Raw genomic sequence first — 56490 nt, 5'->3', positions numbered from 1 at the left:
GCCGGCCGTAGCGGTCGGCTACCCGGCCAAACAGCCAGCCACCGATGGGGCGCATGAGAAAGCCCGCCGCGAACACACCGGCGCTTTGCACCAGTTGCACGGTAGGGTCATCTGAAGGAAAAAAGGAGGGTGCAAAATACAACGCGAAAAACGCGTAGACGTAAAAGTCGAACCATTCGACCAGGTTGCCGGAAGACGCGCCGACAATAGCGAAAATCCGCTTGCGCCGTTCTTCGCCCGTGTAATGAGTTGTTGTCATCTGTTGTTCTCGTCAGGGGGTTACGGAAGCGCTACCGTACCACCGCAGACAATCGCCCGAAACGCTCCAGGCCTTGCGTGGAGGCCCGGAGTGTTTCGAGGGATTGAATGAAAGCGCCGGCTTAAACCCGCTCCAGCGCCAAAGCCACGCCCTGCCCTACGCCCACGCACATGGTGGCCAAGGCTTTTTTACCGCCGCTGCGCTCCAGTTGGTGAACCGCAGTAACTACCATCCGCGCGCCGCTCATGCCCAGCGGGTGGCCCAAGGCAATACCGCCGCCGTTGGGGTTGACCTGCGGGGCGTCATCGGCTACGCCCAGGTCGCGCAATACCGCCAGGCCCTGCGAGGCGAAGGCTTCGTTGAGTTCGATCACGTCGAAATCCGACATGGCCAGCCCAAGACGTTCGGTGAGCTTGCGTACCGCTGGCACCGGGCCGATGCCCATCACGCGTGGCGCGACGCCAGCGCTGGCCAGACCGAGAATCCGCGCGCGTGGCTTCAGGCCATGCTTCTTAACCGCTTCGGCAGAGGCGATGATCAGCGCCGCGGCACCGTCGTTCACACCGGAGGCATTGCCTGCGGTCACGGTTTTGTCCGGGCCGTTCACCGGCTTGAGCCGGGCCAGGGCTTCGAGCGTGGTGTCGGCACGCGGGTGTTCATCGGTGTCGACTACGGTTTCGCCTTTCTTGCCCGGGATACGCACCGGCACGATCTCTTCAGCGAAGAAGCCCGAGGCTTGCGCTGCCGCGGCACGCTGCTGGCTGCGCAGGGCGAAGGCATCCTGATCGGCGCGCGACACGTTGTAGTCGTCGGCCACGTTATCCGCGGTCTGGGGCATTGAATCCACGCCGTACTCGGCTTTCATCAGTGGGTTCACGAAGCGCCAGCCGATGGTGGTGTCTTCGATCTTCATGTTGCGCGAGTAGGCGTTTTCGGCCTTGCCCATCACGAAGGGCGCTCGAGACATGGATTCGACACCGCCAGCGATGGCCAGCTCGATCTCGCCGGCAGCAATCGCGCGGAACGCCGTGCCGATGGCATCCAGGCCCGACGCGCACAGGCGGTTCAGGGTGATGCCGGGCACGCTGGGTGGCAGGCCGGCCAGCAGCAGAGCCATGCGGGCAACGTTGCGGTTGTCTTCACCGGCCTGGTTGGCGCAGCCGAGGAACACTTCGTCTACCGCGCTCCAGTCCACCTGAGGGTTGCGCTCCATCAGCGCCTTGATCGGAATGGCGGCCAGGTCGTCGGCGCGAACCGAGGCCAGCGCGCCGCCGAAGCGGCCCACCGGTGTACGAATGGCATCACAGATAAAAACGTCGCGCATCACGCTTCTCCCGGGGCTTGGCCATGGGCCTTGGCAGTTCGGGCTTCCAGGTCACGCAAGGCAGTCAGTTCCACCTCGGTAGGCTCGCCCGTGGTAACCACGTCATCGGCGAAGCGGATCGGCCAGCCGGTGGCGGCGGTGATCTGTTCGCGGGTAACGCCCGGGTGGATGGAAGTCACCACGAACTCGTTGCTGACCGCTTCGGGTTCCATGATGCACAGGTCGGTAATGATGCCCACCGGGCCCGCGCCGGGCAGGCCGAGGCGCTTGCGCGAATCCCCGCCTTCGCCATGGCCAACCGAGGTGATGAAATCCAGTTTCTCCACGAAACTGCGATGGGACTGCTTGAGAATGATCAGCACGCTCTTGGCGGAACCGGCAATCTCTGGCGCGCCACCGGCACCCGGCAGGCGAACCTTGGGCGAATGGTAGTCACCGACCACAGTAGTGTTGATGTTGCCGAAACGGTCCACCTGCGCCGCGCCGAGGAAGCCGACGTCGATCCGCCCGCCCTGCAGCCAGTAGCGGAAGATTTCGCCCGTAGGCACTACGGTGTCCGCAGTTTCAGCCAGCTCGCCGTCACCGATGGACAGCGGCAGCACAGTAGGCTTGGCGCCGATCGGGCCGGATTCGTAGATCAGTACCACGTCCGGGGACGAGGTGAGGCGTGCGAGGTTGGCGGCCTTGGACGGCAGGCCGATCCCCACAAAGCACACCGAGCCGTTCTTCAGGCGCCGGGCAGCGGCCACGGTCATCATTTCAGAAGTGGAGTAGGTCATCAGGCGTTCTCCCCGGCTTGGCTGAGTTTGGCGCGGTATTCGTCGAAATCGCGGGTGCCGCGCACGTACTCGTCGATCCAGGCAGTAAAGGTGTCACGGCTGCGCGCGATCGGGTCCCAATCCTGGTAGAAGCGGTTGTCGCGTTCGGTATAACCATGGGCATAGGACGGGTGCGAGCCACCGGGCACCAGGCACACGGCGCTCAGCGCCCAGGTAGGCAGCACGCAAGCGTTCATCGGTGCCTGCAGGTCGTCGACGATTTCTTCCACCGTGACGATGCAGCGCTTGGCGGCCAGGGCGGCTTCTTTCTGCACACCCAGGATACCCCACAGCAATACGTTGCCTTTGCGGTCGGCCTTCTGCGCATGAATCACGGTCACGTCCGGGCGTACCGACGGCACCGCCGCCAGCACTTCGCCAGTGAACGGGCAGGTCACGGTCTTGATCAGCGGGTTGACCTTCGGCAGGTCGGAGCCGGCGTAAGCACGCAACACCGCGAACGGCAGGCCCGAAGCGCCAGCAACATAGGCGTTGGCCAGGTCGGCGTGGCTGTGCTCTTCGATTTCCATCGCGTGCGGCCACTGCTTTTCCACCGCGTCGCGCAGGCGATGCAGCGAACCGACGCCCGGGTTACCGCCCCAGGAGAAGATCAGCTTGCGCACGCAGCCAGCGCCGATCAGTTGGTCGTAGATAAGGTCGGGGGTCATTCGCACCAGGGTCAGGTCTTTCTTGCCCTGGCGGATGATCTCGTGGCCGGCAGCGGTCGGGATAAGGTGGGTAAAGCCTTCGAGGGCGACGGTATCGCCATCGTTCACGAACTGCTTCACGGCCTCGTGGAGCGAGAGAAGTTCAGCCATGTCGCGTGGACTCCTTCTGGGATGAGCCTGTATCAGGAAGGGCCGCGGAATGCGGCCCGTTGCAAATGCGTGGCCGGAGATTAAGTCTGGCCACGCTGCCAAACAATCCGATTATCGAGTATGCGTTCGATTATCGAACGCATACTCCAGAGGTCAGGTCGCGTCGGCGTGGCTGACCTTGCCTTTGATAAACACGGCAGCTGTGGCGAGCACGGCGGGCACCAGCAAGGCGGTGAGCACCTGAGCGAACGTCCAGCCAGCCCCCAGCAGCATCGCGCCGCTGGACGCCCCGACAATGGCACCAAAGCGGCCGATGCCCAGCATCCACGACACACCGGTGGCCCGGGATTGGGTAGGGTAGAAGCGCGCTGCCAGCGACGGCATAGCCGATTGAGCACCGTTCACACACATGCCAGCTACCAGTACAAGGGTAGCCAAGAGTGTGAAGTTGCCCAGGCTCTGGCCCACGAAGTATGCGAATACACCAGCCAGCAGATAGAAGGTGGCAATCACCTTGTGCGGGTTGAAGCGGTCCATGGCCCAACCTACGGCAACCGCGCTGAGCACACCGCCGAACTGGAACAGCCCGCCAATGAACGCGGCTTGCTCCATGCTGGCACCGCTGTCTTTGATCAGCGTCGGCAGCCAGCTGGTCAGCAGGTACACGATCACCAGGCCCATGAAATAGGTGAGCCACAGCAGCAAGGTGCCGGCCTTGTAGGTGCTGGAGAAGATCACCGCAAACACGTTGCGGGCTTTCACCGTGGTGAGCTCCGGCACGCTGAAGCTGCCAGCCTGCGCTACGGTTGCCGGGTTGATCGGGGCCAGCACCTTGCGCACTTGATCGTTGCCGCGGTTGCGCACAATCAGGAAGCGCGCCGATTCAGGCAGCCAGATCATCAGCACCACCAGCAGGATCATTGGCAGGATGCCGCCGAGCAACAACAGGCTGTGCCAGCCGTAGGCCGGAATCAGCTTGGCGGAGATGAAGCCGCCGCCCGCCATGCCCAGGTTGAAGCCACAGAACATGCTGGTCACCAACAGCGACTTCAAGCGCTCCGGGGTGTACTCGGAGAGCAGCGTTGTGGCGTTCGGCATGCCGGCGCCCAGGCCGATGCCGGTGAGCAAGCGCAGCAGCATTAACTGGTCGAGGTTGGTGCTGTACGCCGAAGCCAGGCTGAACACGCCGAATACCGCAACGGCAGCGACCAGCACCACCTTGCGACCGAAGCGGTCGGCCAGTGGGCCCGAGCCCAGCGCACCGATGACCATCCCTGCCAGCGCGGCACTCATCACCGGGCCCAGGCTACCTTTGGCCAGGCCCCAGTCCTGCGACAGCGCCGGAGCGATAAAGCCCATGGCAGCGGTGTCCAGGCCATCGAGGAAAACAATCAGGAAACACAGAATAACGACTCGCCATTGAAAGCGCGAAAGCGGCTGGCTATTGATGAACGACTGTACGTCGAGGCAATTGCCGATTGTATCTTGAGGACGGTTCATTGTTTTTATCCACCGTAAGCACGCACTGAAGCACCGCACGCGCTCATTCGAACGTGTGGCTGCCCTACAGTTGCGTAATAGTGTTGTTCAGGCCCGAAGTCGGCCGTGTTGACAGAAGCGCGGAGGTTGCTGAAGGAGAGTGACGTTCATGGCAAAGCCTCTCGCTTTATTATGGCCAGCCAGGGGTCCCCGGCCAGTCAAGCGACATTAGAAGTGACTCGGGAAACCGTCAATTCGATAAACGCATATTGGTGCGTTTATCGAACGGATCTCAGCGGCGCGGCTCAGCTGAACAGCTGGCTACTTAGGTCGCGGCTGGCAGCGAGCATGATCGGCAAAAAGCGCTGCTCCAGCTCGCCCCGGTTTACCCGGCCAGCGTGGGTGCTCACATTAAGGGCGGCCAGTACTTGCCCGGAGGCGTCGTACACCGGCACGGCAATCGAACGAAGGCCCTGCTCCAGTTCCTGGTCGACAATGCACCAGCCTTGCTGGCGCACCTGCTGCAGGCATCGCGCGAGTTCGTCCCGGTCGGTAAGGGTCTTGCTCGTCTTGGGCTGCAGTTCCACATGCTCCAGGTATTCCCGCAGCGTGGCGTCATCCAGGGCGGACAGCAGGATCCGCCCCATCGACGTGCAATAGGCCGGTAGCCGTCCACCCACCGACAGGTCCACTGAAATCAGCCGCTGCGTAGTGGCGCTGCGGGCGATGTACAAGATGTCGTCGCCTTCGAGGGTCGCCATGTTGCAGGCTTCGTGCAGCTGTTCGCTCATGCGGTCCAGATAAGGCTGTGCCGACACCGCCAAGGGTGTGGACGACAGGTAAGCGTGGCCGAGCGTGAGCACCTTGGGCAGCAGCGAATAGGTACGGCCGTCGGTAGTGGCGTACCCCAGCTTTATCAACGTATGCAGGCAGCGACGCACGGCAGCACGGGGGATTTCGGTTCGGTGGCTGATCTGCGCGATGGTCAAGTGGCGCTTGCGCTCCTGGAAGGCTTGCACCACCGCCAGCCCTCGCGCCAGAGACGTCATGAAGTCGGGGTCGCCAGCGAACGCCTGGATGCGCTTGGCCGGCGAGGCAATGATAGGCGGGGCCAGTGAACTGAAGGCGTTGCGCAGTTGATCGTTCATAGAAGGTCCTCTGAACCGCGAAGGTCATACCAGCGTAGGGCGATTATCGAACGAACGGCCGATAATCGCAATTGACCCCGTATCCTCGCCACTATACCTTTGCAGGGCCCTATTCGACTTCCCGGAGAGACTGGTCAGGTACCCACCAGGGGAGTCAGGCGCAGCCTCGCTCAAGCGGGGCTTTTTTATTCTCTGCGATCAACTACCCTCCTTGTTGAACTGTTTTTAAACTTTCTTGTACATGTACGGATCCAAGAGTAAGACCGATGTGTTAGCCGGGCTCACGGAAACTACAGCTACATGTATATTTAGAAACCAACGGAAAGTTGACTACGCTTGACCCATGGCGCTACCGTTGCGCAGCCATCGTTGCACGGTGTTTCACGCCCACGCAACCGGGCTGCCGACTATCCATTCGGCGGCGCTTACAATCCGGATACTCCATCCCGGTACACATAAAAAGGTAATCATGTGACTAAAGATGAACTGCGCGCGGAACTTGAGCGCCAGGAGAAACGTTTCAAGGATGTTTACGGTGGTGAAGTTACCACCTATGCCGCTCAGCCCGAACCTGAGCGAAAGCCCTGGCGCAAACGTGCCAGCCTGCTGGACCAGGCGTTCCAGCAAGAGATTGAAAAGATCGAAAAGGAACTGAAAAGCCCCGAAGCGAGCTGAGTACCTTCCAGCCGCCGTGCGTGGCACCTGCAGCAAGCCTGGTGCGCAAGCCGATCAGCAGGCGGGGCATCGACTTTCGGGATTTTCTGTCATAATCCCGCCCCCTTAACGGCTGGTCACAAAATCTTCATGATCGATCTATTCAGCGGACTGGACGCCTGGGTCCTTATAAGCCTGTTCGTGGCTTTGGCCTTCGTCCTCGCCTTTGAGTTCATCAATGGCTTTCATGACACCGCAAACGCGGTGGCGACCGTCATCTACACCAAGGCAATGCCGCCGCATCTGGCCGTCCTGCTTTCCGGCTTCTTCAATTTCCTGGGTGTGTTGCTCGGTGGCGTGGGCGTGGCCTATGCCATCGTTCACCTGCTCCCGGTCGAGCTGTTGATCAACGTCAATACCGGCCACGGCCTGGTGATGGTGTTCTCGCTGCTGGCCGCCGCCATCGCCTGGAACCTGGGTACCTGGTATTTCGGCATTCCGGCGTCCAGTTCTCACACGCTGATCGGGTCGATTCTCGGGGTGGGCCTGGCCAACGCCCTGATCAACGACATCCCGCTGGGCGAAGGTGTGAACTGGCAGAAAGCGATCGACATCGGCGCCTCGCTGGTCGTGTCGCCCATGGTCGGTTTCGGCGTTGCCGCGCTTATGCTGATTGCGCTCAAGCGCTGGCGCCCACTGTCCAAGATGCATAAAACGCCCGAACAGCGCCGTCGCCTGGATGACAAAAAGCATCCTCCTTTCTGGAACCGCCTGGTATTGGTGCTTTCTGCCTTGGGCGTGAGCTTCGTCCACGGCTCCAACGACGGCCAGAAAGGCATCGGCCTGATCATGCTGGTACTGATCGGCATCGTTCCCAGCCAGTTCGTGCTAAACCTCACCAGCAGCACCTACGAGATCGAACGCACTCGCGACGCCACCCTGCACCTGGCGCAGTTCTACCAGCGCAACAGTGCCAGCCTCGGCGAGTACCTGGCCCTGGGCAAGTCGAGCGAAGGGGACCTGCCGGAACAGTTCGAATGCAACCCGCAGCAGACCGAACCTACCATCAATGCGCTGCAGGAAAACCTGCGAGGGGTCTCCGACTACCACACCCTGCCTGCCGACAAGCGTATCGAAACCCGCCGCTTCCTGCTTTGCCTGGACGACACCGCGCGCAAGGTAAGCAAGCTGCCCGGCCTGGATGCGCGCGAGAAAGCCGACCTGGAAAAACTGCGCAAGGACCTCACCAGCACCACCGAGTACGCACCCTTCTGGGTGATCTTCGCCGTGGCGCTGGCGCTTGGCGTGGGCACCATGGTGGGCTGGAAGCGCGTGGTGCTGACCATTGGCGAGAAGATCGGCAAGCAGGGCATGACCTACGCACAGGGCATGTCCGCGCAAATCACCGCCGCCTTCGCCATCGGCCTGGCCAACGTGTTCAGCCTGCCGGTCTCCACTACGCACGTGTTGTCGTCGGGGGTTGCGGGCACCATGGTCGCCAACCGTAGCGGCCTGCAGGGCAGCACCGTCAAGAATATCCTGCTGGCCTGGGTGCTCACCCTGCCTGTATCCATGGCTCTGGCCGCTGGCCTGTTCTGGCTGGCTTCCAAGCTCATCGCCTGATGCGTCAAGGCCGCTCCTGCCGGGGCGGCCTCCCTCCCCTTCCCTCCCATGTCACGCCAGCACTAAACGAAGCGCCGGGATCGAACATCTAATGTTCACGAAGGTCCATGCTAGGACCACGGCCCGAAGGAAAGCTGATCGTGCACATTGCTGACATCACCATGTTCTATGCCCCAGCGAGTGGAGGGGTGAGAACTTACCTTGATGCCAAACACCGTCACCTGACCGGGAAAGCCGGCATCCGTCACAGCCTGTTGATTCCCGGCCCCAGCCTGAGTGAGGAGAACGGTGTATACCGGGTGCCGGCGCCTGCCCTTCCTTTTGGCAACGGCTACCGGTTTCCACTGCGTCAGGCCCCGTGGCGAAATGTGCTCAAAGACCTGCAGCCCGACGTTATTGAAGTCGGCGATCCTTATCTCACGGCGTGGGCAGCGCTCGATGCCCGCCGCCAGCTGGATGTTCCGGTGATAGGTTTTTATCACTCCGACTTGCCCCTGCTGGTAAGCAACCGTATGGGCAACTGGTTCACCCCGAATGTGGAAGCCTACGTCAGCAAGTTGTATGGCAACTTTGACCGGGTGCTGGCGCCCAGCAAGGTGATGGCCGATAAACTTCGCCGCCTGGGCATTCGCGACGTTCATGTACAGCGTTTGGGTGTAGACCTTGAGACATTCAATCCCGCGCGCCGGGACCCTGATTTACGCAAGCAGCTGGGTATTGCCGAAGACACCCGTTTGCTGATCTTTGCCGGGCGCGGTTCGAAAGAAAAGAACATTCCTGTATTGCTTGAATGCATGAAGTATCTGGGCGCCGGTTACCACTTGCTGTTAGTGGGCTCGAATATGCCAGCGAATGTTCCCGAGAACGTGTCGGTCATCAACCACTTCTGCCCCATCCCCGAAGTGGCTCGCCTGATGGCCAGCGCCGACGCCCTGCTGCATGCCGGTAACCAGGAAACCTTCGGGTTAGTGATCATCGAAGCCATGGCCAGCGGCATTCCCGTGGTGGCGGTGGATGCCGGTGCGTTCAGGGAATTGATCACCGACGAAGGCGGGCTGCGATGCCCGCCCAACGATCCAGGCGCCATGGGCGAATGCGTGCGGCAATTGTTCAATGGCGACCCGGCCGCCTGGGGGAAGCGCGCCCGTGCCTACACCGAGCGAGAGTTTGCCTGGGATGCCGTGGTCAGTGGCCTGCTGGGCCATTACCGCGCGGTGCAGACCAGCTACGGCATGCCGGTGGTGGCCCATGGGTGATATTGCGAACGCCGGCGAACGCAGTGTTTTGCTGGTATTGCACGATGTCGCACCGCAAACCTGGCCGGACTACCAACCCTTCGTGGACGCTGTGGATGCCCTCGGTGGCGTGACCATGACCCACCTGGTGGTACCCGACTTCCATCATCGCAACCGCCTCGACCAACACCCTGAATTCTGCCGCGTGCTGGAGCATCGCTTGAGCAAAGGGGATGAACTGGCGTTGCATGGCTATTTCCATGCCGACGATGCGCCGGCGCCACGAACGCCAAGGCAGTGGTTCATGCGGCGCGTATACACCTGGGAGGGCGAGTTTTACACGTTGGCCGAGCAGCAGGCACTCGAACGCATCGGCAAGGGCATCGAGGTGTTCCAACGTCAGCAGTGGCCACTGGAAGGTTTCGTGGCACCGGCCTGGCTGATGAGCGAAGGCACCCGCAAGGCCCTTCGGCAGCTCCCGCTCTCTTATACCAGCGACCCACAGCACTTCTACCGGCTGCCCAGCTTCGAAAAAATCCCGGCGCCGGGCCTGGTGTGGAGCGCTGGCAGTGCCTGGCGGCGCAGCCTCTCCCGCGTAGTGAGCGATTGGCAGCTCAAGCAATGGCATGCTGCGTCGTCAATACGGCTGGGCCTTCACCCGGTGGACATGCGTTATCCCGACTCACGCGAGTATTGGCTGAACACGCTGCGCCGACTGCTCGAAGAGGGCCGCATTGCACAGACCAAACGCGGTTGGCTGGCGCAGCAGGGCTGCCTGGCCCAGGCCGCATGAAACGCCTGGGCTGGCTGGCGCTGGCGCTGGCAGTTGCAATTGCGCTGCCGTGGGCGCTTGGCGGCGGCGAGTTGCTTGGCCGCTTGCGTGGTTTCCCGCTGCCATTGCTGTTGGGGTTATTCGCGATGATCGGGCTGTGCTGGACCCTTAACGCCATACGCCTTCGCGTATTGCTCCAGGCACAAGGCAAACGGCTGAGCCTGCCTCGCACCATTGGCATGGTGATGGCCACTGAATTCGCCATTTGCGCGACTCCCGGTGGCAGCGGCGGCCCCCTTACGCTGGTGGCGCTGCTCGACCGCCAGGGTGTACCGCCAGCGCGCAGTGGGGCGGTGTTCGCCATGGATCAGCTGAGCGACTTGCTGTTTTTCTGCCTGGCCATCGCTGGCGTGCTGCTGTACGCGCTGTTCCATCAACTCAACAGCCGCATGGAATGGTTGCTTGGCAGCAGTGCGATATTGATGACGCTGGCGCTTCTCGCGTGCTGGGGGGTGGCCCGGCATCAGCGATATTTCGTGTCGCTCACGGCTTTCATCCTCAAACGCCTGCATATGTCCAGGCCGCGCCGTTGGCGCTGGGCCAGGCGCTGGCTGCATTTCGTGCATGCGTTCAAGGATACGTTGGGAATGCCCAAGGGCTCGCTGGCCCTGGCTTTTCTGCTGACATGCTCACATTGGGCGCTGCGGTTCAGCGTGCTGTGGCTCGCGCTGCGCGGGTTAGGCTCCGACCTGGACTGGGCATGGGCATTTCTTGTACAGATTCTTTCGCTGAGCGCGGGGCAATTCAGTCTCCTGCCAGGTGGCGCTGGCGCAGCCGAACTCACCAGCGCGGCCCTGCTCGCCCCCATGGTCGGGAAGCCTACGGCGGCTGCGGCCATTCTGATCTGGCGCGTAGTGACGTACTACTTCTACTTGCTGGCTGGCGCCCCCATTTTCGTATTGATGGTGGGCAAGCCGCTGCTACGGCGGCTTATGGCGTTTCGCCAGGCGTAGCAGCGACAGGGAGCTCGTCGCCGACCACCACTTGCCATAACGCTTGAGCACCGGGAAATTCCGTGCCGTGCGCAGGTGTAAGGGCGTTTGGATCGTAGCGGGCAGTACATCCCTCGCCAAGCGTGGGCGGTGCGGTGGAGGTGGCACGGTCCAACGGGTTGTTGCTCATGCTCACCTCCAGGCAGGTCAGTCGAACACGACCGTCTTGTTGCCGTGCACCAGCACACGGTCTTCAAGATGGTAGCGCAGGCCCCGGGCGAGCACCATTTTCTCTACGTCCCGGCCCAGGCGGACCATGTCCTCGGTGCTGTGGCTGTGGCTGATGCGAACGACGTCCTGTTCGATGATAGGCCCGGCGTCCAGTTCTTCGGTCACATAATGGCAGGTGGCGCCTATCAGCTTCACGCCGCGCGCGGCAGCCTGATGGTAAGGCTTCGCGCCCACGAACGAAGGCAGGAAGCTGTGGTGAATGTTGATGACGCGCTGCGCATAGGCACTGCACAGTTGCGGTGGCAGGATTTGCATATAGCGGGCAAGCACCACCACGTCGGCGGCATGCTCGCTTACCAGGCGCGAAACTTCGGCAAATGCCGGCTGTTTATCGGCTGGATTGACCGGAACATGGTAATAAGGAATGCCGTGCCATTCGACCATGCTGCGCAGGTCATCATGGTTTGAGATCACGCAGGCGATATCGCAATCGAGTTCCTGGCTGTGCCACCGATGCAACAGGTCGGCAAGGCAATGGGATTCGCGGCTGGCCATCAGCGCCACGCGCTTCTTGCAAGCCGAGTCGGTGATCTGCCACACCATGGAAAACGCTTCGGCGATAGGCGCAAAGGCGGTGCGGAACTCTTCCAGGCCAAAAGGAAGGCTATCGGCGCGGATTTCATGGCGCATGAAGAACCAGCCACTCTGCTCATCGGAGTGGTGGCTCGCTTCGGTAATCCAGCCATTGTGCGAAGCCAGGAAATGGCTGACCTTGGCAACAATGCCAACGCCGTCGGGGCAGGCGATCACCAGCCGGAAAGTGCGCATCGGTAAAGCTCCAGAACATCGAGAAAAGAGCCGCATTCTAGCGACTACCGCGAGAATCTGCAGTATCCACAACGTCGCAACCGGGTTTTCCCGATACGGCATTGGCACACGCCATGCTCCGCTCATCACGAAAACATGCGGAAATAGAAATATCGAAGGAGTGTTATCCACTAATTGAAAACACCGAAGGTTAATCTTTACTCCAATTACTTCAGTGTTTATTATCGTCGCGGATCGTCAACCCATTCATAGGTAGTGTCATGTCGCTTATCAACGAATACCGCACCACGGAAGAAACCATCAAGGAACTGCAGGCCCGCCTGCAAAGCCTGTCCCAAGACAAGAACCTGCAAACCGAGCTGGAATTCGAAGGCAAATTGCGCGACCTGATGGGCGAATACCAGAAGTCCCTTCGCGACATTATCGCCCTGCTGGACCCTGAAGCTCGCAACTCCAAGCCAGGCCGTAGCGCACCTGTTAAAGCCACCGGTACCAAGCGTGCCCGCAAGGTGAAGCAGTACAAAAACCCGCACAACGGCGAGATCGTCGAAACCAAAGGCGGCAACCACAAAACTCTGAAAGAGTGGAAAGCCAAGTGGGGCGGTGACGAAGTCGAAAGCTGGGCAACTCTGCTGGGTTAATCCCTGTCGAGCGCCTCACCAAACGCCAGCACTGCTGGCGTTTTTTTATAGCTGTAGTTTCAACCGCAACCCGTTCACGTAGTGTTGCCACTGCCCAAGCAATACGCGCTGGCTATCCGATGCGTTCGCCAAGGCTTGCGCCATGGCCTGGTCAAAGCTGCCAAGGGTATGCGGTGCGCCGAATGCTGGATCACTCAGCCGGCCACGGCAGAATGTTTCCCACAGGGCACGTTCCCCGGCATCGAGGGTGTGCGGGAAATTACGCGCACGATAACGGAACAGCAACTCGGGCAACCGCGGGTCATCGAACATCCAGGTTTCACGGGCAAGCGCTTCAGGCCGGCTGTCTCGAACTTTCTGACAGAGCCGCCGGTCCCGCTCACCGATAAAGCCGGCGTACAGCTGCTGTTCCGGGTCATCATTGGGGGCGAAATCATCGCTGGCATAAATATGTTCGAGTTTGCTTGACCATAAATGCTGGGCCTCGCGCAAGCCCTTAACGCGAGTTTCATAAATGCCAAAGTCGATCTGCAACCGCTCATGATCTTTTTTGGCGATCACGCCTAACGGCGCAATCGCCGGGCACCGGTTAACATGGATCAACTTCAACGGTACCGGTAATTCGCCGTCAAGCAGTTGATCCCGACGGGTATACAGCCGGCGGGCCAATATGTGTGCCTCTTCTTCCCACAATACACAAGGCTCGTGGCTGAGGTCGCAAACGATGAGTGCATTGCGATTACGCGGATGCCAGGCCAATGGCAGCACAATACCCAGATAATTGCGTGCGGCCCCGAAGCGACCGGAAATATGCACCATTGGGCGCATCAGTTGAACCTGCTCGATAACCTTGTGTTTACTGCGCAGCGCAAAGAACCATTCATAGAGTTTGGGCTGACGTTCACGAATCAGCCGGGCCAGGCCAATGGTCGCCCTTACGTCCGACAGCGCGTCGTGCGCCTGGCCATGGTCGATACCATTGGCAGCCGTGAGCAATTCCAGCCTGAGCGACACCTGGCCGTCGGCATGTGGCCACTCGATGCCTTCAGGGCGCAACGCATAGGCCGCGCGCACCAGGTCGATCAGGTCCCAGCGGCTGTTCCCTCCTTGCCATTCCCGGGCATAGGGATCGTAAAAGTTGCGGTAAAGGCTATAGCGCGTGACTTCGTCGTCAAAGCGCAGCGTGTTGTAGCCCGCCCCACACGTGCCGGGCTGGCTCAATTCGGCATGCACCCTGGCCATGAATTCGGCCTCTGGCAGGCCGCGTTCGCGCAAGCGTGATGGATCAATTCCCGTGACCAGGCAAGCCGCCGGATGCGGAAGAATGTCTTCAGCCAGGCGGCAATAAAGGTTGATCGGTGTGTCGATCTCGTTCAATTGCAGGTCGGTACGAATACCCGCCACCTGTACTGGCCGGTCTCGGCTGGGGACGATACCGGTGGTTTCGTAGTCATACCAGAACAGGCTTGTGGTCACAGCAGCTTCCTGAAGCGAGAAGGCTTACAGTTTAAGGGCCCGGTGGGGTAGTGGCCAGTTTCAAGCCGTTACGTGCCAATACTCACAGGCCGGTTGCCTGAACGCACGGCCATGGCTAGCATCGGATGCCTATCCCTTGCCATGAATGGCCATGCCGCTGAACGGACTCCCTCCCCCTCCTCGCCTGGCCGCGGCAATGCTCCTCTTACTGCCGCTTGCAGGCCATGCCGAGCCAGCCGCTCCACTTTTGAGTGCAGAGGCCGCGAGGGCCACCATCGGCCGCCTTTTGAACGCACCCGCCTTCACTGGCCATCTATTCTCCACGGGCGAATTGGCTGCCGGGGCGGCGGTCGCTTTTCTGAGTGCACTGGCGCTGGTCATGAGCGAGCGGGCAAAACGCAGAAAAGCCGCACCGGTGTGGCCAGGCCCTGCGTATAGCGCCATGACGCCGCCAACGGACCTCACGCCGGTGATCGATACCGCCGAGCGTGAATGGCCAGCCTCTCCACAGGCGGCGCTGGACCTTCTGTACCAGGGGTTGCTTGCTCGCCTTGCCACGGATTACCACCTTCACATCCCGCTCAGCGCGACAGAGCCAGAGGTGCTCGCACGCGTCGCGAGCCTGAGGCTAGGGGCACTCGAAGATTTCACCCACCGGTTGATCCAGCAGCGGCAGAGCGCTGTCTATGCCGGCATGCCACCCGATGACGCCGCATGGGCCGCCCTTGTCACCACCTGGCATCGGCTGTTCCCCACCGATGTGAAGGCATGAAGCGGCTAGCCGTCGCGGCGTTGCTGATCATCACGGGGCTGTTGCTTCTAGCCGCCCTACGGGCGCACCGCGATGCAGACCCGTACCTGGCCGCTGAACGGTTTTTGCGCGAGCAAGGGCTGCACGTGACCCGAACCCAGGACCTGGCGCCCCTGAGCCGGGTCCCTCCGGTGGATTTAAGCGTAATGTTGCTCGGTGACCGTGAATACATGAGCCCCAGCCAAGCCCAGACATTGATGGCATGGGTGTATGCCGGGGGGCGCTTGCTGGTGACAGTGCAAGGGTATTGGGCGCCAGGCCGTGGCGCAGCCGACCCGCTGCTGGACCCGCTCAATATCCGCTTGCTCGATGCCTACGCGAGCGCCGGCGGCGCCCCGGTTTCCGCGCGCACCACCCTCACCGCGATGTATCTGGAAAGCGAGCAGGCGCCTCTGCTGATGGGCTTCGCTCCGGGGCGGCACCTGGAGGACGCGGACGACCTGGCGCAATCCTGGGCCAACAGCCCGCAGGGCACTCACATGCTGCAACTTACCTTGGGCGCTGGAACCCTTACGGTGGTGAGCGACACCGCGCTGTGGCGCAATCGCGCCATCGGCCAGTTCGATAACGCCTGGTTGCTGTGGTACCTCAATCAAGGCCGCCATGTGGTGATGCAGTACCGGGAGGCTACCCCTCGCGCAAGCGTGCTTCAACAGCTCGCCACCTACCCCGCTACACTTGCCAGTGCGGTATTGCTGTGCGGACTTCTGGCGTGGGCCACCGCCGTCCAATGGGCGCTCCTCAAACCAAGGCCCCGGGCCGCCCGCACAAGGCGCCCGCACCCAGGGCACCCTACGGAGCAGGCACTGCTTCGCAGCCTGCGCGAAGACATCCACTGGCGGGCCAGCCACCGCTATCCCGGGTTCGCTCACTGGTCGGTCGCTGAGCAGTGGCACCTGCTGGCCAGACTCACCGCAACCTCTACCGCGCGCATTGCCGAGGCCATGCGACCACCGGCGGAAAAAGCTCACGCAGGCCTGTCCTTCGAACAGCAGGTGGCGCGGCTTCAAATCATCAGGAATGCCCTATGACCGACAACCTCAGCGCCCCATCGCCTGATACAGGCGGCCCGGATACCGTGCCCGCAAGCAGTGCATCGCTCGCCGCGTGGGCGAACGAACTCAACACGGCGCTGGTCGGCCAGCCGGCGGTTATCGAAGCGCTGCTGATTGGCTTGCTTGCGGGGGGCCATGTACTGCTGGAAGGCCCACCCGGCTGCGGAAAGCGGACCGCCGCGCGCGCGCTGGCCGCTTCCTTTGGCGCCGCGTTCAGCGAAGTACCCTGCCTGCCCGCACCGGCTGTAGCAGCGCTGCATCCGCGGCAGGGCACCAGCGGCGAGGCCAGCGCAACCGGGCAGGTACTGCTGGTTCACGGGTTGGAGCAGGCCGACCTGGACACCCAGGCGGCACTTGGCCAAGCCCTGCGGGCGGCGGCGGAGGACACCCTGGAACTTCCCCCCAGCCAAGTCGCCCCCTTCCTGCTCATTGGCTGTCGTCATCCACTGGACAGCGCTGGGGTGACACCATTGAGCGAGTCATTGCTCGACCGTTTCATGCTGGCGGTACCGGTGGGCTTTCCAGGCATGGAAGACGAAACTCGCATGGTCCGCGAGGTCAGCCTTTCGCCCTTCGATGACATGCTTGCCGTTGCGGCGCCGCAGCGCCTGTACACCTTCGCCCAGGTGGTCAGGCTGCGCGCCAGCCGAGCCGAGGTTCGAGTGGATGAGCGATTGGTTGACTACGCGGTACGGCTGGTGCGAGCAACGCGCTACGGGCCGCGCCTGAGTACCGGCGCCGGGCCACGCGCTGCCATTGCCCTGGTGCGCTGTGCACAGGCTCGTGCTTTGCTGCAAGGCCGCGACCACGCGCTACCGGAGGACATCAAGGCGTGCGCACCAGCCGTGCTGCGCCACCGTGTTCGATTGGCCGTCAGCCAGCGCGTAGAGGGTATTGCGCTGGAGCAGGCGCTGGCCGAGCAGCTGGATCAGGTGGGCGCTCCCCGCCCATGAGGCATAGACGCATGATCCGCCCACGCTATCGCGTGTGCATCCTGGCCGCCGTGTTGCTCGGGCTGGCCCTGGCTACCGAAGGCACCGGGCTCAACGGTGCGTTGCTTGCCATTGCCTGTGCCACAGCGGTTGCGCTGAGTGCGATCGATATCGGCTGGGCATTGCGGCGTCCGCCACAAGTGCTTGAACGGGAACTGCCAGGCCGGCTCGCCATTGGCGAGGAGCAACTGATATGGGTCACGCTGCAAAATCCCCACGCCCGCCCCTTGCGGGTTCGCTACAGCGAACCGCTTGAGACGGAGCGCAGCGCCCGCTTGTCAGGCCTGCCCCGACTGCTGACCATTCCTGCCAGGCACCGCGCCCGGTTTGCCTATGGGCTACGCCCCATAAGCCGGGGCGCCTTCGGGCTGGACGCCTGCGAGCTCCATGTCAGTGGCCCGTTTGGGCTGTGGGAGGCGCGGCACTTGCATTCGTTGCCCCAGCGCAGCCGCGTGGGGCCGGCGCTTGGTGCACTCGAGTCCCTCGGCCACCATTTCCGGGTTGCCGGGCCAGCGCTCTCGGCCGATCTGGTGTTGTGGATCGATACCGGTCCATTCATGGCAAGTACCCGGCATGGCGAACGGCTCCTCGATCACGCCATTGACGCCGCCCTCGCGCTCGCCTGCCAGGCCATGGCGCAGGGCCAACGGGTTGCGTTGCATTTGGAGGGGGGTCAGGGGCGTGAGTACCTGAGCCCAGGCATGGGGGACGGTCAGCTACAAGCGCTGTACCAGATTCTGGAAGACCCACCGCTGAGCATCCAGCCTACCGATTGGGCAGCCAGTGCCACCAGCGTGCTGGAACACGCGGCCCGCCCCGCTGTTGTAGTGCTGCTCACTCGCCTGCCCCATGAAGCTGCTCAGGTAATTACTCCGCTGGCCGCGGTAGCCGCCGCCCACCGCCTGATCGTGGTGGATAGCGTCGAGCGCTCCATGCATCAGCAGGCGCGATCAGCCGTGCACGATAACGCATCGGCCCACGGCTACTGTATGGCCATGCAGGTACTTGCGGGACGGGAGCGTGTTTGCCTGGCGCTGGAAGCAATCGGGGCCAAGACCCTGGTGGCGCCTGGCACGCAACTCCCCGAGGCACTATTGGCCTGCTATGCGCGCTTGAGTGAAACGGAGCGCCTCAGGCCGAGGCGCTCAGGGGGAGAAAACTGAAGTAACGGCGCAGGGCGCCCACCAGTTGTTCGTACTCCACAGGCACCTGAAGCAGCATGAACCCTGAATCATAAAAGCCGGGCGTCGCGTCTTCCTGGCACCACAGGCAGCTGCCGGTGAGGTTGATCAACTGAATCTCGCCATCATGCGCAGGGACCTTCAGCTGAAGCTCAAAGTCAGGGCCAACCAGTAACGGCACGGTACTGATCAGCATCAACCCGGCTTCAGAGACGTTCCCCAGGTAACCGATCGGGCGGTCGGTATAGCGGTTATACACCTTGAGGTAGTACGGCAACTGGTGCCGCTCTATGCGTCGTTCGATATACATGGCGTATTCACTGTTTCGTAGCCGTATCATTCGGACCGGCACACAGCGCTTAAAGTGCCTTCCGATCCCAAGCTTGGCAAGAAGCTACCAGCAGGCTAGCACTCTGCCAGTAACTTTGCCTCCCAAACCCGCGCTTAGTTGCCCACCGGATGCGTCACCGCCGCGCCTTCCGTCGGGAATCGCCCCAGTTGCTCAAGCGTCTGCAAGCGCGCCTTCGCCCGGTAGGCGTACTCGCTGCCCGGGTACTGATAAATGATGAACTGGTACGTCTGGGCGGCGTCCGGGTAGAGGTTCTGCCGCTCCAGGCATTGCCCGCGCAGCATGGCGCTTTCCGGCCTTATATAAGGGCGGGCGCGGCTCTTTCTGTCTACTTGCGACAACTCCAACATGACCTTCTGACAGTCGCCGTCGTCATACGCTCTGTAAGCGCTATTCAAATGCTGATCCATCGACCAGCGGGTACATCCGGCCAGAGCGGCCAGCACCGTCAACACAATGAGGGTTCGCATGAAGATCTCCTTTACACCTGAAGTGTATCGGCCACCGGCCAGAATACTTCAACCCTGCGTGCGCCCCTCGCACCCGCTCAGGTAGTGCAAACCGTCGATGACTACAGCGGCTTTGAGGAGTAGCCTCTCACCGCGCGTCAATAAAGGAGCCAGTGCATGACCGTACGCCGTACAAAAATCGTCGCCACCCTCGGCCCAGCCAGTAATTCGCCAGAGGTACTGGAGCAACTGATTCTCGCCGGGCTCGATGTCGCTCGCCTCAACTTCTCCCATGGCACCCCGGACGAGCACAAGGCTCGCGCTCGCCTGATCCGCGATATCGCTGCCCGCCACGGCCGCCACGTTGCCTTGCTGGGCGACCTTCAGGGCCCGAAAATCCGCATTGCCAAGTTCGCCAACAAGCGTATCGAGCTCAAGGTTGGCGACCCGTTCACCTTCTCCACCACGCACCCTCTTACCGAAGGCAACCAGCAGGTGGTAGGCATCGACTACCCGGACCTGGTCAAGGATTGCGGCGTAGGCGACGAACTGTTGCTCGACGACGGTCGCGTGGTCATGCGGGTCGAGCGCGCGGACGCCGACGCGCTTCATTGCGTGGTACTGATCGGTGGCCCGTTGTCCGACCACAAGGGCATCAACCGCCGCGGCGGTGGCCTGACCGCGCCCGCCCTAACCGAGAAAGACAAGGCTGACATCAAGCTCGCAGCAGAAATGGACCTGGATTACCTCGCCGTATCCTTCCCCCGCGACGCCGCGGACATGGAATACGCGCGGGAACTGCGCGACGCCGCAGGCGGCACCGCCTGGCTGGTGGCCAAGATCGAGCGCGCCGAAGCCGTTGCCAACGATGAAAGCCTTGACGGGCTGATTCGCGCCAGCGACGCGGTAATGGTGGCACGCGGTGACCTGGGCGTGGAAATCGGCGACGCCGAACTGGTGGCCATCCAGAAGAAGATCATCCAGCACGCTCGCCGCAACAATAAAGCGGTGATCGTGGCGACCCAGATGATGGAGTCGATGATCCAGAACCCTATGCCTACCCGTGCCGAAGTATCCGACGTGGCCAACGCCGTGCTGGACTACACCGATGCGGTGATGCTTTCGGCTGAAAGCGCGGCGGGTGCCTACCCGATCGAAGCGGTGCAGGCCATGGCGCGGATCTGCCTTGGCGCGGAAAAACACCCCACCAGCAAGAAGTCCAGCCACCGCTTGTATACGCAGTTCTCCCGCTGCGACGAAAGCATCGCGCTGGCCGCCATGTATACGGCCAACCACTTCCCTGGCGTGAAAGCGATCATTGCGCTGACTGAGAGCGGCTATACCCCGTTGATCATGTCCCGCATCCGCTCCTCGGTACCGATTTTCGCGTTCTCGCCTCACCGCGCAACCCAGGCGCGCGTGGCAATGATGCGCGGCGTGTACACCGTGCCGTTCGACCCTTCAGCCTATGAAGTGGGCAAGGTCAGCCAGGCGGCGGTAGACGAGCTGCTCAAGCGCGGCCTGGTGGAGCAAGGCGACTGGGTGATCCTGACCAAGGGCGACAGCTACCACACCATCGGTGGGACCAACGGCATGAAGATCCTGCATGTAGGGGATCAGTTGGTTTAAGCCTGTCCAAAAGGGCTCTTCCCGTGGGAAGGGCCCCGCAGCCCAGTGCTTGCGCTTCTGTTTGTGCAGCCTTCTTGTTACTGTGGCTCGTTTTTCAGACGAACCCCCACAGGAAGGCTTTAATGACCGTCGCTGCGCTTGCTGAAATCTTCAAACAGAACGAAAGCGCTATCCTCGAGCAGTGGATCGAGATTCAGCGCCAGGCAGGGATCCGCTCGGATCTTATCGACGACCGCACCATGGTCGACAACTCCCGGGACCTGCTCAAGGCGTTCATACGCGCAGTTGCCGAGAGCGGTGACGACATCAACCAACCCGGCTGGGCACCGGTCAAGTCCCTGCTCGAGCGCCTGTCCCAGGCCCAGAGCCGCCAGGGCTTTACCCCGACCGAAACCGCGACCTTTATTCTCTCCCTCAAGGAACCAGTGTTTGCCTTGCTGACCGATGCGGGCAACGAACTGCTGACCGTGAGCCGGCTGATCGACAAGCTTGGCCTTTACAGCATGGATCGTTTCCTGTCCGGCCGTGAGGCGGTGATCCGTGAGCAGCAGGAAAGCATGCTGGAACTGTCCACTCCGGTGGTTCAGCTGTGGGCCGGCGTGCTGGCGGTGCCTCTGATCGGCTCGCTGGACAGCAACCGCACCCAGGTGGTGATGGAAGCACTGCTGCAGAAAATCGTGGAAACCGAATCCGACATCGCCATCATCGACATCACCGGCGTGCCTACCGTCGACACCATGGTTGCGCAGCACCTGCTCAAGACCATCACCGCAGCCAAGCTGATGGGCGCCCGTTGCATCATCAGCGGTATTCGCCCCCAGATCGCCGCCACTATCGTGCACCTTGGCGTGGAACTGGGCGACGTTGTCACCAAGGCTTCGCTGTCGGATGCCTTCCAACTGGCCCTCAAGGAGCTGAACGTTCGCCTCGTCAGCGCCAATCCACGCTGAGGTTCGCGTAATGGTCGACAAGATTCCGATTCTCAAGATGGGCCGCTACCTGTTGTTGAGCATCCAGGTAGACATGCATGACCAACTGGCCATGGACCTTCAAGAGGACCTGACCGAACAAATCGTTCGACACAGCGCCAAAGGCGTCCTTATCGATATCTCATCCCTGGAGATCGTCGATTCGTTCATTGGCCGCATGCTGTCCCACATCGCCAACGTCTCGAGAATACTCGATGCCAAGGTCATCGTCGTCGGCATGCAGCCAGCGGTAGCGATCACCCTGGTAGAGCTCGGGCTGTCGTTGTCTGGGATCGCCACTGCGCTCAATGTCGAAAAAGGCATGCGTTGGCTGGAAAAGAACGTGAACGATGATCTGGTCGCCGAGGTCGAGAGTGACGAACACAGAGACACTCCCGCTGAAACAGGAAACTGACATCGTCATTATCCGCCAACGGGTCCGCAAGGCCGCCGAAGAAGCGCGGCTTGGCCTGGTATCGCAGACGAAGATCGTGACTGCTGCCAGCGAAATCGCGCGTAACGCGCTGATCTACGGCGGCGGCGGTGAATGCCAGCTCGAACGCACCCAGCGTGACGGTCGCGCGGCCATAAGGCTGGTGGTTGCCGATCAGGGCCAAGGTATCGCCGACCTGGACCAGGCCATGGTGGACGGTTACACGTCTGGCGGCGGCCTGGGCCTTGGCCTGAGCGGTGCCCGCCGGCTGGTGGACCATTTCACCATTCAAACCGCACCTGGCGAAGGAACAACGGTGGAACTGTGGAAATGGAAGTAGACAGCCAGGCGTGCAGCCTGGTGCTCACGGTAGCAGACCTGGCCCATGTGGACGCGGCCCGCCGCGCGATCGTGCGCCAGGCCAGCCAGCTGAGCACCGACGAGGCGCTGCTGGGCAAGCTCACGATTGTAGTGCAGGAGCTTGGCCGCAACCTGGTGCTTCATGGCGGCGATGGGCAGCTGATCTACCGCCAGGGCCCCGATGGCTTCCACCTGCTTGCGGTGGACAATGGCCCCGGCATGGCCAACGTGAGCCAATGCCTGGCCGACCATTACTCCTCTATCGGTACCATGGGCGTAGGCCTGGGATCGGTGCGGCGCCTGTCTGACCATTTCGATATCTTCAGCCAGCCCGGCCAAGGCACCGTGGTGTATGCCAGCTTCCGCCTCGGGCCGGTCGAGCCTGGGTTGAGCCATGGCGCGGTATGCATACCCTACCCCGGCGAAACCGTAGCCGGCGATGGCTGGGCCGTGCTGGGCAATCGGGTGATGGTGTGTGATGGGCTGGGCCATGGCCACGCCGCCAACGCCGCCAGCGCACGGGCACGGGAAGTGTTTCTGCGGCACGACCCGAAGGTGCCGCTGGAGCAACTGATGGAGCAGTTGCACCGGGCGCTCATGTCTACCCGTGGCGGCGCCGTTGGCATCGCCGAGGTCAAGCCGCAGACCAGGCAGGTGCTGTATTGCGGCATGGGCAACATCGCCGGGCTGCTGCTCGCGGAAAAAAACCGCAGCATGGTTTCCAGCAACGGCACCGTTGGCTACCGGATAGGTCGAACAACTACCTTCTCGTATCCATGGGACCCCGGCACCGTGCTTATTCTATCCAGTGATGGCATCAAGACTCGCCTCGATACCGATCGCTATCCGGGGTTGCACATGCGCCACCCCGAGATCATCGCCGGGCTGCTGAGCCGCGACTTCGGTCGTCAGAACGACGACGCCACAGTGGTGGTGGCTCGAATTGACTGAGCTCCGGCGGCTGAGCAGCCTGCTGATCCAGGCTGAAACCGATGTAGTGACCTGCCGGCAATGTGCCAAGCAGATCGCCCAGTGGCTGGGCCTGCCCGCGCTGGACCAGATTCGCCTGGCCACCGCGGTGTCCGAGATCGCCCGCAATATCTACCAATATGCCCGTAGCGGCGCGTTTCACTTTTACCTGGGGCGGGATGCTCGCGGCAGCGTAGTGAGCATCATCTTCGATGCCGTTGACCAGGGCCCTGGCATTGCAGAGCTCAACCGTATCCTGGACGGTAGCTACGTCTCCCCTACGGGCATGGGCGTGGGCCTGCGGGGCGCACAGCGGCTACTGGAGCACTGGGATATCCAGACCAGCCCTGGGGGCACCCGCATTCGTGGCGGCAAGGCTGTGCATCCACCGCGCCCATTCCCGGACGACCGCCAGATCGAAACCTTGCAGCGTGACCTGGCCAGTGCTGGCGTGGCCGACCCCTTCGTGGCGCTTCAGGAACAAGGTTCGGACCTGCTCCTGACAGCGGCCGAGCTACAGAACAAACAGCGCGAGCTGGAAGCCACCAACCTGGAGCTGGAGACCACCAACAAAGGCGTGGTGGCGTTGTATTCGGAGCTGGAAAAAACAGCGCATGAACTTACCGCCGCGAGCGAGTCGAAGTCCCGCTTCTTCTCCAACATGACCCACGAGTTCCGCACCCCGATCAACATCATCGAAAACATCTCGAAGTTGTTGCTGACCGGTAGCGATGGCGAGCTCAATGCCGAACAGCTCAAGCAGGTCGGCTTTATCAGCGCGGCCGCCGGTGAGCTGGCCGAAATGGTCAATGAGTTGCTGGACCTGGCCGAAGCAGAATCCGGGCGAATGGAAGTGGTAGCCTCGGCGTTCTCGCTCGAATCGTTCGTGGAGCAGCTGCGTCAGTTCACTGCAGCGCTAGCGTTGCGTTATCCCCGCCTGAGCTGGGAAGTGATCTCTCCAGATCACCCGGTGATGCTGGAAACCGACCGCAACCGCTTGTTCCAGGTGATGCGCAACCTGATCAGCAACGCGTTCAAGTACACACCTGAAGGCTCGGTCACCGTACGGGTATTCCAGCCAGACGAAAAAACCATTGAAATGGTGGTCGAAGACACCGGTGTGGGTATTTCCGAGGAGAACCTGAGCCGCATCTTCGAAGAGTTCGCACGTATCCGTATGCCTGGCCTTACTCAGGTGCAAGGCAATGGCCTTGGCTTGCCGCTGGCACAGCGCCTGGCCGTGTTGCTGCGCGGTCAGATCCGCGTGAGCAGTGGCCTTGGCAAGGGCAGCCGCTTCAGCGTGGACATCGCCCGCTGCTTGCATGAGGAAGATGCCGACGATCTGGAAAACCTGAGCCTCGAAGGGCTGACAGTGTTGATCATCGACGATAACGAAGGCGACCGTTATCTGATACGGCGACTGCTGGAACCCTATAAACCTTTGATCATCGAAGCGACGTCCGCCGGTGACAGCATCGACAAGTTGCATGCAGTACGGCCTGACATCATCTTCCTCGACCTTGAGCTACCTGACATCTATGGTGCGGATCTGCTTGAAAGTATGGATTGGGCCATGCACGCCCGTGTGTTGATCAACACGGCCAAGCCGCTCAGCGACAGCGAACGCCTGGCGCTGGCTGGCCAGTGCGCGGGCGTGTTGCCGAAAGGCCAGGCGAACTACGCAGAGTCGGTACTGCGGCAAGTGCGGCGACTGTCAGGGAGCTTGCGGGATGCGAACTAGGCGGATTCTGATCATCGACGACATGCACGCCAACCGGTATGTGCTGCGCAAGATCCTTTCCAACGAGGCCACCTATGAAGTGCTCGAGGCCAGCAATGGTGCCGACGGCCTGGCCTTGATGGATGCTAGCGTGGACCTGGTGATCCTGGACATCAACCTGCCGGACATGAGCGGTTTCGAGCTCATCCGCGAAGCCGAGCGCAAGCTGGGCAGCGACCATGTGCCGGCAATCATTAATATCTCGGCCACCTTCATCAGCGGCTCCGACAAGGCCATGGGGCTGAACAAGGGCGCGCGGGCGTACCTCACCCACCCTATCAATGCCGACGAAATGCTGGCGACCATCGCCAGCCTGGTGAAGTCGGACAATCGCCTGGAGCGGGTGGAACGGCGCCGCCAGGTCGCCGTCGCTCGCAGCGAAAGCCTTAAATCCGAAAAGATCATGCTCGAGCGCTTCATGCGCTCGTTCAGCCATGACCTGCGCTCGCCGCTGGCAGCAGCGACCATGGTCACCGGGCTGATGAAGAAGAACCCCGCGCGGCGCACCGAAGAACTGCTGCAGATTCTCGAAGACAACCTGCGCCGCATCGATCGCATGATCGGCAACGTACTGGATATTTCACACGTGGCCATGGGCGGCGGCATCAAGCTCACGCCTGAGCCGTTGGTAGTGGGGCCACTGTTCGAAGACGCCCTCAAGAACCTGCGCCTGCAGATAGCGCAGCCTATCGAAGCACAGCTGGACGTGACCGACCTGGTAGTGACGTGGGACCGCAATGCATTTTTGCGGATACTCGACAACCTGGTGATCAACGCCAGCAAGCACGGTGACAGCGAAGCGCCCATCCATGTACGGCAGTGGCTGGAGGGTGGCGATATCTATTTCAGCGTTACCAACGTTGGCAGCTTCCCTGAGGAAGTACTGACCAACCTTGCCACGCCCTACTTCATTTCCACCCGTAGCGAAACCAAGGGCTGGGGGTTGGGCCTGCCCATTGTGAAGGCACTGTGCGAAAGCTGCGGTGGGCACGTAGCGTTCAATAACGCCGATGGCTTCGCTCAGGTAGCGGTGCGGCTTCCGCTTGTGTTGCACGGTGCCAACGGCCGCGAGTGAACGCGGCCGCGGGCAGTCGAGAAATCAGATCCCGTCGCGGGCGATGTCCATGGCGAAATAGGTAAGGATAAGGTCTGCGCCGGCACGCTTGATCGCACCCAGGCTTTCGCGCATCACACGCGCTTCGTCAATGGCGCCAGCCGCGGCACCGAACTTGATCATCGCGTATTCGCCACTTACCTGATAAGCCGCCAGCGGCAAGCGCGAGGCCTCGCGGATATCTCGAATAACGTCGAGGTAGGCACCCGCCGGTTTTACCATCAGCGCGTCGGCGCCTTCCTGCTCATCCAGCAACGATTCCCGTATCGCCTCGCGGCGGTTCATCGGATTCATCTGGTAGGCCTTGCGGTCACCTTTTAGCGCCGTGCCACCCGCTTCACGGAACGGGCCATACAATGCCGACGCGAACTTGGTGGAGTACGCCATGATGGACGTGCCATGGAAGCCTGCGGCGTCCAGCGCGCCACGGATCGCCTGCACCTGCCCATCCATCGCTGCGGAGGGCGCGATGAAGTCGGCGCCTGCCTGAGCGGCCACTACAGCCTGACGGCCGAGATTGACGAGGGTGGCATCGTTGTCCACCTCATCCCCGTGCACCACACCGCAGTGGCCGTGCGAGGTGTATTCGCAGAAGCAGGTATCGGACATCACGACCATTTCCGGCACGGTGTCCTTGCATATCCGGGCCATCCGCGCCACCAGGCCATTTTCGTTCCAGGTGTCGCTGCCGGTCGCGTCCAGGTGGTGAGATACGCCGAAGGTCATCACCGAGCGGATGCCCGCCCGCGCGTAGCGCTCGATTTCACCTGCCAGGCGAGACTCGGGAATCCGGTTCACGCCCGGCATGCTGGTGATCGGTACGAAGTCATCGATGCCTTCTTCTACGAAGATAGGCAATACCAGGTCCTGGAGGCGAAACTCTGTTTCCTGGAACACCGACCGCAGGGCCTCTGACCGGCGCAAGCGGCGGGGACGACTGACAGGGAACATATTGCTCATTGAAATACCTTTAGCTGATCAACTGACGCGCTCGTAGCCGCCGAGTACGCCTTTTTTCGACAGTACCCATTGCCAGAGCTGAATGTCACGCGCCCTGAACGCACCCGCGCAGGACAGTAAATAATATCGCCACATGCGGAAGAACCGGTCGCCCATCCGTTCGGCGAAGTGTGGCCACGCCGCTTCGAAGTTCTCACACCATGCCATGAGCGTCTTGTCATAGTCGGCGCCGAAATTATGCATGTCTTCGGCAACAAACAGCCCATCGATTGCATCGCCCACCTGGCCGATCGAAGGCAGGTCGCCGTTACGGAAGATGTACTTGTCGATCCACCGGTCTGGTGTGCTGTGGCGGCGGTTCTTGCCGATGGTATGAAGGAGGAACAACCCTTCGTCCTTCAGGCAGCGGTGAGCAGTTTCCATGTACACGCGATGGTTCTTGCGGCCCACATGCTCAAACATCCCCACACTGACGATGTGGTCGAACTGCTCGTCCACATCCCGGTAATCCTGGAGCCGAAACTCTATGGGCAGGTTGGAATAATGCGCCTTGGCCCAATCGCATTGCTCGCGAGAAATGGTAACGCCGACGCATTCCACCCCATAGTGCTCTGCGGCGTAGGACATGAAGCTGCCCCAGCCGCAACCAATGTCCAGCACCCGTTGCCCGGGCTGCAGGCGTAGCTTGCGGCAGATCAGGTCCAGCTTGGCGGTTTGCGCCTCGGCCAGGTCGCTGGCGTCTTTCCAGTAGCCGCAGGTGTAGGTCATCCGCGGGTCGAGCATTTTCTCGTAGAAATCATTGCCCAGGTCATAGTGCTGCTCTCCTACCTGCCACGCCCGATCCTTGTTCTGCAGGTTTACAAGCTTGGCCTTGACCGCGTGAAACAATAACGCCGCCGGGTTTACCATGTCTGCAACGCCTGCGCGCAACAGCCTGGCGAAGAACTCATCCAGATGCTCAGCCTCCCAGCCACCGCTCATATAGGCTTCGCCCAGTCCCAGATTGCCTTCGGCCAGGGCCTTGGCGGGGACACTGGGGTCTTTGAGGGTCATGTCCCAAGGCTGTACCCCATGCATGCCTATACCTGCCTTGGCGAGTAGCTCCTGGGCGAAGCGCAACGAGCTGGTGTGTGAATCGGCGGAAGCGGAAGAAGCGGGTGAACCAGAAAGCTTGGTGTGCATAGCTATCCCCTGTTCAAAACGTTCTATCTGAGCTAAGCGGATCTGGGCCTAAGGCAGGGAGAGTCAGTAGAGTCAGTCTAGTTGAGGCGCTGACAGCGGGATTCCAGCGCAACGGCCACTAAAGCGTAACAGCCATACGCCAGCTTCGCCTGTAGCCAAAAGCGAATGCCGTGATGGATTTTATTTATCAAGGGAGGGTAAACCGGCAACAGGCCAGCGCACAATGACAGCGGGAGAATAGTCCCTTGCTGAAGCGGCAATAATGAAAGCTGCCGCTTCAACTCAGCGCCATGGCCGAGGCATCACGAAGCCCCAACCAGATCGGAGCGTGCTTACTCTTGAATCGCCGCGCCCGGCGCCCTGGCTGGCTTGGGTAGCAAACCGTCAGCCCGGAACATCTGGCGGATGCCGCGCACGGCCTGACGAATTCGGTCCTGGTTTTCTATCAGCGCGAAGCGAACGTGGTCGTCGCCATAGTCGCCGAACCCGATACCCGGCGAAACACAGACCTTAGCGTCGGCCAGGAGCTTTTTGGCAAACTCCAGGGAGCCCAGCTGCGCATAGGCGTCGGGGATCTTCGCCCATACGTACATGGACGCCTTGGGGTTTTCAACCATCCAGCCGATCTCGTGCAGCCCTTTCACCAGCGTATTGCGGCGCTGCCGGTACTGTTCGGCGATGTCCAGCACGCATTGCTGGTCCCCTTCCAGCGCGGCAATGGCGGCCACTTGCAACGGTGTGAAGGTGCCGTAGTCGTGATAGCTCTTGATCCGCGCCAATGCTGCAACCAGCTCCGGGTTACCCACCATGAAGCCGATACGCCAGCCCGCCATGTTGTAGCTTTTGGACAGGGTGAAGAACTCCACCGCAATGTCCTTGGCTCCCGGCACCTGCATGATCGAGGGTGCTTTCCAGCCGTCATACACGATGTCGGCGTAAGCCAGGTCGTGCACCACCAGCACGTCGTAACGCTTGGCCAGCGCGACCACGCGCTCGAAGAAATCGAGCTCCACACATTGAGCGGTCGGGTTCGAAGGGAACCCCAGGATCATCATCTTTGGCTTGGGAATGGACTCGCGGATCGCCCGCTCCAGCTCGTTGAAGAAGTCCACTCCCGGCACCAGCGGCACGGAGCGCACCTGGGCGCCGGCAATCACGGCACCATAGATGTGGATCGGGTAACTGGGGTTGGGCACCAGTACCGTATCACCCTGGTCGAGCGTGGCGAGCATCAAGTGCGCCAGGCCTTCCTTGGAACCGATGGTGACAATGGCTTCGCTTTCCGGATCTATCTCTACCGCGTAACGGTCAGCGTACCAACGCGAGATGGCACGGCGCAGGCGGGGAATGCCCCTGGAGGTGGAGTAACCGTGGGTGTCTTCGCGTTGAGCAACGTTCACCAGCTTTTCAACGATATGGGGTGGCGTAGCCCCATCGGGGTTGCCCATGCTCAGGTCGATGATGTCTTCACCGCGACGGCGCGCGGCCATCTTGAGCTCGGCGGTGATATTGAAAACGTAGGGGGGAAGGCGATCAATGCGCGCAAAGCGGCGCGGCGAACGGAGTTCGGCCATGGTGTCCTCGAGGTACGTAAGCGCCCGGAACCGTCCGAGCGACGCTGGCCAGATCATTTGGCCTGGCCCGAAGATAGAGCCATCCCTGCCCTGTTGTCCAGTAAGCGCCCATAAAAAAACCGGGCGGCGCCCGGTTTTTTCACTCCACATACCTTACGGCAATGCAGAAGTCAGCAGCAGCCCAGCGGACGCCTTGAAGTCCACCGACATCATCACGCTGAGTGCGGTGATGGTGAAGATGGAAAACACGAACAGCTTGCGCGCCCATACTCGGTCGTCGGAGGCCTTGTAGCCTGTCCACGCCATATACAGCCAGTACATGCCCATGGCAGCCGCCACGGCCATGTAGCTCAACCCGGCGTAGCCGCCAAGGGTAAGCATCAGCGTAGCGAGCACGAACGCCAGGATGTAATACAGGATATGCCGTTTGGCTACCGGGATCCCGCGTTCCACCGGCAGCACCGGAATGGATGCCGCACGGTAATCGTTGAGGCGGAAGATGGCGATCGCATAGGAATGCGGCATTTGCCACAAGCTGAACATCACCAGCAAGGTAAGCGCGGCCATGTCGAAGCGGCCCGTCACCGCCACGTAACCGATTACCGGCGGCATGGCGCCCGAAAGGCTGCCTACCAACGTGCCGTGCACGGATCTGCGCTTGAGGTAGAGGCTATACAGCCCTACGTAGATCGCAAACCCTACCAGGCCCGCGAAGGCGGCCAGCGGGTTGGCCAGCTTGTAGAGCAGGCCGAACCCCAGTAGCCCCAGCACGGTCGCATAAACCAGCGCGACCTTGACGGAGATAATGCCTTGCACGATTGCACGATTGCGCGTGCGCTCCATCTTTACGTCAATATCGCGGTCGATGCAGTTGTTGAAAGCACAACCGGATGCAACGACCAGCGATGTACCAATCACCGTGGCAAGGAACAGGCCGAGATCGACATGCCCTTGCGCAGCCAGGAAGAAGCCGCCCGCCACAGAAAGCACGTTACCGAAAATGATCCCCGGTTTGGTGATTTGGATAAAGTGCTTAACGGACATGCAAGCTACCTCACTTCGCCAGCATGAAGTGGTGAACGCTGAACATGATCCACAGCGACAGGCCAACGAGGAAGACAATGATCACCGCCGAGAAAATGAAGGCGATCACGTTCCAGCGTTGCTCCGAAGAGCGGTCCAGGTGCAGGAAGTAGATCAGGTGAACGATCACCTGAACCACCGCGAACACCAGGATGATGGCAAGGATTGCGTCCTTGGACATCGACTGGAACATCACCAGGCCGAACGGAATCACTGTCAGGATAACCGACAGGATAAAGCCGACCATGTACGACTTGGTGCTGCCGTGGCTGGCGCCGCCGGCGGAATGGTTGTTAGCCATTACAAGGCCCCCATCAGGTAGACAACGGTGAACACGCAGATCCAGACCACGTCCAGGAAGTGCCAGAACAGGCTGAGGCAGCTCATGCGGGTCTGGTTCGTCGCGGTCAGGCCGTGCTTGCTGATCTGAGCCATCATCACGGCCATCCACAGCAGGCCGCTGGAAACGTGCAGACCGTGGGTGCCTACCAGCGTGAAGAACGCCGACAGGAAACCGCTACGCTGAGGGCCGTAGCCTTCTTCGATCAGCTTATGGAACTCGTTGAGTTCCATGCCGATGAAGCCAAGGCCGAAGAGGAAGGTGATGAACAACCAGGTCATCACGCCGCTCTTGTTGCCCTTGTACATCGCCAGCATGGAGAAGCCGAAGGTGATCGAGCTGAACAACAGCAGGAAGGTTTCGACCAGGACGTAGTCCAGTTCGAAGATCTCGTGCCCCGAAGGGCCACCTGCGAAGTTCCCGGCCAGCACCCCGTACGCGGCGAAGATCGACGCGAACAGGATGCAGTCAGTCATCAGGTAGATCCAGAAACCGAAGACAGTCATGCCCCCGGCATCATGGTGATCGTCGTGCCCATGCTCGTGGCTATGGGCGACTTCACCGTGCAGAACGGTATTAGCCATGGTTCAAACCTTCTCCAACGTGGAGTTCACACGAGTACCGCTGGTAACGCCGGCATGGGCGTTGGCCAGTGCGCGCTGACGCTCGCCTTCGATACGGGCGACTTCCGCCGCCGGAACGTAGTAGTCGATGTCGTCGTCGTAGCTGCGCACGATCAAGGTGATGATCATGCCCACGAAGCCTACGGCAGCCGCCCACCAGATGTGCCAGATCATCGCGAAGCCGAACACCAGGCTGAACGCTGCGATCACGAAGCCCATGCCAGTGTTGCGCGGCATGTGGATCTGCTTGTAGTCCGCGGCATCAGCGGTGGCTTCGCCACGCTCTTTCATGCCCCAGTAAGCGTCCAGGTCGGAAACCACCGGTACTTCAGCGAAGTTGTAGAACGGAGGTGGCGACGAAGTCGACCATTCCAGGGTACGGCCATCCCACGGGTCGCCAGTGACGTCGACGTTCTTCTTGCGATCGCGGATCGACACGTAGATCTGCAGCAACTGGAAGCCGATACCGGCGGCCACGAACAGTACGCCGACCATTGCCGCGTAGAACCATGGGGTCCACTCGGGGTTGTCGGTGTGGTTCAGGCGACGGGTCATGCCCATGAAGCCCAGCACGTACAGCGGCATGAAGGCGAAGTAGAAGCCGATCAGCCAGCACCAGAAGCTGTACTTGCCCAGGCGCTCGTTGAGCTTGAAGCCAAACGCTTTCGGGAACCAGAAGGTGAAGCCGGCCAGGTAACCGAACACGGCGCCGCCGATGATCACGTTATGGAAGTGCGCGATCAGGAACAGGCTGTTGTGCAGCACGAAGTCCGCGCCAGGCACTGCCAGCAGCACGCCGGTCATACCGCCGATACTGAAGGTCACGATGAAGCCGACGGTCCAGAGCATCGGAGTCTTGAACTCGATGCGGCCGCGGTACATGGTGAACAGCCAGGTGAAGATCTTCACACCTGTCGGCACGGCGATGATCATCGTCATGATGCCGAAGAAGGCGTTGACGTTCGCACCCGCACCCATGGTGAAGAAGTGGTGCAGCCATACGATGAACGACAGTACGGTGATGGCGATGGTTGCCCATACCAGCGACACGTAGCCGAACAGGCGCTTCTTGGCGAAGGTAGAAGTTACTTCCGAGAACACACCGAACGCCGGCAGGATCAGGATGTAAACCTCAGGGTGGCCCCACGCCCAGAACAGGTTGACGTACATCATCGGGTTCCCACCAAGCTCGTTGGTGAAGAAGTGCATACCCAGATAACGGTCCAGCGACAGCAGCAACAGTGTGGCGGTCAGGATCGGGAACGACGCAGCGATCAGGATCGCGGTGCACAGGCAGTTCCAGGTGAACACCGGCATCTTCATCAGGGTCATGCCTGGGGCACGCATCTTGAGAATGGTGACGATGAAGTTCACACCGGTAAGCAAGGTACCCAGGCCGGATATCTGCAATGCCCAGATGTAGTAGTCCACCCCCACGCCCGGGCTGTACTGGATGCCCGACAATGGCGGGTAGGCTACCCAGCCGGTCTTGCCGAATTCACCGATACCCAGCGAGATGTTGACCAGCAACGCGCCGACCACGAAGAACCAGAAGCTCACCGAGTTCAGGAACGGGAAGGCCACGTCGCGGGCACCGATCTGCAGCGGCACCACGATGTTCATCAGGCCGATCATGAACGGCATCGCCATGAAGATGATCATGATCGTACCGTGAGCGGTGAAGATCTGATCATAGTGCTCAGGCGGAAGGTAGCCGGTCGAGCCGCCCACGGCGACTGCCTGCTGCGTACGCATCATGAAGGCGTCGGCGAAGCCGCGGATCAGCATGATGATCGCCACGGCGATATACATCACGCCGATTTTCTTGTGGTCGACAGAGGTGAACCACTCTTTCCAGAGATAGCCCCACTTCTTGTAGTAGGTAATCGCCGCGAATACACCAACCCCGAGCACGGCAACGACGGCGAGGGTCACCATCACTATCGGCTCGTGGAAGGGTATCGCTTCCAGAGTTAATTTACCGAACATCTTTTACTCCTCTGCCCCAGCAGCTGAATTCTCACTTACTTCCTTACCTTCCTTGCCAAGCACACCCTTCTCGTGCATCCCGTGGTGGCCTGCGTTCATGCCTTCATACTTGTCGATGATGGACTGGAACAGGTTAGGCGTAGCCGAGGAATACAGTGCGACGGGGTTCTTTTCGCTTGGTTTGGCCAGTGCTGCGTATTCGGCCGAATCAAGCTTCTTCGGTGAATTGCGAACGTCGTTGACCCAGGCATCGAAACCTTCCTGAGTAGTGGCTTGCGCCTGGAAGGTCATGCCGGTGAAGCCAGCGCCGCTGTAGTTGGCGGAGATACCCTGGAAGTCGCCATTTTCATTGGCGATCAGGTGCAGCTTGGTCTGCATGCCCGCCATGGCGTAGATCTGGCCGCCCAGTGCAGGGATGAAGAACGAGTTCATCACCGCGTCCGAGGTAATCTCGAAGCTGACCGGGGTATGCGCCGGGAACACGATCTTGTTCACGGTGGCGATGCCCTGTTCCGGATAGATGAACAGCCACTTCCAGTCCAGCGCTACGACCTGGATACGCACCGGCTTGACGTCGGAGTCCAGTGGGCGATAGGGGTCGAGGTGGTGGGTGGACACATAGGTCACATAGCCAAGAACCAGGATGATGATCAGCGGAACGCCCCAGACGATCGCTTCAATCTTGGTGGAGTGGGCCCATTCCGGCGCGTAGGTCGCGCTTCGGTTCGACGCACGATATCTCCAGGCGAACCAGAAGGTCATGACGATCACCGGGATGACCACCGTGAGCATCAGGCCGAACGCGAGGAGAATCAGGTTTCTCTCGTCGATGCCCACCTGCCCCTTGGGATTGAGCAGGGTCCAGTCGCACCCACTGAGAAAAAGCATGCCGAAAAAGGGCAATATGCCAAACAGTCTGGGGTAACGCTTTTTACTCATCTCACGACCTCTAAAGCTTGCTTCAATGCAATGTGTGTTGTGATCGCCAACACTTCGTCCTGCCAAGCGTCAGCATTTTTCGGGATCGAACATGTAGGTGCCTGGAAACCAGCCGCTGCTGAATCAGGCGCCCCGTGTCGTGCAGTGCTCAAATTGCTTTGACTCGTCGGATTATAGGCAAGTCGCCCGATCGCGCCCCATTCCTTTGAGGTACCCATCGGGGTGACAACCGTGAAGGGTAGACAACCGGACACCGCAGGTGCCTCCCGCGGTCCGAAAAAAAAGGCTTACGCCTTGATTTGCAAGGGCCTGGAGAGGTTGGCCATACGGAAATTGCCGCGATTGTAGTGAGCTAGCCCAGTGATGAATATGACTTATATAGCAACAGTACATTACGAATTATGCAACAATCGCCCGATATTTCAAGCCCTTGCGACATGTTGTCGCAGCGCAGTCGAAGCGGGCCCAAGGCTGGAGTGGCGCGGGTTTCAGGCAATCTCACGAACAGAATGGATGATCGCTCACGATGACCGGATCGTTACACCCGGCATGATTCATGACCGGCGACGGTTGCTCCATACACCCAAAGGTACGAGTACTACGATGAGCACGAAGGCGACCAATGCCCATTGGGCCAGCGATAGCCCGAGCACGGGCGGATACGGCGTGGTACAGAAACCCTGAACCTCGAATACCGACGGTAGCAACCGGGCAAGCGGAAGGCCGTCGACAATCGGCTGCAGTACGTCCACCCCGCAACTGGACAGCGGATGAGCCAGTACCCAGACATGCTTGCCAGCGGCGGCGATGCCGCCCAATGCGCTCACCACTGCAAGCGCCTCGAATAGCGTGACCGCGCGCCGACCGGGCAGCGCTGCGCCGATGAACGCGAACACGCCGACGAACAGGAACGCGTACCGTTGAAGGATGCACAGCGGGCATGGCGCCTCGCCTAGCACCACTTGCATATAAAGGGCGCCTCCCAGCAGGGCCATGCAAATAATGCCTAGCAGGAAGAGAAAACGCCGCTCACGTGCGAGGGAGAAATGTGTGGGTTCCATGGGGACGTCCTATTGTGCTGGCCGACAGCACGCTTCACCGCGAAGGGGCGCTAAGGTAGCACCGTTGATCGGGGAGCAGTAAAGGAAGCACGCATTAAACGTCGGTTAAATGCGAAAAGATATTACCGGCACCGCCCGCACAGGAGCGGCACCGGCCCTTCATCCCCTTATCGTCATACCAGGGCGGACGCCGGCCCGAAGAATTCGTGCCGGGTTTGCTCAGGCGGAACCCCCAACGCTTCCAGGCTGCGTTTCACCGCCACCATGAACGGCTTCGGGCCAAGCACATAGGCATCCACATCGCGGTTACCCGGTAGCCAACGCTCAAGGTGCTCGCCACTGAGCAGGCCGACGGCGTCAACGCCCGCCCTCCCCTCTTCCCCTTCGGCATAGCAGTAATAGCGCGACAGCTGCGGGTGTTGCCGTACTTGTTCGTCCAACCACCCACGAAACGCATGTACCTGAGCGTTACGTGCACTGTGGATAAACACGATGGGGCGCCCGGTGGGCAATGCGGCCTCGAGCATGGCCAAGGTTGGCGTAATGCCCACCCCACCGCTGATCAGCACTACCGGGCGTTCGCCTGGCTGCAATACGAACTCTCCTGATGGCGGGAACAGATCCAGGGTGTCTCCCACCGCGAAGCGCTCATGGAGAAACGGGGAAACCACGCCGCCCGGAACGTGTTTCACGCTGATCCGGTAGCCACCGCCATTGCCCAAGGCAGACACGGAATAATTGCGACGGTGCTCCTCGCCATCAATCAACACGCGCAGGCCGATATATTGGCCCGGTGCCGCCGGCAACACAGGCTTGCCATCGGCAGGCATCAGATAGAACGAAGCAATTTCAGTACTCTCCTGCACCCTGCGCGCCAGCACGAAAGGCCGGGCTCCACGCCAGCCGCCGGTGGCGACTTCCTTCTCATGATAAAGGCCCTCTTCGGCGCCTATAAGGATGTCTGCCAACTGCCCATAGGCCGCGCCCCAGGCTTCAAGCACCACGGGGGTTGCGACCTCGGCACCCAATACTTCGGAAATGGCGCGCAGCAGGCAGCCACCTACGATGGGGTAATGCTCAGGGAGGATTTGCAAGGCCACATGCTTGTTGATGATCTGGCTTACCAGCCCGCCAAGCGCCTCCAGGCGGTCAATGTGGCGGGCATACATCAGCACGCCATTGGCCAATGCGCGGGGTTGATCGCCGCTGGCCTGGTTAGCCTGGTTGAACAGCGGGCGTACTTCGGGGTGTTCCGCCAACAGCAGCTTGTAGAAATGCGTGGTAAGCGCCTCTCCGCCGCTTTCCAGCAGGGGGACGGTGGCTTGGATGATGGCACGGTGTTGAGCACTGAGCATGGTATTCTCCGAGGGGTCCGTGAGGTGTCTGCTCAAGGACTTACAGAATTCATGCCAGCTGAACGGCCTATAAGAATCAGGCACTTAGGCGTATAGCGTCGAAATGACTCGCTGCAATCCGTAGTCACTTTGACCGCAAGCGAGTCGATATGACATCCAAACCGTTGCTTGAGGCGTTGCTGGGGTTGGTCTCCGACCTTTCCCAGACGCTGCCCGCGACCGAACGTTATCAACGGCTGCTGCACGCCATGCGGGGCCTGCTTCCGTGTGATGCTGCTGCCTTGCTGCGCCTGGACGCCGACTGGCTGGTCCCGGTGGCCGTCGACGGCTTGAGCGACGATACCCTTGGGCGCCGCTTCAGGGTCAGTGAACACCCCCGCTTTCAGGCGCTGTTAAGCCAAACCTCACCCACACGCTTCCCGGCCGACAGCCCGTTGCCCGACCCTTACGATGGGCTTGTGGCCGGGCATGGCGGCCACCTGGAGGTTCATGACTGCCTGGGGTGCCCGCTTTATGTGGATCAGCAACCCTGGGGATTGTTGACGCTGGACGCCCTGGACCCGCGCCGGTTCGACGGTATCGAACCCGGTACGCTGGAAGCCTTTGCCAGCCTGGCTGCGGCGATAGTCACGGTAGAACAGCAAATCGCCCGCCTGGCCTCGGGTCAACGTAGCGAGCTGAACGCAGCGTCCCGTGTTGGCTTTACCAGTGACGAGATCATCGGGCAGAGCCCTGCGATTCGCCAGCTTATGGCGCAGATCCAACTGGTAGGGCCAAGCGAGCTGACCGTTCTGGTTACCGGGGAAACCGGGGTTGGCAAGGAACTGGTGGCCCAGGCGCTGCACAAGGCGTCCGGGCGTGCCGCCAAGCCTTTGGTAAGCCTCAATTGCGCGGCGCTACCGGACGCCCTGGTAGAAAGCGAGCTATTTGGGCACGTGAAAGGCGCGTTCACCGGCGCCGTGAGCGACCGCCGAGGCAAATTCGAGCTGGCCGACGGGGGTACCTTATTCCTCGATGAGGTTGGCGAACTCCCTTTGGCTGTGCAGGCCAAGCTACTGCGCGTACTTCAAACCGGCCAACTCCAGCGCTTGGGCTCGGACCGTGAACATCGCGTGGCGGTGCGATTGATCGCGGCCACCAATCGTGACCTGGCGGCGGAAGTTGCTGCAGGGCGTTGCCGGGCCGATTTCTATCATCGCCTGAGTGTTTACCCGCTTCCGGTTCCGCCCTTGCGGGAGCGAGGCAGGGATATTCTCTTGCTGGCCGGTTACTTTCTGGAGCAGAACCGCTCACGCCTGGGCCTAAACAGCCTGCGCCTGAGTGAAGAAGCCCAGGCAGCATTGCTCGCCTATCCATGGCCAGGCAACGTCAGGGAGCTGGAGCATATGATCAGCCGTTCAGCGTTACGTGCGCTGGGCAGGCTACCCTCGCGCCCTCGCATCCTTACCCTCGCGGCCCAGGACCTGGACCTGGATCTCGCTCCCGGCGGCCATCCCCCCGACGCTTCCAGGCACGCGTCCATTGCCGCTCAAGCACCGGTGGCGGCGAGCGGGCACGGCGACTTGCGCGAGGCCGTGGACCGTTTTCAACGCGAGATGATCGAGGCTGCCCTGCACCGTCACGGGTACCATTGGTCCAACGCTGCCCGGGAGTTGGGGCTCGATCGCGCAAACCTCAGCCGCCTGGCACGACGCCTCGGGGTTGCGCGGCCCTCAAGCGATCCGGCCGGCGGCCGATAAACCCTGAGTATTTCCCGCGGCCCGTTCCGCACCCGCTTCAGAAGGTAGATATGTCCAAAGCAAACGCCGAGTCGCTCTCGCTCCTGTTGTTCACCCTGCGCAGCGGCAAACTGATGGCGATCAACCTGCTGAAGGTCAGTGAGATCATTCCCTGCCCGGCGCTCACTCGCCTTCCCGACTCGCACCCCCATGTACGCGGCATCGCCACCCTGCGTGGCGCGTCGCTGTCGGTGATCGACCTCAGCCGGGCAATTGGCGAGCGCCCGCTGGAAGACCCTTCGGGTGGCTGCCTGATCGTCACCGACGTCAGCCGCTCTCGCCAGGGCCTGCATGTGCAGGCGGTGAGCCGCATCATTCACTGCCGCTCTACAGACATCCTTCCCCCGCCGCATGCGTCTGGCGGGCGGTCCTTCATTACGGGGGTCACCCAGGTGGACGGTGCGCTGGTGCAGGTGCTGGATATCGAGAAGGTGATCCACGGCATCGCCCCGCCCCGCCCCGAACCCGCGTCAAAAGACCTGACGTTCGAGCAAGCCGAATTACTGGCCCAGGCGCGCATACTGGTTGTGGATGACAGCCAGGTCGCGCTGCAGCAATCGGTGCTTGCCCTGCGCAGCCTCGGGATCGAATGCCAGACCGCGCGTAGTGCGAAGGACGCCATGATGTGCCTGCTCGACCTGCAAGGGACCGCGCAGGAAATCAATATCGTGGTATCGGACATCGAGATGCCGGTGATGGACGGCTATGCCCTCACCCGCACGCTGCGTGAAAGCGTTGACTTCAACCAGTTGTATATCCTCCTGCATACGTCCCTGGACAGCGCCATGAATAGCCGGCGGGCGGATGAGGCGGGCGCGGATGCGGTGCTGACCAAGTTTTCGTCGCCGGAACTCACCGAGTGCCTTATCCGGGCTGCTCGAGCTGTGAGTTCCAAGCCGTGAGCTCAAAACCGCGTTGAGCGTGTTACAGCTGGATGATCAGGCCGGCAATGCCCAACAGGTAATTGCCTGGCCCCTGGGCCAAGGGGAAAACGAATACCTGAACCGCGCCGGCAAAGCTGATGAGCAATGCGCCTGGTACAACGCTGGAGACGATGGACATGGCAGTTTCTTTATCGATTTTGCAGGCTAGTGTCTCCGGCGGGCTTGAATGGATCTATCAGCAGCTTCCGAGCCTTCTGTAGGAAAAGTCAGCTAAAGGTCATCGACTGCCTCCTCAGCCCTCGGAAACCTTTACGGCGAGTACTTTTTTCAAACACACGTTGGCTCCATTCACTTCCAACGCTTTGCGAAGACTTCGATTTAACTCGCGGAAACATAAGGGTTTAATGCTGAACGCTTAAAGCTGAGCATTGACCGGCCGTCCAAGCTGGCATATTGCCAGTGATCTGCGCCTTGTGAGCCCTGGCTGCGCTACCTAGAATGGCCTCGCCCGCCCCGCCTTCGAGTTATAGCTGTCATGCCACTCCCTATCACCCGCCTCGCTGTGAATGCCGAGCGCACTCTTGTAATCGGGAGCGTGGCAGCAATCCTGACCATTGTTGGCATCGTGGCGTTTCTGCTCAACGAGGAATACGACAGCGCCAGGGAGGTTGCGCTGCGTGGCGCCAATAACGTTGCACAATTGATCGACAGCGATATCCAGCGCACGGTCGAGCTTTACGATCTGTCGCTTCAGGGCCTGATCGATGCTTCGCAAAATCCGGAGCTTTCACAGGTGCCGCCTTCGCTCAAGCGGCAGCTGTTGTTCGGGCGCGCGATCTCCATACCGCTCCGGGGCGACATTTTATGGGTAGACCAACACGGCGCAGTGGTGGCCGATTCGCTCTCACCCGAACCGCGGCGGTTTGATTTCAGCCAGCGGGATAATTTCCGCCAGCATGCCTCCTCGCCTTCGTTGGCCCTTCACATAAGCCGTCCGTTTGAAGATCAGCTGGGCGAGCTTGATTGGTGTGTAGCCTTCACCCGGCGGATATCGGGCCCTGGGGGCGAATTCCGCGGCATGGCCTCGAGCGTGTTGCGGCTGGACTATTTCGCTGACCTGTTCAAAAGTCTGAACATTGGCAAGGGCAGCAGCGTGAGCCTGGCAAACCTCGATGGCGATATGCTCGCACGTGAGCCAGAGCCTCCCGGAGGCCCGGTGATTGGCAGCAACTTCGCCAGCTGGCCGAACATGCGACGCATGCTCGACGGCGGTGCTTCAGGTTATTTCATGTCCACGTCCGGGCTGGACGGGATCAAACGGATATACAGCTATAGCCGCGTAGCCGACCTGCCGTTGATGGTAATCGTAGCCATGGCGTACGACGACGTCTTCGGCCCATGGCAACGCACCGCCCTGGTCATCTGCCTGGCAACGCTGGGGCTGTGTCTGGGTATCGCCTGGCTTACCGTCTTGTTCATGCGCGAGCTGCGCCGCGGCAGGCGTTCCGAAAACACGCTCGCCGCGCTGGCTGCCACCGATGGGCTCACCGGCCTGGCTAACCGTCGGCGCCTTGACCACACGCTACAGCATGAATGGGCGCGCACGCAGCGCAGTCGGCGTGGGTTGGCCGTGCTGATGATCGACGTGGACCATTTCCGTGCCTTCAACGAGCGCCATGGCCACCACGGCGGCGATCAGGCATTGCGCCGCGTGGCTGATGTCATCAACCAGAGCGTGCAGCGCCCCGGGGACCTCGCGGCACGTTATGGCGGCGAAGAGTTCATGGTGGTGCTGGTTGATACCGGCCTGAATGGCGCCCTCGCCGTGGCCGAATCGCTGCGGCATCAGATCGAAGCCTTGGTACTTACCGAGTTGGATGACGCGCGCCTCACCGTCAGCATCGGGGTGGCGGCTTCATTTGATCAGGCTCGGCTGCCCGCGACCCTGGAAGGTGTGCTCTGTGAAGCCGATGCGGCGCTTTATCGGGCCAAGCGCGACGGCCGTAATCAGGTGTGCCACGCCGAGCCCGGTAGCCAGGCAAAAAAAACGCCGGCAACGCCGGCGTAAGAGGGATTCCAGCTTAAGCTGGTACGAGCAAGATTCAGCTGGCGCGAGCGATATTGCGCAGGGCCTTGATCTGGTCATGATTGCGCTGAACACCATGGAACTGGCGTTCGACGATGGCGTACACATTCGCCGGCAACGGTTGGGTCAAAGCCTCCTTGTAAGCCTTGATGGCAACGTCCTCACCTCGTTCAGCCTCGTTCAATACGGCCTCTTCGCTTTTGCCGGTGATAAGGGACTTGAGGTCGACCCAGCGACGGTGCAGATCACCGCTCAGGCTGGTGGAATCTTCCGGGCTGCCGCCAAGCGCGGTTACTTCGGCTTGCAGCTCACCTGCGGCGTTTTTGCATTCCTGAGAATGCTTGAGGAAGAGCGCCTTGAGTTCAGGGTTTTTAATGTCATCAGCGCAGGCCTTGAAGCCTTCCTCACCGTCTTTGCAGGTTTCGATCAAACGGTTGAGTACCGATACAACATCTTCTCCAGACTTGGTCATTTTAATCTTCCTCTTGGCAGTATGCTTTGGGAGAGAAAGAGCAGACTTCGTGCCAGCCTTGTTCAATTACGGTTAGTCAATGAAATCAATGCGTTATAGACCAGCCTGGTTTTACGCTACCATTCCGAATGCAATATCCTGTTTTTGCTACATTGCAAAATGCATGCAGCAGCTTACTATCTCGCGAAACAACACGGCACCAAATAATGGATTTCCAAAAACTTGAGGCATTGGTAACCACCAGGATGCCCTACGGTAAATACAAGGGCCGCTTGCTGGCGGATCTGCCAGGCAATTATCTGGGTTGGTTCGCTCGGCAGGGTTTTCCCCACGGGGAACTAGGCGCCTTGCTGGCGCTGATGTACGAGATCGATCACAACGGGCTGAACGACTTGCTGGCCCCACTGAGGCTGAAGCACCGAGCCGCGGAATAAAAAAAGGTGCGCCGACCAAGCGCACCTAAAAGCCATGAAACGAGCAACAATGCTGTATCAGAACAACGCAACGGCCTCGCGGCTGCATTGTTCGACCTTGTCCCACTCCCCGCCGCTGATCCACGCCTTGTCGAGCATCCATGTACCGCCCACGCACATCACGTTCGGCAAGCTCATGTAGGCCTTCACATTGCCGGTGTTCACGCCACCGGTGGGGCAGAAGCGAACGTCGCCAAACGGGCCACCGAAAGCCTTGATTGCCGCAACGCCACCGCAGATCTCTGCGGGGAACAACTTGAAGCGGCGATAGCCCAGTGCATAACCCATCATGATTTCCGAGGCTGTGGCGATCCCTGGCAAGAGCGGGATCGCACTCTCCACACCTGCCTGGAGCATGTCCTGGGTGGCGCCTGGCGTTACCACGAACTGAGCGCCCGCTTCTTCCACCGCGGCAAACATCTGCCGGTCCAGCACGGTTCCTGCCCCCACGGTCAGCTCCGGCCGGTGCTGGCGAAGCATCTTGATTGCCTTCAGCCCGTACTGGGACCGCAGCGTCACTTCAAGGCAGGTCAGCCCACCCGCCGCCAGCGCATCGGCCAATGGCAGGATTTCGCTTTCGGAATTGATGACTATCACCGGCAGAATGCGCGCACGTTGCGCCATCTCGTCGATGAGTTTGACCTTGTCCGCCATGCGGGATTGTTGTTCAGGCGTCATAACGGCTGATCCTTGGCTCTGGGGCACCGGTGAGGCCGGCGTGTTGTGGTGGTTGCTGGGCCGTCAGCGTTCAGGCGGCCGTGTTCAGATGTCGCCATACCAGGACCTGCCATCGCGCGTGATCAGCGCAATGGAACTCATCGGGCCCCAGGAGCCCGCCGCGTACGGCTTGGGCGCATCACCGGATTTCTTCCACCCGGCGATCAACTGGTCGCACCAGCGCCAGGCGTATTCGATCTCGTCCTTGCGCACGAAGAGGTTCTGGTTGCCTTGCATCACTTCGAGCAACAGACGTTCGTAGGCATCCGGAATGCGCGAGCTGCGGTAGGTGTCGGAGAAATTGAGCTGCAGCGGTCCGCTGCGCAGGTGCATGCCTTTGTCCAGGCCCTGCTCCTTGGTCATTACGCGCAAGGAAATGCTTTCGTCAGGCTGCAGCCGGATGATCAGCTTGTTGCTGATCTGCAGGCGCTGCTCCGGCGCGAAGATGTAGTGCGGCGGTTCCTTGAAGTGGATCACGATCTGCGAGAGCTTTTGCGGCATGCGCTTGCCCGTACGCAGGTAGAACGGCACCCCGGCCCAGCGCCAGTTGCGGATATCGGCGCGCAGGGCCACGAAGGTTTCGGTGTCGCTCTGGGTATTGGAGTTTTCTTCCTCCAGATACCCCGGCACGCCGCGGCCCTCGCTGTAGCCCGCAATGTATTGGCCGCGAACCACATGGGTGCTCAGGCCTTCACCGGTGATGGGCGCCAGCGCCTTGAGGACTTTCACCTTTTCGTCACGGATGGCATCGGCGGAAAGGTCCGCAGGCGGGTCCATGGCGATCAGGCAGAGCAACTGGAGCAGGTGGTTCTGCACCATGTCACGCAATTGACCCGCCTTGTCGAAGTAACCCCAACGCCCCTCGATACCCACCTTCTCGGCAACGGTGATCTCCACATGGGAGATGTAGTTCTGGTTCCACTGGGTTTCGAACAGGCTGTTGGCGAATCGCAAGGCAATCAGGTTTTGTACGGTTTCCTTGCCCAGGTAATGGTCGATCCGGTAAACGCGGTTTTCCGGGAAGTAATGCGCGACCGCATCGTTCACCCGTCGCGAGGATTCCAGGTCGTGACCGATGGGCTTTTCCAGCACAACGCGAGTGCGCTCGGCCAGGCCCACCTTCGCGAGGTTCTCGCAAATGGCGCCGTACACCGCAGCCGGTGTGGCGAAGTAGGCGATTACCTGGGCCGCGGGCCCGATGCGCTCGGCCAGCACGGCGTAGTCTTCGGCCAGGAGGAAATCCACATGCAGGTATTCGAGGCGCGCCTTGAACCGCTCCAGGTGGTCCGTTTCGAGCTCTGCCGCCGGGACGAATTCGTGCAGGTGCTCTTCGATCGATGCCAGGTGCTCGCCGACTTCGCCGGGCTCACGGGCCAATGCGAACAAGCGGGTGTCGGGGTGCAACAAGCCTGCGCGCTCCAGCTGGTACAACGCCGGAAACAGTTTTCGCAAGGCCAGGTCACCGAGGGCGCCGAAGAGAGCAAAGGTGCAAGGTTCGGAAATCGACAGCATGATATGGGTTCTTTTATCAAGTTGGACGAGTATTACGGGTTTTGACCCCGTCGATCAAGTCGAAATGTAGTAATAAAACAACAAGCGCCACGCTTGCCGCGCCGGGTACTGGTGATCGCCGTGGCCCATCAGTACGATAGACCACCCATCACGGCTGCCGTGCCGGGAAACGACCCGCGGTGCGGGCCGGCTATCACAGGAGATTACATGGATCGCGTGCGCAACCTTCTGGAACAGATCCAGGGGCGCCTCGAAGAGCTGAACAAGGCGGAGCGTAAAGTTGCCGAGGTCATTCTCGGCAACCCCCAGCAAGCTACCCGGTTCAGTATCGCCGCACTGGCGCAGGCCGCCAAGGTCAGTGAGCCCACGGTGAACCGCTTTTGCCGCTCGTTCGGCGTAAGCGGGTACCCTGAACTCAAACTTCAACTGGCTCAGAGCCTGGCCAGCGGCGCGGCTTACGTAAGCCGGGCGGTTGCGCCGGACGACGACCCTGCCGCTTATACGCAGAAGATATTTTCCAGCGCCATTGCCTCGCTGGACAGCGCCTGCCAGCAGCTGGACCCGCAACTGGTGAGCCGCGCCGTGGACCTGATGATCCAGGCCCGGCAGATCCACTTCTTCGGCCTGGGGGCTTCGGCGCCGGTGGCCCTGGATGCGCAGCACAAATTCTTCCGTTTCAATCTGGCCGTCTCTGCCCACGCGGACGTGCTGATGCAGCGCATGCTTGCCTCGGTGGCGCATACGGGCGAACTGTTCGTGATCATTTCCTATACCGGGCGCACGCGTGAGCTGGTGGAAGTGGCGCGCATCGCTCGGGAAAACGGCGCGTCGGTGCTGGGGCTGACTGCGGCCGGTTCACCATTGGCGCAGGCGAGCAGCTTGAGCTTGAACATCCCGTTGCCCGAGGACACGGACATTTACATGCCCATGACCTCACGCATTATCCAACTCACCGTACTCGACGTCCTGGCGACAGGCATGACCCTGCGCCGCGGCTCGGACTTCCAGCCGCACTTGCGCAAGATCAAGGAGAGCTTGAACGCCAGCCGGTATCCCCTCGAAGAGGGGTAACCGAGCAGATCATTCCCGGGCTCCACCCGATCCTAACCATGCAGGACCGGGCGGCCGGCCATCTGGCGTGAGCCCGGGAACGACGACAACGCGATTAGAACTTGGACTGCACCTTCAGGCCAGCCACCAGTGCGTTGTCCACATCATCCACGCCACCTGGGCGCTTGATGTACTGCAGGTTGGGACGCACGGTCAGCCAGTTGGTGACGTGGAAGCCGTAGTAGATCTCGGCGTCGTATTCACTGCTGCGGATCGGCACGTAGCTTGGGTTGTCGTAGTCGTCGATACCGCTCAAGGCGTTGGCCAGGCGAGCGTTGTCAGACACATCGTCGTTCACGTGGATACGTGCGATGCCCACACCGATGTCATCCTTTGGACGGCTGTCCAGCAAGCCTTTGTAAACGAAGCCCACCTGTTGGTAGTTGTCCACGACGGTAGTGGCCTTGTCGTGCACGGTGGCGTTGGCAAAGATGCTCAGGCCGCGGCTGGCGTCGCCGTTGTGGCTGGTCAACTGCTGCTGGACCACAACCCATGCGCCATGTTTGCTGCCGTGGGTACGGTAGGCACCGCCACTGCTGGCTTGCAACTGGCCGTCTTCGCCTTCGGATACGTCGTTCGCCTTGGCCGTGCTGTAGTAGTAGCCCAGGCGGTACTCACCCGGCAAGCCGTTGACAGTCGGCGACCACACCACTTCCACTGGAATGATCGCGCCCTTGGTGCCGCTGCCGCTCAACTTCCAGGCATTGCCGGTTTCGAGGTAGGACGGGTTCTGCTCGTAGGCACCGATCTGTGCGTAGAACTCAGGCGTGATGTTGTACTTCACGCGCAATGCCCACTGCGACACAGGCCAGTTGTACCAGATGTCCCCGATCCAGTTACCCACCTGCGAGCCGCAGAACGCCAGGTTCTGGAAGTCGCAAGGGAAGCTGTTGAAGTCCTCGCCCTCGCCGAAACGGCCGAATTTCACGTCCAGCTTGTCGTCCAGGAAGGTCTGCTTGACCCACATCTGGGTCAGGCGCCAGGTTTGGCCCCGGCCCCATACTTCCTGCGAGGAGCTGAGCGTGCCGGCGCGCGGGTCACCGATGCGGTCGTTGCTGATGTTGCGGCCGCTACGCTCGGTGACTGCCAGCTTGAACTCCGCGCCGTGCCAGCCGAAGAGCTTTTCCAGGTCCAGCTGTACGCCCAGCGCGAACTGGTCGGAGTAACGAGCCGTACGGTCGTCGTTATAGCCGCCGTTCAGGTTGGTAGCTGCTTCACCTACGTACTCCAGGGTGAAGTCATAACCCTTGTCGTAAAGCTCATGACGCAGCCCGCCCCAGTCGCCAGTGCCGTATTGCGACGCATCGTAGGGCTTGGCCGCGTAGGCAGTGGTCGCCAACCCCATCGCGCCCAACACCGAAAGCTGGCGCGCCAGCCGCAAGGTGTTCGTTTTGGTGATGATTTGCTTGTTCATTCCCTGGCTACCCTCGTTTTATTGTTATTGGAACTCATCGTTGTGCGGCGGGTGTTGGCACCCGCTCACTCAGCGGCCCGTAAAACGAGCCACGTTGTCGCTGCGCGGCTGCTCCACGGGCGCAGCCGCCAATCCCAGACGTTCGCCGGTGGCGGCGTCGAACAACAGGACCTTGCTCGGATCGAAACGTACATCCAGCGACGCCCCCACCGCCGGTGCGTCGTCGGGGGCCACCCGGCAGCACACCTTCGTGTCGTTCAAGGTCACGAACACCAGGGTATCGGGCCCGGTAGGCTCGATGACCTGGACTTCCGCCCGCAGGCCGGGGAAGGCGCTGCCCGCCTCCCTTGCCACGATCAGTTGTTCCGGGCGCACACCCAGAATCACCTCTCGGTCCTCAAGGCCTGCGGTATGCAGGCCAAGGGGCAACTCGCAGCGTGCCTGGCCGCTGTCCAGCACAGCAACCAGGCCCACATCCCGCCGCTGCAGGCGCAGCGGAATGAAGTTCATGGGTGGCGAACCGATAAAGCTTGCCACAAACAGGTTAGCCGGATCGTTATAAATATCCTTCGGCGTACCAAATTGCTGAATGATGCCGTCCTTCATCACGGCAACCTTGTCACCCAGGGTCATGGCCTCGATCTGGTCATGGGTCACATACACGGTGGTGGTGCGCAACCGCTGATGCATCAGCTTGATTTCGGTGCGCATTTCCACGCGGAGCTTGGCGTCCAGGTTCGACAATGGCTCGTCGAACAGGTAGATCTTCGGCCGCCGCGCCAGCGCACGCCCCATGGCCACCCGCTGCTGTTGGCCGCCCGAGAGTTGGCCAGGCTTGCGCGTAAGCAAGTGTTCGATCTGCAGAAGCTTGGCTACGCGGGCCACTTCCTGGTCGATTTCGGCCGTGGGCATCTTGCGGATCTTGAGCCCGAACGCGATGTTCTCGCGCACCGTCATGGTGGGGTACAGCGCGTACGACTGGAACACCATGGCGATGTCCCGGTCTTTGGGGCTCATGCCGCTGATGTCCACGCCGTCGACCATGATCGCGCCGCCGGTGATGTTCTCAAGGCCGGCGATGCAGTTCATCAGGGTCGATTTACCACACCCCGACGGGCCCACCAGGATCAGGAACTCACCAGAGTCGATCGCCAGCTGGATGTCCTTGAGGGTGTCCGGCAAGCCGCTGCCGTAGCTTTTGATTACGTTACGCAGTTCAAGCGTTGCCATGTGCCTTACCCCTTGACCGCGCCGGCCGTGAGCCCGCGCAGGAAATACTTGCCTGCCAGCACATACACTAGCAGCGTCGGTAGCCCGGCGATCATCGCCGCAGCCATATCCACGTTATATTCCTTCACCCCGGTGCTGGTATTGACCAGGTTGTTCAGCGCCACCGTAATGGGCTGGGCATCGCCACTGGCAAACACCACGCCGAAGAGGAAGTCGTTCCAGATCTGGGTGAACTGCCAGATCAGGCACACCATGATGGTCGGGATCGACATCGGCAGCAGAATGCGGCCGAAAATCGTGAAGAACCCTGCGCCGTCCAGCCGCGCGGCCCGTACCAGTGCATCCGGTACGCTCACATAGAAGTTGCGGAAGAACAGCGTGGTAAACGCCAGGCCATACACCACGTGCACCAGCACCAGGCCGGTGGTGGTATTGGCCAGGCCCATCTTGCCAAGGGTGAACGAAGCCGGAAGCAGTACGGTCTGGAATGGCAGGAAGCAGCCAAACAGCAACAAACCGAAGAACAGCTGCGAACCCCGGAAACGCCACATCGACAGCACATAGCCGTTGAGCGCGCCCACGAACGTGGAAATGAGTACGGCCGGAACAGTGATTTTCACCGAGTTCCAGAAATAGCCGCCCACGGTATTCCAGGCTTTCTGCCAGCCTTCTACGGTAAATACCTGAGGAAGGCTCAGCAGGTTGCCCGCAAACACGTCCTCCGGCGACTTGAAGCTGGTGAGCAACATCACCACCAGCGGCACCAGGTAAATCGCCGCGGCGACCAGCAGCACCGCATAGATGGCGACGCGGTCCAGGGTCAGGCCCTGCTTGAGGCGAGTATCAGTCATGGCGCTTGCCTCGCAATTCCGAGTAGAGGTAAGGCACCAGAATGGCCAGGATCGCCCCGAGCATCAGCATGGCACTGGCCGAGCCAACGCCCATCTGCCCACGGCTGAAGGTGAAGGAATACATGAACACGGCGGGCAGGTCGGAGGCATAGCCAGGGCCGCCGGCCGTCATCGCCATCACCAGGTCGAAGCTCTTGATCGCGATGTGCGCCAGGATCATGAAGGCGCTGAAGAACACCGGGCGCAGGCTCGGCAATACGATCTTCATATAAATGGTGGGCAAGCTGGCGCCGTCTACCTGGGCCGCGCGCACGATGGAACTGTCCACCCCGCGCAGGCCGGCGAGGAACAACGCCATCACAAAGCCCGAGGACTGCCACACGGCAGCGATCACCACGCAGTAGATCACTCGGTCCTGATCCACCAGCCAGTCCAGCCTGAAGCCTTCCCAGCCCCAGTCGCGCAGCATCTTGTCCAGGCCCAGGCCTGGGTTGAGCAGCCACTTCCAGGCGGTGCCGGTGACGATCATCGACAGCGCCATGGGGTACAGGTAAACGGTGCGCAAAAAGCCTTCGCGGCGGATGCGCTGGTCCAGCAGCACCGCGAGGAATACACCGATCACCAGGCTGATGGCGATGAACATACCGCCGAATATTGCCAGGTTCTTGCTGGCGACCCACCAGCGATCGTTGTCCAGCAGGCGCACGTACTGTTGCAGGCCAACGAATTTGTAATTTGGCATGAAGGTGGAACTGGTGAACGACAGCACGAACGTCCAGATGATGTAACCATAGAAGCCCACCAGCACGATCAACATGCTCGGTGCCAACACCAGCTTGGGTAGCCAGCGCTGGAGGGCATCCAGGGGTGACGCTTTGCTCAAGACCGCTACTGAGCTCATGACTTGTGTCCGCTAGAAGCATTCGGGTTCGGGGCCTGCACCGCAGTCATGCTCGTGACCACGGTGCAGGTTGGCTCGGCAGGTTACTTGGCGCTTTTGATAGCGCTTGCCAGTTGCTTGGCGGCCGCGGCCGGGTCTGCACCCGGGTTGTTGATGTAGTTGGTGACTACGTCAAATATCGCGCCCTGAACTGCCAGCGAGGTTGCCATGTTGTGCGCCATGCTCGGCTGCAGGCCACCGCTCTTGTCGTCGGCCAGGAAGTCCTTGGCCGCCTGTTGAGCGCAGCTGTCGAAGCCGAGTTTTTCCATGTCGTTCTGCATGTCGGTACGAACGGGGATCGAACCTTTGTTAATGCTGAAGACCTTCTGGAAATCGGTGCCCAACGCGACCTTGGCCAGGTCCTGCTGCGCCGCGATGTTGTTCTTGTCCTTGAGCAGGAACACCGCGAGGGAGTCGATGTTGTAGGTGAAGGCCTTGTCGGTGCCCGGGAACGGCACGCACTGGTAGTCCTTGCCGGCTACCTTGTGCTTGGCGGTCCACTCGCTCTTGGCCCAGTCACCCATGGCCTGCATGCCGGCCTTGCCGTCGATCACGTCGCCAGCGGCGAGGTTCCAGTCACGGCCCGCGCGGTTGGCGTCCATGTAGGTGGCGACTTTCTTGAGCTCGGTGAAGGATTTCACCATTTCAGGGCCGGTCAGGGTTTTTTCGTCCAGGTCCACGAAGGCTTTCTTGAAGCCATCGGCGCCCATGACCGAGAGCACGACGTCTTCGAAGACAGTGCTGTCCTGCCAAGGCTGACCACCGTGAGCCAGGGCGATGAAGCCAGCGGCCTTGAGTTTGTCGCCGGCGGCGTAGAATTCTTCGAGGGTGGTAGGCGCCTTGGCGATGCCGGCTTTCTTGAAGACTTCCGGGTTGATCCACAGCCAGTTCACCCGGTGGATGTTCACCGGCACGGCAACGTACTTGCCTTCGAACTTCACGGTATCGGCGACTTTCTTCGACAGCAGCCCGTCCCAGTTTTCCTGTTTGGCAACGTCGGTGAGCGCGTCCGGGTTCAGCAAGCCAGTGCTGCCCCATTCCTGGATGTCGGGGCCTTTGATCTGCGCAACGCCGGGCGGGTTACCGGCCATGGCGCGGCTTTTGAGCACGGTCATGGCAGTGGAACCGCCGCCACCGGCAACAGCGCCGTCTTTCCAGGTGAAGCCGTCTTTTTCTACTTGAGCCTTGAGTACATCAACAGCAGCCTTTTCGCCGCCCGAGGTCCACCAATGCACGACCTCGACGGTGCCTTTGCCATCGGCGGCATGCACAGCGAAGGGGAATAGCGTGGCGAGAGAAACAACAGCGGCGAGGCGATTGATCGCGTTCATCGAAGTACCTTTTTGTTGTTATGCATTGCAAGTCTGGCGCTTGCGCTGCGGGAAGTTTAAGCAGGGTATTTAGCGCAACGGGTAACGAAAGGACGCGCGTTTGTCACCGAGCCGTGACAATTGTCCCGCCACTGGCAACTGCGCTGGCCAGGCTCAAGGACAACGGCAGGCCTGGCAACAGCACCGCCTGAAGCGCGTGGTACAGGTCCGGCTTGCCGCCCCATACCTCGGCACTGGGCCGGTTGCCGGCATCAAGCTCGTGATGCCAGCTCCCGTGCTCCAGGTCGATCAGGAAGCGCTCGGTGAAATCCCAGAACACGCGGTACCACTGTTCATAGTCGGGCTCGGCGGTACGCCTGAGCAGCGCAGCGGCTGCCGAGCTGGCTTCGGCGTGAACCCAGTGCATGCGCTGGCGCACCAGCGGCTGGTCGTCCCAATCCAGCGTATACACCAGCCCTGGCGCGCCATCTATGTGCCAGGCGGTACGGCACGCGGTAGCGAACAGGCTTCGGGCGTGAGCCAGCAACCAGCCCGGCGCAGGAAGGCTTCGGCGCTCGAGTGCGGCTTCGAGGTGCAGCAGCAACCGGGCCCACTCGAAGGCATGGCCAGGGGTGCTGCCATACGGGCGGAACGGGTCAGCCGGGCGGGCCTGGTTGTAATGCAGCGAGGGCTGCCAGTCGGGATCGAAATGCTCGATCACGCGATGACCATTGCTGGTTGCATGCGCGTGGATAACCCGCTCGCTGATGCGCAAGGCACGCTGCAGCCACACAGCATCACCGGTTACATCCGCCAAGGCCAGGAACGCCTCCACGCTATGCATGTTGCTGTTGGCGCCGCGGTAAGCTTCTTCGGCAGCCCAGGCCTGGTCGAAGGATTCGCGCATGGCGCCTTGCGCTTCACACCAGAACCGTTGCTCGATCACGTCTATGGCCTTGGCCAGGAGGGCCTCGGCGCCGGCCCTGCCCGCTACCACCGCAGAGCTGGCGGCAAGGGCGACGAAGGCGTGGAGGTAGGCGGCCTTGCCGGTATCTTGCGCGCCATCGGCAAGGGCATACCAGCCGCCATGGGTAGGATCCTGCAGGCAGCCTTCGAGCGCGGCGATGCCGTGGTCGATCAGCTCACCGTAACCGGGCAAGCCGCTGAGGTGCGCCAGCGCGAAGCTATGGGTCATTCGTGTGGTGATGAGAGTTTGCGCTTGGTCGCTCGCCAACTGGCCACGCTCGTCCAGCGGGCCGAAGCCCTCCTCGAGCTGCGCGGCCCGGGCAAACCGTGCCAGCCTGCAAGCCTCGGCGCCAAGCCATTGCTGGTGCGCAGGCGCGGCCAGCCAGGTATTGAATCGGGGTTGGTGCCTTTCCATGGGAACCCTGCGTTTTTATTGTTCGCGGGCCGAGTGTAACCAAGCTGCAAGAGTGCCCGCGTAACGAAGCGGTTTTGAAATGTCACCATATTGTGACGTTTTACCTGGCGGATAACGGGTTACTGTCGGGGTAGGTACAGGGTTACCCGCAACCCACCTTCGCGCAGGTTCTGCAGGGTCACTTCACCGCCATGGCTGTGGGCAATATTGCGTGCAATCCCAAGCCCCAGGCCGTAACCCTGCTGGTTGCTGGACAGGCGCACATGAGGCTCGAACACGGTCTCCAGGCGCTGTGCCGGCACCCCCGGCCCTTCGTCATCCACATGCAGCACGAACGCCTTGGCCGAGTCCTCCACGAACAGATGGGCACGGTCGCCGTACTTGAGCGCGTTGTCGATCAGGTTGCCCATACAACGCTTGAGCGCCAGCGCCTTGCCCCGGTACACCCGGCGTGCGCGGCCATTGATGGTCACCCGGCCGTTGCCCACGGGCCCCAGATACGGCTCCACCAGGCAATCGAGCACCTGGTTCAGGTCCACCCGCTCGATGTTTTCATGGATGTCGGTGTCCTTCACGCACTGCAAGGCGCCTTTTACCAGCAGGTCCAACTCGTCAAGGTCACGATTGAAGCGGGCATGCAGGGCTTCGTCTTCGAGCAGTTCCACGCGCAGGCGAAGCCGCGTGATCGGTGTGCGCAAGTCATGGGATATGGCGCTGAACAGCTGGCTGCGCTCGGTGAGGTACCGGCTGATGCGTTCGCGCATGGCATTGAAGGCTCGGCTCACCTCCACCACTTCGCTGCCGCCTCCCTCCGCCAGGGGCTGATCAGGCTCCGCACCCAGGGACAGCTCCCGCGCGGCACGGGCGAGGCGCTTGAGGGGCCGGCTTTGCCAGTGCACCAGCAACCCGATGAACACCAGCAAAAAGGCGCTGGTGAGGGCGATGAACAGAAGCTGCTGGGCCGGCAGGCCTTCTTCGTCGAGGCTGGTATAGGGCTCGGGCAAGAGTGAGGCAATGTATAGCCACTCGCCGTCGCCCAGGCGGATCTGGGTGACCATCACGGGCGGGTTCACGGGCTCCAGGGTCAGGGCGTAGTGCGCCCAGGAACGTGGAAGATCGTCCAGGGCCAGGCCGCTGTTGAAGATACGCAAGTCCTGAGGCGTCACGAACTGCACCGTCAGGCTCACCTGCTCGCCAAGCTGTTGATGCAATACCGCTTCCACGGCGTTGATCACCGCCTGCCGACGTGGCGACGGTTCCAGTACGCGCATGCTCAGCGGTTTGTCATTGAGGGACACGAAAAACCGTGTGCCGCCCATGCTGCGCAGCTGGTCCAGCACCAAAGGGCGATAGGCCAACGGCAGCGAACGGAAATAGCTCACGCTGGCCGACATCGAATGCGCAAGGCTACGGGCGCTGGTGACCAGGCCCTCGAGCTGGGTTTCGCGCAGCTGCGACAGCCAGATCACGCTGGACAACGCCTGGGCGAACAGAACGGCCAACAGGGTAAGCAGCAGCATGCGCCCCAGCAGCGAGCGCGGCAGCGGTAGCCGCTTACGCCGCGACAACGTTGGCCGCCAGCAGGTAACCACTGCCCCGCACGGTACGGATCAACCGCGGCGGTTTATCCGTATCACGCAGGCGCTGGCGAAGGCGGCTGACGGCCATGTCAACGATGCGGTCCAGCGGCATGGGCTCTCGCCCGCGGGTCGCATTGCCAATGGTGTCGCGATCAAGAATCTGCTGAGGATGGTCAAGGAATAACTTGAGCAGGGCGAAATCAGCGCCAGAGAGGATCACTTCTTCGCCGTCCACGTGGAACAAGCGGTGGCTTACAACGTCCAGCCGCCACTCGTCGAAGGCGAGCAGTTCGCTGGTGCGTTCGCTGCCAAATTGCGCCCGTCGCAGCAGCGCCTTGATCCGGGCTTGCAGTTCGCGGGGGCTGAAGGGTTTGCCCAGGTAATCGTCCGCGCCCAGCTCAAGGCCGACGATACGGTCGGCCTCATCGGAGCTGGCGGTGAGCATGATGATCGGCACCTGTGCCTGGCGGGGGTGCTGCCGGGCCCACCGGCACAGGCTGAAGCCGTCCTCGTCGGGCAGCATGATGTCCAGGATGACGAGGTCCACGCCGGCTGCGTTGAACGCTTCGCGAAAACCCTGGCCATCGCCGACCGCCCGTACCTGAAAGCCGGCACGGCCCAGGTAGGTGGTCAGCAGTTCGCGAATGTCCTGGTCATCATCCACCAGGAGGATGGTCTTTCCGGCAGTGGTCAAAGCGGTCATTCCCCGTCATCCCGGGTCGTCGCCCGTTCGACGCCGATTAGACGCTCAGAGCGGCCCTTCCCGCAAGGCCACTCCTGCCCCGATCAGGCCCGAGAACTCGGCGGTCACAACCCATACCGGCACATTTGAGAAATATCCGCTCATGCAGCCTTTGTCGCCGAAGCTCTCGTTGAAGCCGCTGGCCAGAAAACGCTCGATGAATTTAGGGATTACCCCGCCCACGATATACACCCCACCGAGCCCACCCACGGTAAGCACGTTGTTGCCAGCCACCCGCCCGAGGAAGCGGCAGAACTGGTCGATGGTCTGCTCGGCCACGGGGTCGCCTGCCAGCGCCAGTTCGGTTACCTGTGATGGCTGCGCCGCTTTCACCGGGTGGTCGTCCAGCGCGCAGATCGCCTGGTACAACCGCAACAGGCCGCCGCCGCTGAGGATGGTTTCGGCGCTCACATGGCCGATCTCGTCCTGGATGTGCTGGCGCAGGCTGGCTTCACGGGCATTGCCCACCGGAAGGTCCACATGGCCGCCCTCGCCTGGCAAGGCCATGTAGTGCCC

General features: G+C 61.1%; 56 protein-coding genes (2 of these 56 only partly in view). 22 read left to right on the top strand and 34 right to left on the bottom strand.

The genetic code is table 11. The features are described from left to right. The 6 genes from G7016_RS18465 to pcaR all read right to left on the bottom strand — a co-directional run. On the bottom strand, nt 1-259 hold the beginning of the coding sequence (locus G7016_RS18465) for an MFS family transporter (protein WP_181117172.1). The gene continues 1031 nt to the left of window position 1, outside the view; only the first 259 of its 1290 coding nucleotides appear in the window; it begins with the start codon at nt 257-259; its stop codon lies off the left edge, out of view. Between the two features lie 121 nt (nt 260-380). Continuing rightward, nucleotides 381-1586 carry a 3-oxoadipyl-CoA thiolase gene (gene pcaF, locus G7016_RS18460; protein ID WP_181117171.1) on the bottom strand — a complete coding sequence of 402 codons (1206 nt, stop codon included), beginning with the start codon at nt 1584-1586 and terminating at the stop codon, nt 381-383. Then, entirely contained in the window at nt 1583-2365 is a 783-nt protein-coding gene (locus tag G7016_RS18455) for a CoA-transferase subunit beta (RefSeq protein WP_181117198.1), read from the bottom strand. Before G7016_RS18455 ends, pcaF begins: the two co-directional genes overlap by 4 nt. After that, the gene (locus G7016_RS18450; RefSeq protein WP_181117170.1) at nt 2362-3219 is read right to left on the bottom strand and encodes a CoA transferase subunit A; all 858 of its coding nucleotides are present in this window, start codon (nt 3217-3219) and stop codon (nt 2362-2364) included. The genes G7016_RS18455 and G7016_RS18450 overlap by 4 nt, the downstream gene beginning before the upstream one ends. Nucleotides 3220-3372: 153 nt before the next feature. Then, nucleotides 3373-4719, bottom strand: coding sequence for an MFS transporter (locus tag G7016_RS18445; protein ID WP_181117169.1), 1347 nt, complete (start codon nt 4717-4719; stop codon nt 3373-3375). Nucleotides 4720-5003: 284 nt separating this feature from the next. Further along, nucleotides 5004-5846 (bottom strand): pca regulon transcriptional regulator PcaR, encoded by an 843-nt coding sequence (gene pcaR / locus G7016_RS18440; protein WP_181117168.1) that lies wholly within the window; start codon nt 5844-5846, stop codon nt 5004-5006. A gap of 471 nt (nt 5847-6317) precedes the next feature. Here pcaR and G7016_RS18435 point away from each other — a divergent pair, with 471 nt between their 5' ends. The 5 genes from G7016_RS18435 to G7016_RS18415 all read left to right on the top strand — a co-directional run bounded on the left by G7016_RS18435 (nt 6318) and on the right by G7016_RS18415 (nt 11143). Continuing rightward, nucleotides 6318-6521, top strand: coding sequence for a hypothetical protein (locus G7016_RS18435; protein ID WP_181117167.1), 204 nt, complete (start codon nt 6318-6320; stop codon nt 6519-6521). A gap of 129 nt (nt 6522-6650) precedes the next feature. After that, nucleotides 6651-8123, top strand: a complete 1473-nt coding sequence (locus tag G7016_RS18430; protein ID WP_181117166.1) for an inorganic phosphate transporter — start codon at nt 6651-6653, stop codon at nt 8121-8123. 161 nt (nt 8124-8284) lie between these two features. Beyond that, entirely contained in the window at nt 8285-9379 is a 1095-nt protein-coding gene (locus G7016_RS18425) for a glycosyltransferase family 4 protein (protein WP_181117197.1), read from the top strand. Continuing rightward, nucleotides 9372-10151 (top strand): DUF2334 domain-containing protein, encoded by a 780-nt coding sequence (locus tag G7016_RS18420; protein ID WP_181117165.1) that lies wholly within the window; start codon nt 9372-9374, stop codon nt 10149-10151. The genes G7016_RS18425 and G7016_RS18420 overlap by 8 nt, the downstream gene beginning before the upstream one ends. After that, the gene (locus tag G7016_RS18415) at nt 10148-11143 is read left to right on the top strand and encodes a lysylphosphatidylglycerol synthase transmembrane domain-containing protein (protein WP_181117164.1); all 996 of its coding nucleotides are present in this window, start codon (nt 10148-10150) and stop codon (nt 11141-11143) included. The genes G7016_RS18420 and G7016_RS18415 overlap by 4 nt, the downstream gene beginning before the upstream one ends. Here the strand turns inward: G7016_RS18415 and G7016_RS18410 are convergent. Continuing rightward, the gene (locus G7016_RS18410; protein ID WP_181117163.1) at nt 11121-11312 is read right to left on the bottom strand and encodes a hypothetical protein; all 192 of its coding nucleotides are present in this window, start codon (nt 11310-11312) and stop codon (nt 11121-11123) included. The genes G7016_RS18415 and G7016_RS18410 overlap by 23 nt on opposite strands. A 17-nt stretch (nt 11313-11329) precedes the next feature. After that, nucleotides 11330-12181 carry a formyltetrahydrofolate deformylase gene (gene purU, locus G7016_RS18405; RefSeq protein WP_181117162.1) on the bottom strand — a complete coding sequence of 284 codons (852 nt, stop codon included), beginning with the start codon at nt 12179-12181 and terminating at the stop codon, nt 11330-11332. Nucleotides 12182-12441: 260 nt separating this feature from the next. Here purU and mvaT point away from each other — a divergent pair, with 260 nt between their 5' ends. Next, nucleotides 12442-12822 carry a histone-like nucleoid-structuring protein MvaT gene (gene mvaT / locus G7016_RS18400; RefSeq protein ID WP_181117161.1) on the top strand — a complete coding sequence of 127 codons (381 nt, stop codon included), beginning with the start codon at nt 12442-12444 and terminating at the stop codon, nt 12820-12822. Between the two features lie 45 nt (nt 12823-12867). Here mvaT and sbcB read toward each other — a convergent pair whose 3' ends face one another. Continuing rightward, on the bottom strand, nt 12868-14298 hold the full coding sequence (gene sbcB, locus G7016_RS18395; protein WP_181117160.1) for an exodeoxyribonuclease I: 1431 nt from the start codon (nt 14296-14298) through the stop codon (nt 12868-12870). Between the two features lie 196 nt (nt 14299-14494). On the opposite strand from sbcB, the gene G7016_RS18390 reads away from it, so the two are divergent. Genes G7016_RS18390 through G7016_RS18375 form a run of 4 tightly spaced genes read left to right on the top strand, consistent with a single transcriptional unit; the run spans nt 14495 to nt 18319 of the window. Next, nucleotides 14495-15070 carry a DUF4129 domain-containing protein gene (locus G7016_RS18390; RefSeq protein ID WP_181117159.1) on the top strand — a complete coding sequence of 192 codons (576 nt, stop codon included), beginning with the start codon at nt 14495-14497 and terminating at the stop codon, nt 15068-15070. Continuing rightward, on the top strand, nt 15067-16140 hold the full coding sequence (locus tag G7016_RS18385; RefSeq protein ID WP_181117158.1) for a DUF4350 domain-containing protein: 1074 nt from the start codon (nt 15067-15069) through the stop codon (nt 16138-16140). The genes G7016_RS18390 and G7016_RS18385 overlap by 4 nt, the downstream gene beginning before the upstream one ends. Next, entirely contained in the window at nt 16137-17117 is a 981-nt protein-coding gene (locus G7016_RS18380) for an AAA family ATPase (RefSeq protein ID WP_181117157.1), read from the top strand. The genes G7016_RS18385 and G7016_RS18380 overlap by 4 nt, the downstream gene beginning before the upstream one ends. Nucleotides 17118-17128: 11 nt before the next feature. Continuing rightward, the gene (locus tag G7016_RS18375; RefSeq protein ID WP_181117156.1) at nt 17129-18319 is read left to right on the top strand and encodes a DUF58 domain-containing protein; all 1191 of its coding nucleotides are present in this window, start codon (nt 17129-17131) and stop codon (nt 18317-18319) included. On the opposite strand, the gene G7016_RS18370 is transcribed toward G7016_RS18375, so the two are convergent. After that, nucleotides 18288-18647, bottom strand: a complete 360-nt coding sequence (locus G7016_RS18370) for a PilZ domain-containing protein (RefSeq protein WP_181117155.1) — start codon at nt 18645-18647, stop codon at nt 18288-18290. The two genes, G7016_RS18375 and G7016_RS18370, sit on opposite strands and share 32 nt — an antisense overlap. A 134-nt stretch (nt 18648-18781) precedes the next feature. Then, nucleotides 18782-19156 (bottom strand): tetratricopeptide repeat protein, encoded by a 375-nt coding sequence (locus G7016_RS18365; RefSeq protein ID WP_181117154.1) that lies wholly within the window; start codon nt 19154-19156, stop codon nt 18782-18784. Nucleotides 19157-19312: 156 nt separating this feature from the next. Between G7016_RS18365 and pyk the strand changes: the two genes are divergently transcribed. From pyk to G7016_RS18330, 7 genes are all read left to right on the top strand, one after another. Continuing rightward, on the top strand, nt 19313-20764 hold the full coding sequence (gene pyk, locus G7016_RS18360) for a pyruvate kinase (protein WP_181117153.1): 1452 nt from the start codon (nt 19313-19315) through the stop codon (nt 20762-20764). Between the two features lie 122 nt (nt 20765-20886). Beyond that, nucleotides 20887-21714, top strand: coding sequence for an STAS domain-containing protein (locus G7016_RS18355; RefSeq protein WP_181117152.1), 828 nt, complete (start codon nt 20887-20889; stop codon nt 21712-21714). Nucleotides 21715-21724: 10 nt separating this feature from the next. Then, on the top strand, nt 21725-22147 hold the full coding sequence (locus tag G7016_RS18350; protein ID WP_181117151.1) for an STAS domain-containing protein: 423 nt from the start codon (nt 21725-21727) through the stop codon (nt 22145-22147). Continuing rightward, complete coding sequence (locus G7016_RS18345) at nt 22107-22505, top strand: ATP-binding protein (RefSeq protein ID WP_308812192.1); 399 nt, start codon at nt 22107-22109, stop codon at nt 22503-22505. The genes G7016_RS18350 and G7016_RS18345 overlap by 41 nt, the downstream gene beginning before the upstream one ends. Next, nucleotides 22496-23476: a SpoIIE family protein phosphatase gene (locus G7016_RS18340; RefSeq protein ID WP_181117149.1), complete on the top strand. Its 981-nt coding sequence runs from the start codon at nt 22496-22498 to the stop codon at nt 23474-23476. The genes G7016_RS18345 and G7016_RS18340 overlap by 10 nt, the downstream gene beginning before the upstream one ends. Beyond that, entirely contained in the window at nt 23469-25235 is a 1767-nt protein-coding gene (locus G7016_RS18335) for an ATP-binding response regulator (RefSeq protein WP_181117148.1), read from the top strand. Before G7016_RS18340 ends, G7016_RS18335 begins: the two co-directional genes overlap by 8 nt. Continuing rightward, the gene (locus G7016_RS18330) at nt 25225-26349 is read left to right on the top strand and encodes a hybrid sensor histidine kinase/response regulator (protein WP_181117147.1); all 1125 of its coding nucleotides are present in this window, start codon (nt 25225-25227) and stop codon (nt 26347-26349) included. The genes G7016_RS18335 and G7016_RS18330 overlap by 11 nt, the downstream gene beginning before the upstream one ends. 24 nt (nt 26350-26373) lie before the next feature. Here the strand turns inward: G7016_RS18330 and hemB are convergent, their stop codons facing one another. The 10 genes from hemB to hmpA all read right to left on the bottom strand — a co-directional run bounded on the left by hemB (nt 26374) and on the right by hmpA (nt 37494). Beyond that, nucleotides 26374-27348, bottom strand: coding sequence for a porphobilinogen synthase (gene hemB / locus G7016_RS18325; RefSeq protein WP_181117146.1), 975 nt, complete (start codon nt 27346-27348; stop codon nt 26374-26376). An 18-nt stretch (nt 27349-27366) separates the two neighbouring features. Next, entirely contained in the window at nt 27367-28530 is a 1164-nt protein-coding gene (gene cfa, locus G7016_RS18320; protein WP_181117145.1) for a cyclopropane fatty acyl phospholipid synthase, read from the bottom strand. Nucleotides 28531-28862: 332 nt separating this feature from the next. Further along, on the bottom strand, nt 28863-30104 hold the full coding sequence (gene alaC / locus G7016_RS18315) for an alanine transaminase (protein WP_181117144.1): 1242 nt from the start codon (nt 30102-30104) through the stop codon (nt 28863-28865). Nucleotides 30105-30257: 153 nt separating this feature from the next. Further along, nucleotides 30258-31148, bottom strand: coding sequence for a heme o synthase (cyoE, locus tag G7016_RS18310; protein ID WP_181117143.1), 891 nt, complete (start codon nt 31146-31148; stop codon nt 30258-30260). A 10-nt stretch (nt 31149-31158) separates the two neighbouring features. After that, nucleotides 31159-31488, bottom strand: coding sequence for a cytochrome o ubiquinol oxidase subunit IV (gene cyoD / locus G7016_RS18305; protein WP_181117142.1), 330 nt, complete (start codon nt 31486-31488; stop codon nt 31159-31161). Then, nucleotides 31488-32111 (bottom strand): cytochrome o ubiquinol oxidase subunit III, encoded by a 624-nt coding sequence (locus G7016_RS18300; RefSeq protein WP_181117141.1) that lies wholly within the window; start codon nt 32109-32111, stop codon nt 31488-31490. The genes cyoD and G7016_RS18300 overlap by 1 nt, the downstream gene beginning before the upstream one ends. A gap of 3 nt (nt 32112-32114) precedes the next feature. Further along, nucleotides 32115-34139, bottom strand: coding sequence for a cytochrome o ubiquinol oxidase subunit I (cyoB, locus tag G7016_RS18295; RefSeq protein WP_181117140.1), 2025 nt, complete (start codon nt 34137-34139; stop codon nt 32115-32117). Nucleotides 34140-34142: 3 nt separating this feature from the next. Then, a complete protein-coding gene (cyoA, locus tag G7016_RS18290) occupies nt 34143-35078 on the bottom strand; it encodes a ubiquinol oxidase subunit II (protein WP_181117139.1) in 936 nt (311 codons plus the stop codon). Nucleotides 35079-35632: 554 nt separating this feature from the next. After that, nucleotides 35633-36139, bottom strand: a complete 507-nt coding sequence (locus G7016_RS18285) for a disulfide bond formation protein B (protein WP_181117138.1) — start codon at nt 36137-36139, stop codon at nt 35633-35635. 173 nt (nt 36140-36312) lie between these two features. Beyond that, complete coding sequence (hmpA, locus tag G7016_RS18280; protein WP_181117137.1) at nt 36313-37494, bottom strand: NO-inducible flavohemoprotein; 1182 nt, start codon at nt 37492-37494, stop codon at nt 36313-36315. 149 nt (nt 37495-37643) lie between these two features. Between hmpA and norR the strand changes: the two genes are divergently transcribed. Beyond that, nucleotides 37644-39233, top strand: coding sequence for a nitric oxide reductase transcriptional regulator NorR (gene norR, locus G7016_RS18275; RefSeq protein ID WP_181117136.1), 1590 nt, complete (start codon nt 37644-37646; stop codon nt 39231-39233). 50 nt (nt 39234-39283) lie between these two features. Then, the gene (locus tag G7016_RS18270) at nt 39284-40174 is read left to right on the top strand and encodes a chemotaxis protein CheV (protein WP_181117135.1); all 891 of its coding nucleotides are present in this window, start codon (nt 39284-39286) and stop codon (nt 40172-40174) included. A 22-nt stretch (nt 40175-40196) separates the two neighbouring features. Here the strand turns inward: G7016_RS18270 and G7016_RS18265 are convergent, their stop codons facing one another. Then, nucleotides 40197-40334, bottom strand: a complete 138-nt coding sequence (locus tag G7016_RS18265; RefSeq protein WP_181117134.1) for a hypothetical protein — start codon at nt 40332-40334, stop codon at nt 40197-40199. 357 nt (nt 40335-40691) lie between these two features. On the opposite strand from G7016_RS18265, the gene G7016_RS18260 reads away from it, so the two are divergent. Further along, nucleotides 40692-42224 carry a GGDEF domain-containing protein gene (locus G7016_RS18260; RefSeq protein WP_181117133.1) on the top strand — a complete coding sequence of 511 codons (1533 nt, stop codon included), beginning with the start codon at nt 40692-40694 and terminating at the stop codon, nt 42222-42224. Between the two features lie 34 nt (nt 42225-42258). Here G7016_RS18260 and G7016_RS18255 read toward each other — a convergent pair whose 3' ends face one another. Beyond that, nucleotides 42259-42714, bottom strand: a complete 456-nt coding sequence (locus G7016_RS18255) for a ferritin-like domain-containing protein (protein WP_181117132.1) — start codon at nt 42712-42714, stop codon at nt 42259-42261. Between the two features lie 206 nt (nt 42715-42920). On the opposite strand from G7016_RS18255, the gene G7016_RS18250 reads away from it, so the two are divergent. Further along, entirely contained in the window at nt 42921-43148 is a 228-nt protein-coding gene (locus G7016_RS18250) for a DUF3820 family protein (RefSeq protein ID WP_181117131.1), read from the top strand. 57 nt (nt 43149-43205) lie between these two features. On the opposite strand, the gene G7016_RS18245 is transcribed toward G7016_RS18250, so the two are convergent. Both G7016_RS18245 and zwf read right to left on the bottom strand, forming a co-directional pair. Continuing rightward, entirely contained in the window at nt 43206-43865 is a 660-nt protein-coding gene (locus G7016_RS18245) for a bifunctional 4-hydroxy-2-oxoglutarate aldolase/2-dehydro-3-deoxy-phosphogluconate aldolase (RefSeq protein WP_181117130.1), read from the bottom strand. An 84-nt stretch (nt 43866-43949) separates the two neighbouring features. Continuing rightward, a complete protein-coding gene (gene zwf / locus G7016_RS18240) occupies nt 43950-45416 on the bottom strand; it encodes a glucose-6-phosphate dehydrogenase (protein WP_181117129.1) in 1467 nt (488 codons plus the stop codon). A gap of 216 nt (nt 45417-45632) precedes the next feature. On the opposite strand from zwf, the gene hexR reads away from it, so the two are divergent. Then, complete coding sequence (hexR, locus tag G7016_RS18235) at nt 45633-46487, top strand: DNA-binding transcriptional regulator HexR (protein WP_181117196.1); 855 nt, start codon at nt 45633-45635, stop codon at nt 46485-46487. 94 nt (nt 46488-46581) lie between these two features. Here hexR and G7016_RS18230 read toward each other — a convergent pair whose 3' ends face one another. The 9 genes from G7016_RS18230 to G7016_RS18190 all read right to left on the bottom strand — a co-directional run. Beyond that, nucleotides 46582-47871, bottom strand: coding sequence for a carbohydrate porin (locus G7016_RS18230; RefSeq protein ID WP_375139240.1), 1290 nt, complete (start codon nt 47869-47871; stop codon nt 46582-46584). 138 nt (nt 47872-48009) lie between these two features. Continuing rightward, entirely contained in the window at nt 48010-49170 is a 1161-nt protein-coding gene (locus tag G7016_RS18225; protein ID WP_181117127.1) for an ABC transporter ATP-binding protein, read from the bottom strand. Nucleotides 49171-49175: 5 nt separating this feature from the next. Further along, entirely contained in the window at nt 49176-50021 is an 846-nt protein-coding gene (locus G7016_RS18220) for a carbohydrate ABC transporter permease (protein WP_181117126.1), read from the bottom strand. Further along, nucleotides 50014-50922, bottom strand: coding sequence for a carbohydrate ABC transporter permease (locus G7016_RS18215; protein WP_181117125.1), 909 nt, complete (start codon nt 50920-50922; stop codon nt 50014-50016). The genes G7016_RS18220 and G7016_RS18215 overlap by 8 nt, the downstream gene beginning before the upstream one ends. Before the next feature lie 83 nt (nt 50923-51005). After that, nucleotides 51006-52292: an ABC transporter substrate-binding protein gene (locus G7016_RS18210; protein ID WP_181117124.1), complete on the bottom strand. Its 1287-nt coding sequence runs from the start codon at nt 52290-52292 to the stop codon at nt 51006-51008. Nucleotides 52293-52395: 103 nt separating this feature from the next. After that, nucleotides 52396-53652: a D-mannose isomerase gene (locus G7016_RS18205; protein WP_181117123.1), complete on the bottom strand. Its 1257-nt coding sequence runs from the start codon at nt 53650-53652 to the stop codon at nt 52396-52398. Nucleotides 53653-53771: 119 nt separating this feature from the next. After that, a complete protein-coding gene (locus G7016_RS18200) occupies nt 53772-55172 on the bottom strand; it encodes an ATP-binding protein (protein ID WP_181117195.1) in 1401 nt (466 codons plus the stop codon). 34 nt (nt 55173-55206) lie between these two features. Further along, entirely contained in the window at nt 55207-55935 is a 729-nt protein-coding gene (locus G7016_RS18195; RefSeq protein ID WP_375139237.1) for a response regulator, read from the bottom strand. A gap of 45 nt (nt 55936-55980) precedes the next feature. Continuing rightward, nucleotides 55981-56490, bottom strand: partial view of a glucokinase gene (locus G7016_RS18190; RefSeq protein ID WP_181117122.1) — the 3' portion only. It continues 447 nt past the right edge of the window; 510 of the gene's 957 nt are visible here — the last part of the coding sequence; the start codon falls outside the window, past its right edge; the stop codon is at nt 55981-55983.

Source organism: Pseudomonas japonica (genome assembly GCF_013522925.1).
Lineage (GTDB): Bacteria > Pseudomonadota > Gammaproteobacteria > Pseudomonadales > Pseudomonadaceae > Aquipseudomonas > Aquipseudomonas japonica_A.
Note: the sequence above shows the minus strand (reverse complement) of the source record. Positions and strands in the feature narration are given on the sequence as shown.

What these genes read in the sequence shown, in the direction of transcription:
- G7016_RS18390 (WP_181117159.1), top strand. Translation starts at nt 14,495, where the DNA reads ATGCTCCTCTTACTGCCGCTTGCAGGCCATGCCGAGCCAGCCGCTCCA.
- G7016_RS18380 (WP_181117157.1), top strand. Translation starts at nt 16,137, where the DNA reads ATGACCGACAACCTCAGCGCCCCATCGCCTGATACAGGCGGCCCGGAT.
- cfa (WP_181117145.1), bottom strand. Translation starts at nt 28,530, where the DNA reads ATGCACACCAAGCTTTCTGGTTCACCCGCTTCTTCCGCTTCCGCCGAT.
- G7016_RS18205 (WP_181117123.1), bottom strand. Translation starts at nt 53,652, where the DNA reads ATGGAAAGGCACCAACCCCGATTCAATACCTGGCTGGCCGCGCCTGCG.
- G7016_RS18430 (WP_181117166.1), top strand. Translation starts at nt 6,651, where the DNA reads ATGATCGATCTATTCAGCGGACTGGACGCCTGGGTCCTTATAAGCCTG.
- G7016_RS18365 (WP_181117154.1), bottom strand. Translation starts at nt 19,156, where the DNA reads ATGCGAACCCTCATTGTGTTGACGGTGCTGGCCGCTCTGGCCGGATGT.
- G7016_RS18195 (WP_375139237.1), bottom strand. Translation starts at nt 55,935, where the DNA reads ATGACCGCTTTGACCACTGCCGGAAAGACCATCCTCCTGGTGGATGAT.
- G7016_RS18445 (WP_181117169.1), bottom strand. Translation starts at nt 4,719, where the DNA reads ATGAACCGTCCTCAAGATACAATCGGCAATTGCCTCGACGTACAGTCG.
- G7016_RS18200 (WP_181117195.1), bottom strand. Translation starts at nt 55,172, where the DNA reads ATGCTGCTGCTTACCCTGTTGGCCGTTCTGTTCGCCCAGGCGTTGTCC.
- G7016_RS18410 (WP_181117163.1), bottom strand. Translation starts at nt 11,312, where the DNA reads ATGAGCAACAACCCGTTGGACCGTGCCACCTCCACCGCACCGCCCACG.
- G7016_RS18370 (WP_181117155.1), bottom strand. Translation starts at nt 18,647, where the DNA reads ATGTATATCGAACGACGCATAGAGCGGCACCAGTTGCCGTACTACCTC.
- norR (WP_181117136.1), top strand. Translation starts at nt 37,644, where the DNA reads ATGACATCCAAACCGTTGCTTGAGGCGTTGCTGGGGTTGGTCTCCGAC.
- G7016_RS18340 (WP_181117149.1), top strand. Translation starts at nt 22,496, where the DNA reads ATGGAAGTAGACAGCCAGGCGTGCAGCCTGGTGCTCACGGTAGCAGAC.
- G7016_RS18260 (WP_181117133.1), top strand. Translation starts at nt 40,692, where the DNA reads ATGCCACTCCCTATCACCCGCCTCGCTGTGAATGCCGAGCGCACTCTT.
- G7016_RS18265 (WP_181117134.1), bottom strand. Translation starts at nt 40,334, where the DNA reads ATGTCCATCGTCTCCAGCGTTGTACCAGGCGCATTGCTCATCAGCTTT.
- hmpA (WP_181117137.1), bottom strand. Translation starts at nt 37,494, where the DNA reads ATGCTCAGTGCTCAACACCGTGCCATCATCCAAGCCACCGTCCCCCTG.
- mvaT (WP_181117161.1), top strand. Translation starts at nt 12,442, where the DNA reads ATGTCGCTTATCAACGAATACCGCACCACGGAAGAAACCATCAAGGAA.
- G7016_RS18375 (WP_181117156.1), top strand. Translation starts at nt 17,129, where the DNA reads ATGATCCGCCCACGCTATCGCGTGTGCATCCTGGCCGCCGTGTTGCTC.
- G7016_RS18285 (WP_181117138.1), bottom strand. Translation starts at nt 36,139, where the DNA reads ATGGAACCCACACATTTCTCCCTCGCACGTGAGCGGCGTTTTCTCTTC.
- cyoD (WP_181117142.1), bottom strand. Translation starts at nt 31,488, where the DNA reads ATGGCTAACAACCATTCCGCCGGCGGCGCCAGCCACGGCAGCACCAAG.
- G7016_RS18250 (WP_181117131.1), top strand. Translation starts at nt 42,921, where the DNA reads ATGGATTTCCAAAAACTTGAGGCATTGGTAACCACCAGGATGCCCTAC.
- G7016_RS18330 (WP_181117147.1), top strand. Translation starts at nt 25,225, where the DNA reads ATGCGAACTAGGCGGATTCTGATCATCGACGACATGCACGCCAACCGG.
- G7016_RS18385 (WP_181117158.1), top strand. Translation starts at nt 15,067, where the DNA reads ATGAAGCGGCTAGCCGTCGCGGCGTTGCTGATCATCACGGGGCTGTTG.
- alaC (WP_181117144.1), bottom strand. Translation starts at nt 30,104, where the DNA reads ATGGCCGAACTCCGTTCGCCGCGCCGCTTTGCGCGCATTGATCGCCTT.
- G7016_RS18420 (WP_181117165.1), top strand. Translation starts at nt 9,372, where the DNA reads ATGGGTGATATTGCGAACGCCGGCGAACGCAGTGTTTTGCTGGTATTG.
- G7016_RS18255 (WP_181117132.1), bottom strand. Translation starts at nt 42,714, where the DNA reads ATGACCAAGTCTGGAGAAGATGTTGTATCGGTACTCAACCGTTTGATC.
- purU (WP_181117162.1), bottom strand. Translation starts at nt 12,181, where the DNA reads ATGCGCACTTTCCGGCTGGTGATCGCCTGCCCCGACGGCGTTGGCATT.
- cyoA (WP_181117139.1), bottom strand. Translation starts at nt 35,078, where the DNA reads ATGAGTAAAAAGCGTTACCCCAGACTGTTTGGCATATTGCCCTTTTTC.
- pcaR (WP_181117168.1), bottom strand. Translation starts at nt 5,846, where the DNA reads ATGAACGATCAACTGCGCAACGCCTTCAGTTCACTGGCCCCGCCTATC.
- G7016_RS18225 (WP_181117127.1), bottom strand. Translation starts at nt 49,170, where the DNA reads ATGGCAACGCTTGAACTGCGTAACGTAATCAAAAGCTACGGCAGCGGC.
- cyoB (WP_181117140.1), bottom strand. Translation starts at nt 34,139, where the DNA reads ATGTTCGGTAAATTAACTCTGGAAGCGATACCCTTCCACGAGCCGATA.
- G7016_RS18230 (WP_375139240.1), bottom strand. Translation starts at nt 47,871, where the DNA reads ATGGGGTTGGCGACCACTGCCTACGCGGCCAAGCCCTACGATGCGTCG.
- G7016_RS18215 (WP_181117125.1), bottom strand. Translation starts at nt 50,922, where the DNA reads ATGAGCTCAGTAGCGGTCTTGAGCAAAGCGTCACCCCTGGATGCCCTC.
- pyk (WP_181117153.1), top strand. Translation starts at nt 19,313, where the DNA reads ATGACCGTACGCCGTACAAAAATCGTCGCCACCCTCGGCCCAGCCAGT.
- hemB (WP_181117146.1), bottom strand. Translation starts at nt 27,348, where the DNA reads ATGAGCAATATGTTCCCTGTCAGTCGTCCCCGCCGCTTGCGCCGGTCA.
- G7016_RS18425 (WP_181117197.1), top strand. Translation starts at nt 8,285, where the DNA reads ATGTTCTATGCCCCAGCGAGTGGAGGGGTGAGAACTTACCTTGATGCC.
- G7016_RS18210 (WP_181117124.1), bottom strand. Translation starts at nt 52,292, where the DNA reads ATGAACGCGATCAATCGCCTCGCCGCTGTTGTTTCTCTCGCCACGCTA.
- G7016_RS18220 (WP_181117126.1), bottom strand. Translation starts at nt 50,021, where the DNA reads ATGACTGATACTCGCCTCAAGCAGGGCCTGACCCTGGACCGCGTCGCC.
- G7016_RS18350 (WP_181117151.1), top strand. Translation starts at nt 21,725, where the DNA reads ATGGTCGACAAGATTCCGATTCTCAAGATGGGCCGCTACCTGTTGTTG.
- G7016_RS18300 (WP_181117141.1), bottom strand. Translation starts at nt 32,111, where the DNA reads ATGGCTAATACCGTTCTGCACGGTGAAGTCGCCCATAGCCACGAGCAT.
- G7016_RS18450 (WP_181117170.1), bottom strand. Translation starts at nt 3,219, where the DNA reads ATGGCTGAACTTCTCTCGCTCCACGAGGCCGTGAAGCAGTTCGTGAAC.
- zwf (WP_181117129.1), bottom strand. Translation starts at nt 45,416, where the DNA reads ATGCTGTCGATTTCCGAACCTTGCACCTTTGCTCTCTTCGGCGCCCTC.
- G7016_RS18355 (WP_181117152.1), top strand. Translation starts at nt 20,887, where the DNA reads ATGACCGTCGCTGCGCTTGCTGAAATCTTCAAACAGAACGAAAGCGCT.
- cyoE (WP_181117143.1), bottom strand. Translation starts at nt 31,148, where the DNA reads ATGTCCGTTAAGCACTTTATCCAAATCACCAAACCGGGGATCATTTTC.
- G7016_RS18245 (WP_181117130.1), bottom strand. Translation starts at nt 43,865, where the DNA reads ATGACGCCTGAACAACAATCCCGCATGGCGGACAAGGTCAAACTCATC.
- G7016_RS18270 (WP_181117135.1), top strand. Translation starts at nt 39,284, where the DNA reads ATGTCCAAAGCAAACGCCGAGTCGCTCTCGCTCCTGTTGTTCACCCTG.
- G7016_RS18415 (WP_181117164.1), top strand. Translation starts at nt 10,148, where the DNA reads ATGAAACGCCTGGGCTGGCTGGCGCTGGCGCTGGCAGTTGCAATTGCG.